Below are 56,619 nucleotides of genomic sequence, written 5' to 3'. Positions count from 1 at the left end.
ACCGGGGAATCGGCCAACGACTGGAACCTCATCATGGCGACCACGGTGCTGGCGATGCTGCCGCCGGTGGCGGTGGTGGTGTTCATGCAGCGCTGGTTCGTCAAGGGCCTGGTGGATAGCGAAAAGTAAGACGCGGACGAAGGAAAGAAGAACAATGGCAACCGTTGAAATCCGCGACGTCCGCAAATCCTACGGGCCGGTCGAAGCGATCAAGGGCATAGACATCGCGATCCGGGACGGCGAGTTCCTCGTCCTGCTGGGGCCGTCCGGCTGCGGCAAGTCCACCCTGCTGCGCATGGTCGCCGGGCTGGAGGGCATCACCGGCGGCGAGATCGCCATCGGCGGGCGGGTGGTCAACCATCTGGAGCCCAAGGACCGCGACATCGCGATGGTGTTCCAGAACTACGCGCTCTACCCGCACATGACGGTCTTCGACAACATGGCCTACGGCCTGAAGATCCGCGGCATTCCCAAGGCGGAAATCCGGGCCCGCGTCGACAAGGCGGCGGAGATCCTGGAACTGGGCCGCTTCCTCGACCGCCGGCCGAGCCAGCTGTCGGGCGGCCAGCGCCAGCGCGTCGCCATGGGCCGCGCCATCGTGCGCGAGCCCGCCGCCTTCCTGTTCGACGAGCCGCTGTCCAACCTGGACGCCAAGCTGCGCACCCAGATGCGGGTGGAGATCAAGCGGCTGCAGGACCGGCTGCGCATCACCAGCCTCTACGTCACCCACGATCAGGTGGAGGCGATGACGCTGGCCGACCGCATCCTGGTGATGAACCATGGCGTGGCCGAGCAGATCGGCACGCCGCTGGAGGTCTACCAGCGCCCGGCCAGCCTGTTCGTCGCCGGCTTCATCGGCTCGCCGCCGATGAACATTCTGGACGGCCGCATCGACGACCGTGGCGAGGCGGTGCTGCTGCCCGGCGGTCAGCGCCTGTCGCTGCCGCAGCCGCGCCCGACCGACGCCGGCCGGCCGATCAAGCTGGGCATTCGCCCGGAACATCTGGCCGCCGCGACGGACGGTTTCTCCATCGAGGTGGAGTTGGTCGAGGCGCTGGGGGCCGACACGGTGGTCTATGGCCGCCTGCCGGATGGCGAGGCGCTGCTGGTCCGCATGGCCGGCATTCCCACCGTGCGCGAGCGCGACCGTCTGACCGTCGCCCCGCAGACCGACGCCCTGCACCTGTTCGACGCGGTGACCGGGCGCCGGGTCGAGTAACCGGCGATCAGAAGTCCGAACAGCGCCCCTTGAACTCCCAATCGCCGTAGCGGGTCGGCTCCGGTCCCTTCGGGCCGCCGATCTCGCCGGGCTTCTGCTCGGGACCCTTTGTCTCCGTGGTGTCCGGAGTGGTCTGGTCGGTCGCCGGGTCGGCGGTGGTCTGCTGGGGTTTGGTCGGTTCGGTCATCATATCCATCGCGATACTGCGGGCATTCTGGCGGGCATCTTGAACGCCGGCCCGGGTCGGGTCCATATCTCGGGCATAGCTTGGAGCGGGGCGGGTTACCCCGCTTCGGCCCATCCTGAACCGATATGGCGACCATGACCAGCTATCTGAAGACCACCATTCTCCTTGCCGGCCTGACGGCGATCTTCATGGCGGTCGGCTTCCTGCTGGGCGGCAAGACCGGCCTGATCATCGCCTTCGTCGTCGCGCTGGGCATGAACCTGTTCAGCTACTGGAATTCCGGCGACATGGTGCTGTCGATGTACGGCGCCCGCGAGGTCGATGCCTATACGGCGCCCGAGTTCCACGGCATCGTCGCCCGGCTGGCGGAACGTGCCGGCCTGCCGATGCCGCGCGTCTACATCATCGAGAACGACCAGCCCAACGCCTTCGCCACCGGCCGCGATCCGGAGCATGCGGCGGTCGCTGCCACCACCGGCCTGCTGCAGCGCCTGACGCCGGAGGAAATCGCCGGCGTGATGGCGCATGAGTTGGCTCATGTGAAGAACCGCGACACCCTGATCATGACGATCACCGCCACCATCGCCGGTGCGGTCTCGATGCTCGGCAACTTCGGCCTGTTCTTCGGCGCCTCCAGCAGCGACGAGCGAGGCGGCAACCCGCTGGGCATGGTGGGGGCGATCCTGGCCGCCATCCTCGCCCCCATCGCCGCCACGCTGGTGCAGATGGCGATCAGCCGGACCCGTGAGTTCGAGGCCGACCGCATCGGCGCGGAAATCTGCGGCCGTCCCAACTGGCTGGCCGACGCGCTGACCAACATCCACAACAGCGCCAACCACATCCCCAATTATCAGGCGGAGGCGCACCCGGCGACCGCCCATCTGTTCATCGCCAACCCCCTGAGCGGAGCCAGCATGGCCAGCCTGTTCTCCACCCACCCCGACATGGGCGAGAGGGTGGCGCGGCTGCGCGCCATGGCGGCCCAGACCGGCAGCTTCGGCGGCGGCTTCGGCAGTGGCGGTTTTAGCGGTGGCTTCGGTGGCGGGCACACCCCGTCGCGCGACGGTCGCTCGCCCTGGGGCGCACCGCCGCAGGGTAGCGGCGAGGGCGGCTTCATGCCGCAGAACCGCCGCGGTCCCTGGGGCTGATCTCCGAAGCGGCCGCTGTTAAAGGATTGCGCGCCGGACGGGTGGACGACTACCCTTCCGGCCAGCGCTCAACCAAGACGGCCGCCAGGGGAAGCTTGCATGTCCGAAGTCGCGAAATACCGCCTCGTTACCCGGTCCGATTTCGATGGGCTGGTCTGCGCCGTCCTGCTGAAGGATCTGGGCATCCTCGACGAGATCAAGTTCGTCCATCCCAAGGATATGCAGGACGGCAAGATCGAGATCACCAACCGCGACATCACCACCAACCTGCCTTACGTCGAAGGCGCCCATCTGGTGTTCGACCATCACCTGTCGGAGACCATGCGCGTCGGCGGGAAGGCGAACCACATCATCGATCCCAAGGCGCCGTCCGCCGCCCGCGTCGTCTATGATTATTACGGCGGGAAGGAGCGCTTCCCCACCATCTCCGACGAGATGATGGCGGCGGTCGATCAGGCCGACTCGGCGCAGTACCAGCGCGAGGACATCCTCAACCCCACCGGCTGGACCCTGCTGAACTTCATCATGGACGCGCGCACCGGCCTCGGCCGCTTCCGCGAGTTCCGGGTGTCGAACTACCAGCTGATGATGGACCTGATCGACTACTGCCGCAGCCATTCCATCGAGCAGATCCTGGATCTGCCCGACGTGAAGGAGCGGGTGGAGCTCTACACCCAGCATGCCGAACTGTTCGTCGACCAGTTGAAGCGCTGCGCCACCGTGCGCGGCAACGTCATCGTGCTCGACCTCCGCCGTGAGGAGACGATCTATGCCGGCAACCGCTTCATGATCTACGCGCTGTACCCCGACACCAACGTGTCGATCCATGTGCTGTGGGGCCTGAAGCAGCAGAACACGGTGCTGGCCTGCGGCAAGTCGATCCTGAACCGCAGTTCCAAGACGGACATCGGCCCGCTGATGCTGCAATATGGCGGCGGCGGCCATCAGGCGGCCGGCACCTGCCAGGTCGACAACGACCGGGCGGAAGAGGTACTGGAGGCCATCGTCGCCCACATGCGGGCGGACGGCTGACACGTCACCGACCGGATCTTCAGCGATTGAGCGCCTTTCTTCCCTTCCCCGACGGCACCCTGTTCGACGCCGGCTGGCTGTCCGCCCTGTCCGACGACGTGCCGCGGGCCGAGGCGCTCGACCGCGCCCGCCCGGTGGTTGCCGAGGCCATCGCCCGCACCGATGCGGCGGGGGCGGCGGCGCTGGCTCGCATCGACGCGCTGGTGTCCGGGGCGGCGCTCGACGCCATTCCGGCCCTGCTGGCGGCCGAGACCGACGAGTTGCCGGAGGCCGCCGCGACGGCCGAACGCTCCATCCACGACCTGATGAGCCGCGTCGCCTACAAGCGGCGGGAGTTGATGCCGCTGTTCCCGGACCTGATCGAGCGGGTCGCCGCCGTCCATGCCGCGGCGGTGCAGGCCTGCGGCACGGCGCGCTGGCGGCTGATGGCGGCGCGCGCGCGGATGCAACCGGGCCGGCCCTCCAGCCCGATCCAGGGTGCCGGCACCCGCTATGTGAAGAGCGACCGTTTCGACGCCCGTGCCGCCGAAAGCCTGCCCGCCATCGACCGCACCCGCGCCGACCGCATCCTGAAGCGGCTGGGCGAGGCCCCGGTGCCGGACGAGCTGGAGCTTCGCCCGTTGGACGACGGCGATGATCTCTGGACCATCAAGGCCGGCGGGATCAGCCGCTTCATCCTGCGGGTCGAGCGCGACCGGCGGGGGCCGTTCTACATGGTGGAGGATGTCGGGCCGCAGGCGGCCGGGCAAATCCCCGCCTAAATCCCCGCCACGCCCCACAGCAGCAGCGCCACCAATCCGACCAGCAGCAGGGCGGCGACGGCGGTCAGGGCAAGCGCTCGCCCGATGTCGGCGGGGGTGACGCGGGCTCGGCCGTCGCCGATCCAGCTTTCGGTGATGACCACGCCGCCGTCACGGTGAGGGCCGCCCAGCGCGAGGCCCAGCGCGCCAGCCATCGCCGCGATGGGCCAGCCCATGTTCAGCGACGGGTGCTTGCGTGCGTCGCTTCGCAGTGTCCGGAAAGCGCCGCCGGCCTTGGCGGTGCCGATGAAGGGGGCGGCGAGCGCCAGCAGCAGACCGGCCAGACGGGCGGGCAGCGCGTTCAGCGCGTCGTCCAGCGTCGCCGCGGTCGATCCGAAACGGCCATGGCGCACGCCTGGGCTGCCGAGTGCGGCGTCGGCGCCGTCCATCGCGGTCCAGACGAACAGGCCCGGCACACCGAGCAAGGCATAGCCGAAGACCGGCGCCACCAGCTTGCGGTCGAAGGCGCGGGCCGCGGCCTCCACCGCCGCGCGGGCGATGCCGTGCTCGTCCAGGCCATAGACGTGGCGGCGGGTCAGCGACTGGATCGCCTCCTGGCCGGGCACCACGCCGCCGCTCTCCAGCGCGCGGCGGACCGCCCGCACGCGGGTCCAAGCCGCCCGCCCGCGCAGGCCGCAGAGCAGAGCCAGCAGTTCCAGCATCCAGCCGCGGCCGATGGAACCGACCCATTCGACCGCCAATCCCGCCGCCACGGCGATCAGCAGCAGCAACAGCACCACCAGCGTCCCGCGGAACAGCTGTGCCGAGGCGCCCCGCTCCGCCCGGTTCAGCCGGGCATCGGCGGCATTGCAGAAGCGCCGCGCCAGCCCCGCCGGGTCGGGCAGGATGCGGTCCAGCCAGTCGCCGAACAGCGCGTCGATCCCCAGCGCCAGCAGCAGAAGCAGCAGCGGGCCGGGACCGCCGAAGGCCGAACCGAACATGGCGTCTCCGCGACTAGAGGATGTGCATCAGCGGGCGCCCGCTTGCCGCAGCAGGGTGCCGACGCGGGCGTTGCGGCTTTCCTGCGCCCAGTTCAGGGCGGTGCGGCCGGTGAAGTCGGAGCGGTCGACCTTGGCCCCGGCCTTCAGCAGCCGGTCCACCACGTCGGCGCGGCCGGCGCGGGCGGCGACCATCAGCGGGGTCATGCCCTCGCGGTTCTCCATGTCGACCTTGGCGCCCTTCTTCAGCAGCAGGTCGATCAGCTCCGGATTGCCGTTCTCGGCAGCGGTCAGCAGCGGGGTGTTGCCGGCCTTGTCGGCGCGGTTGACGTTGGCGCCGCCGTCCAGCAGCAGGCCGGCCATCGCCGGATTGGACCGATCCACCGCGGCCAGCAGGGCGGTCTTGCCGTGGATATCGGCCTGGTTGGGGTTCTCGCCCCGCAACAGGGCGCCCTTCACTTTGGCGACATCGCCCTCGTTGACCGCCTGCATCAGCCCGGTGTCCTGGAACAGGCTGATCTGGGCGAGGACCGGAGCGGCGGAGCCGGCGGACAGGCCGGCGGCGAGGAGGGTGGCGAGCAGGAGCCGCTTCATGGCGGGTGTCCTTCCTTGACAGCAGGGGTGCCGGATACTAGCCAAAAGACGGGCGCCATTGCCAGATCGGCCTTGCCTGTTCCGTGCGGGCGCCGCATCGACATGAGGACCGTCATGCTCTGCAACCCGCTTGCCCGCCACATCGCGCTGTTCCTGCTGGTGAAGGCCGTGCTGATCGGGGTCGGCCTCTGGTGGTTCCTGGGCGCCATGCCGGAGCCGCGCGGCGTCGTGCCGCCGCCCGCCGCGGCGGCCCGCTCCTGATCGGAAGCCTCATCGGAAGACTCGGCAATAGCATGGGCGGAACCTTGGCCCCGCTTTGCGGTTGGATCCGGATTGTACGGACGTCCTGCGATGCGAAGGGGTGGAGGCATGATCGAGAGCCGCGACCAGAACCCGACCACAATCGATTCCAGCGCCTGGACCGGAGACAGCGGGGGATCCGCAGACGCTACGGTGCGCGAAGCGGTGGCGATCTTCGACAGCCGCGAATCCCTGCAGAACGCCATCGACGACCTGTCGCTGGCCGGTTTCCAACGCCATGAACTGAGCCTGCTGGCCAACGACGAGACGATCCGCGAGCGGCTGGGCAGTGTGCCCGGCGATGTCGGCAGCCTCGCCCACAATCCCGACGCGCCGCGGCAGGCCTACATCTCGCCGGAGGACATCGGCAGCGGCCAGGGTGCCGCCGTCGGCTTCCCCGCCTATGTCGGCGCCATCATCGCCACCGGCGCCATCCTGGCCACCGGCGGGACGGCGCTCGCCGCCGCCGCCGCTGCGGCTGCGGCCGGGGTCGGCAGCGGGGCCGCCGGCTCCTTCCTGTCGCAATGGATCACCGACAAGCGCAACGAGCCGATGCTGCAGCATCTCGACAAGGGCGGCATCCTGTTGTGGGTCAATGTCGGCGACGCCGCCCGCGAACGCATCGCGCTGGAGGTGCTGAACCGCCACGCCACCCAGCCGGCCGAAGTCCACGACGTGCGGCAGACCGGGTCGACGTAAGCATGGGAGTCCTCACCCCCGCCGGCCCCGGCGGACCAGGGACTCGGGGGTGAAGTCTTCCGGCTTGAGCGGCGCGTCGAACTGCGGCGGCGGCAGGCCGTTGTCGACGCCGCGGGCGACATAGCGGTCGGCGGTCAGGTCGAAGGCGAACTCCACCGTCGGGACCAGTGCCGGGACCTGCCAGTGCGGGATCGGATGCGCCTCGGCGTAGCGCAGAAGCTCGCCCTTGCCGTTGTAATGCTCCGACGCCAGGATCTGCCAGCTGTCTTCGTCCAGGTAGTAGGTGCGGTCGGGCAGGGCGTGCTGGAAGTTCGGCTTCAGCCTTGCGTCCACCACCCAGACTCGGTGCATCTCGTAACGCAGGAACTGCGGGTTGGGATGGCCCGGCCACAGGATGTCCCGCGCCGTCAGGCCGGGATTGGTCAGCCGGTGTGCGTTGTAGGGCATGTACATCTCGCGCCGCGTCACCAGCGTGAAGTCGAAGCGGTCGAGCGCGCCGCTGAACATGTCCAGCATGTCGGCGGTGCAGATGCCGCCCGTCACCGGGTCCGGCGTGTCATAGGCGAAGTCGGGCGCCGGCACCACCCGGCCGCGCTCGCCCTCCCGTGCCCAGGCGCGGGTCCGCGCGGCGATGGGGTCGAGCGTCGACTGGAGCACCAGGCTGCTGCCCGCCTGTTCCCGCGGTTCCAGAATCGTACGGCGGTAGAGCAGCGGCGGTGCCGCCGCGTCCCCGGCAGCGTAAGGAGAGAGGAAATCCTCGCGCAGCCGGGTCTGGGACCGCGATCCGTCGCCGGACTGGACCATGGTCAGGCTGGTGCGCGACACCCGATCGCCGCGCCAGCGCAGTTTGTGGTTCCACATTGCCTGCAGCCCGTTCGCCGGGATGGGGAAGGGCACGCCGACCGCGGCATCGCGCAGGATCAGACCGTTCGCCCCCAGCGCAGCCCGATCGGCATTCGCCATCGACGCGTCATAGATGCGCTGCGGGGCGGCGGCGCTGCGCCGGCAGGGGAACAGCGCCAGTTCGAAGCTATCCGGATATTTTTCCAGCAGCGCCTGTTGCCCGGCGGTCAACCGGACCTTGTAGCGCTCCACATCGGCGGCGCCGACGGTGAACCAGCGGACATCCTCGATGTAGGGATCGGGGGAGGGGCGGCCGGGCACATAGCCGCGCGGCGCCTGGGTCAGCCCGCCGGTCCAGGGCGGGATCGCCCGCGTGCGGTTGCCGGCGCGCACCGCCCCGAGGGGCGTCAGTTCCTCGCCCAGCCGGGGCACGCCGACGTCGGCCGATCCATTCGGAGGCGGCGCATCCTGTGCCCGCAACGGCGATGCCGCCGTCGCCACGGTGGCGCCCAGCAGAAAGCCCAGCGCCTCCCGCCGGCTGGGGTGGCGGATCGTCGGATCGTTCATCGTGCCGGACTTTCCGCTTCGGTCAACTCCTTGCCGATGGCCTCGCAGGTGGCCGCGAAACTGTGGCGCAGCCGGTCGGCCGCCTCCGCAAGCTGGGAAAGCGGCGCACCCTCGGCTGCGGCCTGCTCCAGCACACGGGCCGCTTCCGCGAGCGGCTTGGCACCGGCATTGCGCGAGGAGCCTTTCAAATTGTGGGCGCAGGCCCGCATCCAGTCGCGGTCGCCGTTGCCCAGCGCCGTATCCAGGTCGGCGACGATCCCGCGGCCGATGGTGACGAAATCGTCCAGCAGTTCCGCCAGCATCGCCGCATCGCCGCCGCACAGCGTCCGCAGGCTGCCGAGCTCGATCAGCGCGTCACCGTCGGCCGGCGGCGGTGCAGGCGGCGGCGGAGCGCTGTCCGCCGCATCGGGCGAAACCGGCGCCGGCGGCATCCAGCGGGCGAGGGCGACGGCCAGTTGCGACAGCTCCAGCGGCTTGCTCAGCACATCGTCCATGCCGGCGGCGCGATAGTTCTCGATGTCGGCGGGGGCGGCGTTGGCGGTGATCGCGACGATCGGCAGGCGGTTGCCAATACCCGATTTACCGACACCCGCTTCGGCGGCGCGGATGCGGCGGGTCAGCTCGAAGCCGTCGATCTCCGGCATCTGGACATCGGTCAACAGCAGGGCGTAGCGGCGCCCGCCTTGGCGCATCGCGTCCAGAGCGGCCAGCGCCTCCGCCCCGCCCGGTGCCATCTCCGCGGCATAACCCAGCGCCTGCAACTGCATCAGCAGAACCTTGCGGTTCACCGGATTGTCTTCCGCCACCAGGATCAGCCGCCCCTGGGCCATCGCCTCTTCCACGCTGGGGGCGGCGGGGGCGGACGGCTTCGTGGCGGCGGTACGGCCGGCGGCGGGCGTGGAGGAGGCGCCGCCGGGGGCGGCGTCATGGGGGCAGGCATGGGCGGCGGGCGGGGGAACCAGCCGCCCGGCGGCGACCGCCACGGCACGCAGCAGCACCAGCCGGCGTATCGGGCGGCTCAGCACCACGGTGCCGGGCTCCGCGCCCCGCGTGCCGGGACGGGAGGTGGCGGACGCTTCTCCCCCCGTCTCGTGGCAGAGCAGGACCACCGGCGGCCGGGGCTCGCCGCTGCGGCGGCCGAACTCGTCGGGTGCACAGGCCGCGGCGGGAACATGCAGCGCCTCGTCGATGGTGACGACGCCGACGGCGCATCCGGCCTCCCGCGCGACGCGGGCCTGGGTCGCCAGTTCGGGCGGGGAGGAGGCGGGCAGCACGCGGGCGCCGGCCTGTTCCAGATAGCGGGCGAGGAACCCGCGCTCGGTATCGTCGGGCACGCCCAGCAGCACCGTCAGACCGCCCAGCCCGATGGCGTCGCTGCCGTCCTCCGCCGGGGCGGGTGCCGCCGCGCGGGCCATCGGCAGGCGCAGCCAGAAGGTGGAACCGGCGCCGGGTTCGCTTTCCACCCCGATCTCGCCGCCCATCAGCGCGGCCAGCCGCCGGCTGATCGACAACCCCAGCCCGGTGCCGCCGAATCGCCGGGTGGTCGAACTTTCCGCCTGGGTGAAGGGCTGGAACAGGCGCTGGCAGGTGGATTCGGCGATGCCGATCCCGGTGTCGCAGACGGCGATGCGCAGCAGCGGCTCCGTGCCGCCATCGTCATTGTCATCGTCATTGTCATCCGCGGCTGCGGGCTCAAGTTCGGCGCGCATGACGACGCGGCCGGCCTCGGTGAACTTGATGGCGTTGCCGGCAAGGTTGAACAGGATCTGGCGCAGCCGCACCGGGTCGCCCAGCAGGGCCGGCGGAATTGCAGGGTCCACATAGGTCAGCAGCGCCAGCCCCTTCGCCCCGGCGGCGGGCGCCAACGTTTCCGCCACCCCTTCGACCAATGCCGGGACCGACAGCGGCACCCGCTCCAGATCCATCTTCCCGGCTTCGATCTTGGAGAAATCCAGGATGTCGTCGATGATCCGCAACAGCGCACTGGCCGATTCGCGCATGGTGGCGACGGTGTCGCGCTGGTGCTCGTCCAGTTCGGTCCGTTCCAGCAGGCCGAGCATGCCCAGCACCCCGTTCATCGGCGTGCGGATCTCGTGGCTCATGGTGGCGAGGAAGGCCGATTTGGCCTTGGTCGCCTCCTCCGCCTGCTCGCGGCTTTCGCGCAGTTCGCGCGTGCGTTCAGCCACGCGGGTCTCGATCGACTGGATCTGGTCGAAGGCGCGCAACGCCGCGATCACGGCGGTGAACAGGCTCTCCGCCGACAGGTCGGCCTTCGGCTTGTAATCGTTGATGTCGTAATCGACGATCACGTCGCGCTGCGGCGCCTGACCCGGCTGGCCGGTGCGCAGGATGATGCGGACGTCGCGGTTGCCCAGATCGTCCCTGATCCAGCGGACCAGCTTCAGGCCGGAATCATCCTCCTCCATCACCACGTCCAGCAGGATCACGGCGATGTCGCGGCGGTGTTCCAGAACCGAACGGGCGTCCGCCGCGGTGAAGCAGCTGACGAGTTCGAGCCGCCGCCGCTGGAAGGCGACGTCGGCCAGCAGCAGGCCGGTCATCGAATGGACGTCCGATTCGTCGTCTACCACCAGGATGGTCCAGGGCGGGGCGGCCGGGTCGTGCGCGGGCGCGCGCTGGACCGCCATGGCGCCGGAGCGATCCGCAAGGCCCTCCGCCTCCTCGTCGGCGAACAGAATCTCGTCGTCGTCAAAGGCGGCGCCGATGCTCATGCGGGGTCGGTCTCCAGCGGGACGGGCGTCGGAAGGTGGGGCGGCTGCGACTGGGGTTGCGGGGCCGCCTGCGGGTTGGCGGCGGTCCGCGGGATTCGCAGAGTGAAGGTAGTTCCATCGCCGGGAACGCTGTCAACCGAGATCCGCCCGCCCAGCGACTGGGTGACCAGGTTGAAGACGATGTGCAGCCCCAGCCCGCTGCCGCCCGACCCGCGCCGGGTCGTGAAGAAAGGCTCGAACACCTTGGGCAGGTTTTCCGCCGGGATGCCGACTCCGTCGTCGGCGAAGCGGATCTCCACCTCGTCGTCCGGCATCTCGTCCACGTCGATCACCATGTGCCCCTTGCAGTCGGACGGGAAGGCGTGGGTCAGCGCATTCATCACCAGGTTGGTCACCACCTGGCTCAGCGCGCCGGGGAAGCTGTCCATCTGGATGCCGGGCGAGCAGGCGATGGCGACGCGGTGGCGGCTCTTGCGCAGGGTGGGGCCGAGCGAGGTCACGACCTCCTCCAGATAGGCCAGCAGGTCGAAGCGGCGCCGCTCCTCGCTGGTCTGGTCGACGGCGACCCGCTTGAAGCTCTGGATCAGTTCGGCGGCGCGGGTCAGGTTCTGTTCGATCAGGCGGGAGGATTCGCCGGCTGTGGCGACATAGGCGGCGAGGTCGGACTTCTTCATCGTCCCGCGCTCGAACGCTTCGGCCAGGGTGCCGGTCCGTCCCGACAGATGGGTGGCGCAGCCGAAGGCGATCCCGATGGGCGTGTTGATCTCGTGCGCCACGCCGGCGACCAGCAGGGCGAGCGAGGCCATCTTCTCCGCCTGGACGAGATTGGCCTGGGTCTCCTTCAGGTCGGCATATGCCTTCTCCAGTTCCTGCATCGCGTTGAAGATTTCCTCGGCCGACCGCGCCTCCACCGTCACGTCGGTCAGGGTGCGGACGAAGCCGCCCTCCGGCAGCGGATTGGTGCGCACCTCCACGATGCGGCCGTCGGGGCGGCGGCGCTTGAAGGTGAAGGGCTGGTCGATGGTGCCGGCCGGCTCGTCGAGGCGGCCACCGGGGCCGCCGTCCAGCCCGCCGATCCCATAACTCAGATACAGGTCGGGATCGTCGCCCATCTCGCCGAACTCGCCCTGGCGGCGCTGAAGGGCGACCACGTCGGCGAAGCGCGGGCTGCCGGTCAGCATGTCCGGCGGGATGTTCAGCAGTTCCGCCGCGCGGCTGTTGGCCATCACCACACGGCCGCCGCCGTCGACCTTGATGATGCCCTGGTCGGTGTTGTCCAGCGTGACCTGCAGCACATTGCGCTCGTGCGCCAGATCCAGTTCCGCCCGCACCCGTTCGGTGACGTCGGACATGGTGCCGGTCAGCCGCCGGGCGCGGCCGTCGGGGTCGCGTTGCGCGGTGGCGCGATCCTCGATCCAGGCCCAGCGGCCATCGCGCCGACGCATGCGGTAGACCGCGGTGTAGGCCATGGCCCGGTCGCGCAGCCGCCGCCGCGACTCGGCCATCACCCGTTCCGCTTCGTCCGGATGCAGCAGCGAGGCCCAGGTCTCCGTCGTCATGGTCAGATCGTTCGGCCCGTAGCCGAGCAGGGCGGGGAACTCCTTCGACCACCAATACTGCCCGGTCCGCAGGTCGTAATCCCAAACGGAAGAGCGGGTGGCGGTGATGGCCAGCGCCAGCCGCTGCTCGCTCTTGCGCAGGGCGGCTTCCTCCTGCCCCAGCCGCGCGAGCATGGCGTTGTGGGCCTGGATCACCCGGCCGAGCTCGTCGGAGGCGCGCCAATCCACCGGCTGAAGCCCGCCGCCGCGTTCCGATTCCAGGATGGAGGCGATCAGCCGCCGCAGCGGCCGACCCACCGTCAGCCGAAGCGCCGCCAGCGCCGCCGCGATGGTGCCGGCCAGCATCAGCAGAAGGAGGACGGCGGTGTTCACCACCTCCTGCCGCAACTGTTCACGCGCGACCTTGTGGTCATAGTGCAGGGTGATGGTGCCGACCTGAAGGTTCTGCACCCGGATGGGGCGCCGTTCGATGTTGGCGTCGCCGCTCAAGGGACAGCTCGGCCCCGGCCAGGCGAACAGCCCGTCGGCCAGATCGTCCGTCACCTCGACGCAGACCAGCTCGCGGTTGGCGCCGATGGCCTGGATCACGTTGCGGATCGCCTGGACGTCGAAGGTCCACAGGTTGTTGGACAGCGCCGCCGCATTGATGTCGGCGATGGTCGCCACCTTGTCCCGCAGGGCCGCCTGCAGATCCTGGTAGCGGTCGTAGAAGAACAGGGCGGAAAACAGCGAGACGGTGACCACCAGGCTTGGGACCAGGATCAGCAGGAATTTTGCCGATACCGCCGGCACGCGCCGCCACGCCTCAGCGATCCTGGTCATGCACTGCCGTTCCGGACGTTCGTTGGTGCGGCACTCAGCGCGCGTGCACCCGTCAAGACGTTCTACCCCGTTGCGGACGACGCGTCCATGGGGGTGAACCCGGGGTGTTGCGTAGGGGAAAAGTGTCGCGCCAGGGTGATAGGTGAGGCCTGCATGGCATCCGGGCTTGAGGACAAGGCCGGGCTTGCACTACTGTGCATAAGCGGATGTCGGGTGTTTCACGCGCATTTGCATGAGGGCCGTCCGGGCTGCACGCGCATGGCCGGCCGGCGACGGACGGGTGAGGGAAGTATGGAATTCAAGACGATCAGAACCGATGCGGTTCCCGAGATCCGGCTGTCCGGACGGATGGAGTTCACCGACCACGACCGTCTGGTCGAAATCGTGACCGAGCTGCATGAAATGCCGGGCAGCCGGGTCGTGCTCGACCTGTCGGGGCTTGAGTTCATCGACTCCGCCGGTCTCGGCATGCTGCTGATCCTGCAGGAAGAGGCGGAGACCCGGAACACGAAGCTGATCGTCCGCGGGGCAGCCGGCGACGTGAGGCGATCGATCGAGCTTGCCCGTCTGTCCGAGATCATCACCTTCGAACATTGAACATCCGGCAGCCGGCCTTCTGCCGCCGGCAGCACCGGTCCCTTTCACTGGGGAGATTGCCGCCATGGATGCCGCCCTTCCCGACAGCCCGGCCGAACCGGCGCTCCGTGCATTCAGCGTGCTGCGCGACCGCGTCCCGGCGGACATGGCCGCCCGGATCTTCTCCCGCTTCGACGGCACCGGGGTCGGGACGGCCTGCCTGCCGGACGCTGCGGAGGGCGTCTGTCCGGCGGTGGAGGCCCAGCTGCTGGAGCGGGCGGACCGCGACCGGCTGCGCGCCGCCTTCGACCGCAGCCCCTTCCTGACGGTCGAGTTGGGGGAGGGGACCGACGAATGCGCGGCGCTGCTGGACGACTGGTCGGGCGCGCCGGCGGCGGAGCATCCGCGACTGCCCGGATTCTACCTGTCGCTGACCACCGGCAGCGCCTATGGCCTGCAATGTCCGGTCCTGGTCTGCGACGAACTGGTGCGGCGCGGGGCGCTGGACCCGCAGCGCCGGTCCAACGTGGAGCTTTGCCTGCACGAGGCGGTCGCCAACGCAATCGTCCACGGCAACCTCGGCCTGTCGAGCGCGGTCAAGGGCGAGCCCGGCGGCTATCGCCGCTTCGGCGAGATGATGCGCGACCGGCTGGGCGACCCTGCCGTGGTGCGGCGACGGCTGGACATCTTCTGCCGCTGGAACGAGCGCAGCATCGCCATCGCCGTGGTCGACCAGGGCGGCGGCTTCGACATCGAACTGGCACCTGCGACCACCGGCAACAAGGCGCGGTCGGGCCGGGGCTTCGTCTTCATGCGCACGCTGGCCTCCCGCGTGACGGTGACCGACGGCGGGCGCTGCACCGTCCTGCAGTTCGACCGCTGACGGAGCCTTCATGCCGGTTCCCGCCCTGTCGCTGTCGGACTGCCGTGTCCTGATCGTCGACGACAACGAGTTCAACCGCAAGTCGCTGGCCCTGGTGATCCGCCGCGCCGGCATCACCGACATCGCCTTCGCCGAGAACGGCCGGGAAGGGCTGGCGGCCGTCGACCGCTTCCGTCCCGACCTCGTCCTGCTCGACGTCGACATGCCGGTGATGAACGGCTGGGAGATGTGCGAGGCGTTGCGCCGCAACGCGACGCATGAGGAGCTGCCGGTCCTGTTCCAGACCGCGCTGGACAGCGACGAGGAGCAGGTGCGCTGTTTCGAGGCCGGCGGCAGCGATTTCATTTCCAAGCCGATCAAGCCCGGCGAATGCGTCGCCCGTGTCCGCCATCAGCTGGAAAAGCGCAAGCTGTTCAGCGATCTCGCCGCCTTCCGCGAGCGGGTCCAGCGCGAGCTTTCGCACGCCCGCGCCATGCAGACCTCGCTTCTGCCGGAAAGCCGCCGGCTGGCGGAGGTGGCCGACCGCTACGGCCTGACCCTGGACGCCCATTTCGAGACGTCGTCGGAGTTGGGCGGCGATTTTTGGGGGCTCTACCCGCTGGGCGACCGGCGGCTCGGGCTTCTGATGGTCGATTTCGCCGGGCACGGCATCACAGCGGCGATCAACACCTTCCGTCTGCACACGCTGATCGACCGCTTTCCCATGCATCATGTGGCGCCGTCGCAATGGCTGGCGCAACTGAACGCCGCGTTGAAGGACGTGCTGCCGACCGGACAGTTCGCCACCGCATTCTTCGGCATCCTCGACCTTGCCACCGACACGCTGACCTTCGCTGCGGCGGGGTCGCCCAACCCGGTGCTGGGCACGCCGGCCGGCACGAAGGGCGATGGGCCGGACATCCGGCTGCTCGATTCGGCCGGTCTGGTGCTGGGTGCCTCGCGGCGGGCACACTATGTCGACCACAGCTTTCGCCTGCCGCGCGGCGGCTTCCTGTTTCTCTACAGCGACGCGCTGATCGAATGCGGCGGCGACGAACTCGGCCCGCTGGGGCAGGACGCCGTGCCCGACTTCGTCCGCGACGCGCTGGCCAAGGACCGCGTGCACCCGCTCGGCCCGATGATGGACAGCTTCTACGCCCGCACCCGCCTGCCTCTGCGCGACGACCTGACCGCGGTGTGGGTGGCAAGGCGGGCGTGAAAGGGGCGGGGGTAGGGAGTCAGGGAGCGAACTGCTCCTTCAGGATGCGTTCCTCGAAATTCAGCTCCGGGTCGAACAGCAGGGTCAGGCCGACCTCGCGGCATTCCTGAACCTCCACCTGCAGAACCTCGCGCACCTCGGTGAAGTCGGCGACGGCGCTGACCGGGCGCTTGATCTCCTCCAGAACGTCGAAGGTGATCCGGGCGGCGTGGGGCAGCAGGGCGCCGCGCCAGCGCCGCGGGCGGAACGCGCTGATCGGCGTCAGGGCCAGGACCCCGGCGTTCAGCGGCACGATGGGGCCATGGGCCGACAGGTTGTAGGCGGTGCTGCCGGCCGGCGTCGCCACCAGGGCGCCGTCGCAGATCAGCTCCGGCAGCCGGACCACCCCGTCGATGGTGATGCGCAGCTTGGCCGCCTGCCGCGTCTCGCGCAGGAGCGACACCTCGTTGATGCCCAGCGCTTCCACCCGCTCGCCATTCACCCTGGTGGCGATCATGCGCAGCGGGTGCAGGCGGACATGCTGCGATGCCACGATGCGCTCCGCCAAATCCTCCTCGCGGTAGGCGTTCAGCAGGAAGCCGACCGACCCGCGGTTCATGCCATAGACCGGCGTCGGCCGTTCGCGATCACGGGTGAGCGCCCGGTGCAGCGTTTCCAGCAGGAAGCCATCGCCACCCAGCGCCACGATCACGTCGGCCTCGTCCGGCATGGCGTTGCCGTAGCGATGGACCAGCCGGGTGCGGGCGGCGCGCGCCTCGTCCGTGTCGGCGCAGGCGAAGGCGATGCGCAGCGCGTCGGGCGCGGGCAGCAAGGGGGCCTGCGCATCTGCGGACTGCTGAGCGGCGGACTGCATGGCGGCGGACTGCATGGCGGCGGGATCGGTCATGGTGCCGACCATAGCGCAGTCCGGCGTTCGCGCAAAAGTATCGCGCGGTGACGAGACGATGCAAAAGAGCGCATCCGCCGGGCGGACAACAAAAAAGGGGGCCGCGGACGGCCCCCCTTTTTCACGATATGGGACAGGGTGGTCGGGTTACTCGACCATCTCCGACACCATTTCCTCGTCGTCGTCGCCGGAGGTGCGCTTCGGCCGGTTGCCCTCGGCATAGTCGAAGGCCGGCTTGTCGTCCTTCACGGTGACCTTGACGAGACCGCCCTTGCTGAGCTTGCCGAACAGCAGCTCTTCCGCCAGCGGCTTCTTGATGTACTCCTGGATCACGCGGCCAAGCGGGCGGGCACCGTAGAGCGGGTCGTAACCCTTCTTGCCCAGCCACTCGCGCGCCTCTTCGTTCAGCTCGATGGACACGCCGCGGTCTTCCAGCTGCGCTTCCATCTGCATGATGAACTTGTCGACGACGCGGTTGATGACCTCCTGCGTCAGCGGCGCGAACGGGATGATCGCGTCGAGACGGTTGCGGAACTCCGGCGTGAACATCTTCTCGACCGCTTCGATGTCCTCGCCGACCCGGCGGTCACGCTCGAAGCCGATGGCGGGCTTGGCCATGTCGGCGGCGCCGGCGTTCGAGGTCATGATCAGGATGACGTTGCGGAAGTCGACGATCTTGCCGTTGTGGTCGGTCAGCTTGCCGTGGTCCATGATCTGCAACAGGATGTTGAACAGATCCGGGTGGGCCTTCTCGATCTCGTCCAGCAGCAGGACGCAGTGCGGGTGCTGGTCGATGGCGTCGGTCAGCATGCCGCCCTGGTCGAAGCCGACATAGCCCGGAGGGGCGCCGATCAGGCGCGACACCGTGTGCCGCTCCATGTACTCCGACATGTCGAAGCGGGTCAGCTCGATGCCGAGAGTCATGGCGAGCTGGCGGGCCACCTCGGTCTTGCCGACACCGGTCGGGCCGGTGAACAGGTAGTTGCCGATGGGCTTCTCCGGCTCGCGCAGGCCGGCACGAGCCAGCTTGATGGCGGAGACCAGCGCGTCGATCGCCTTGTTCTGGCCGAAGACCATGGTCTTCAGGTCGCGCTCCAGGTTCAGCAGCGTTTCCTTGTCGTCGCGGCTGACCGACTTCGGCGGGATGCGGGCGATCTTGGCGACCACCGCCTCCACGTCCTTCACGCCGATCTTCTTGCGGCGCTTGTTCTCCGGCAGAAGCATCTGCGCCGCACCGACCTCGTCGATGATGTCGATGGCTTTGTCGGGCAGCTTGCGGTCGCCGATGTACTTGGCCGACAGCTCCACCGCGACGCGGATGGCGTCGTTGGTGTAGGTGACCTTATGGTGCTTCTCGTAGTACGGCTTCAGGCCCTGCAGGATTTTGATCGCATCCTCGACCGACGGTTCATTGACGTCGATCTTCTGGAAGCGGCGGACCAGCGCCCGGTCCTTCTCGAAGTAGCTGCGGTATTCCTTGTAGGTGGTCGACCCGATGCAGCGCAGCGAACCGGAGGCCAGCGCAGGCTTCAGCAGGTTCGAGGCATCCATCGCACCGCCCGAGGTGGCACCGGCGCCGATCACCGTGTGGATCTCGTCGATGAAGAGGATGGCCCCCTCCGTCGCCTCCAGCTCCGACACGACGGCCTTCAGCCGCTCCTCGAAATCGCCGCGGTAGCGCGTGCCGGCCAGCAGCGAGCCCATGTCGAGCGCGAAGATGGTGGCGTTGCGCAGCACTTCCGGCACTTCCTGCTGGACGATGCGGCGGGCCAGGCCCTCGGCGATGGCGGTCTTGCCGACACCGGGGTCGCCGACATACAGCGGATTGTTCTTCGACCGCCGGCACAGGATCTGGATGGTCCGTTCGACCTCCTGCTCCCGGCCGATCAGCGGATCGATCTTCCCGCCGGACGCCTTCTTGTTCAGGTTGACACAATAAGCCTCTAGCGCTTCGCTGCCTTTTTTCACGACCTTCTCCGCCGCCGCCTCGTCGTCAGCGCCCGAGACCCGCTTGGTTTCCGAGCGGCCCGGAGCCTTCGCGATTCCGTGAGAGATGTAGTTGACCGCGTCGAACCGGGTCATCTCCTGCTCCTGCAGGAAATAGACCGCGTGGCTCTCGCGTTCAGAGAACAAGGCAACGAGGACATTTGCTCCCGTCACCTCCTCACGTCCCGACGACTGGACGTGGATGGCCGCACGCTGCAGAACCCGTTGGAAACCAGCCGTCGGCTTGGCGTCATCGGGCCTGTTCGTGATAAGGTTCGCAAGTTCGTTGTCGAGGTAATCCGACAGTTCCGCGCGCAGTCGGTCGAGGTCGATCCCGCAAGCGCGCAAGACGGCGGTAGCATCGGAGTCTTCGGTCAACGCGAGAAGCAGATGTTCGAGCGTCGCGTATTCATGCCTGCGCTCGTTCGCGTGGGCCAGGGCTCGGTGCAGCGTCTGTTCCAGGTTACGCGACAGCATGTGTGGGTCTAATCCTTTTCTAACGTGCATTGCAGCGGGTGCTGGTTCTGGCGCGCAAAGTCCATCACCTGCGTGACTTTCGTCTCCGCCACCTCGTAGGTGAACACGCCGCACAACCCCACACCCCGCCGGTGCACATGCAGCATGATCTGTGTCGCTTCCTCCCGCGATTTGCTGAAGAAGCGTTCGAGAACGAGAACGACGAACTCCATTGGAGTGTAATCGTCGTTCAGCATCAACACCTTGTACATCGACGGCTTTTTGGTCTTCGGCTTGGCCTTGACGACCACGCCGCTGTTTGTGCCGTCGTTGCCCTGCTTGTCAGAGTCGGCCATGGTCCCAGTCGAATTTCATCGCGATGCACTGTCTATGTGAATGATATGGGCATTTCGGTCGCGGTGGGAAGGGGCCGTTTTCAGTCACCCTCCATTTGGCAGACCCTCCTTTGGTCCGCCGACCCTCCCGCTACCCCGTAATAGGAGACATCGCTTTCAGTCGGGCCGCAATCGGCGGAAAACCCTAGCCCCTTTCCGCGGCACTGCGGAGATTCGATTGAATGCGAACACAAAGCGGCCCGGCACCCCTGTCAGGGATGCCGGGCCGCCGCGATGCGGGCCATCACCTGGTAACGGTCGGCAGGCCGGTCAGGGCCTGGCCGGTTCCGTCGATCAGGCGGCCTTCTTCGACAGAACCTCGACCGTGGCGTTGACTCGGGCGCTCAGCGGGGCCAGCGCCTCGTTGGCGATCTTGACGGTCAGCTCCTGCAACTTGGTGCTTTCCGACACCAGCGCGTCGATGCTGGCCTTGGCGTAGGCGTTCTGCAGCTCGACCAGTTCCTGGATCGTCTTCACCGCCAGCATGGCCTTGGCGTTCGACACGCTCTTCTCCAGCGAGGACTGGGTGAAGGCGGCGACCTGCTTGCCGGCCTCTTCGGCGCCCTTGGCGACGACGGTGCCGGACTTCACGAAGGCGTCGACATTCTGCTTGGTCAGGACGGTCAGCTCATCATAGCCCTTCAGCACCTGGGCGGAGGCCTTTTCGACCTGCTCCTGCTGGGCCTTCACGAGGCCTTCCAGGTTCTGCTTGGCGGTGGCGATGGCGTCTTCGACGGACTTGGTGACGGCGGTGATCTGGTCGGACATGGCTATGCTCCTCGCGCTCTCTCAGGGGTCAACCGCGCGGCCCCGACGATGCGGCGACCGGGTGCGGAGTGGGTTGAAACCCTCGGACCCCGGCAGGGCGGGCGCCCGAGATATGCTGCACTGCAACATAAGCGGAATGTAAGGAAAGCCGGGGCCTGAGTCAATGGCGAATTGTGCACTGCACAAAAATCCCGGCGTGCAGGCCATGCCTCATTCGAACGCAAACGGCCCGGCAACCGCGTGGAGGTTGCCGGGCCGTTTGCGACGCCGGGGCCCATTGCTGAACCCCGGCCGTCAGGATCGATCGGATCGGGCCGGTCAGGCGGCGATCGGCTTGGAGAAGGTCTCCACCGTCGCGGTGACGCGGGCGTTCAGCGGGGCCAGCGCCTCGTTGGTGACCTTGGTGGTCAGCTCCTGCAGGCGGCTGGTCTCGGCCAGCATCGCGTCGAAGCTCGACTTCAGGAAATCGTTCTGCAGCTCGACGACTTCCTGCAGGGTCTTGGCGGCCAGCAGGGCCTTGCCGGTGGTGATCGACTTGTCCAGCGCCGACTGGCCGTAGGCGACGACTTCGCGGCCCAGATCCTCGGCGCCCTTGGCGGCGATGGTGCTGCTGGCGATCAGCGCCTCGACATTGGCCTTGCCGGTGGCCTGCAGGTCCTCGTAGCTCTTCAGCAGCTGGGCGGCGGTCTTCTCGAACTGCTCCTTGGCGGCGGTCGCGGTCTGCTCGAACTGCTTGACCGTCTGCTCCTGGCCGGCCTTCACCAGACCTTCATACTGCTCCTTCGCCTGGGCGGCGACGTTCTCGAGCGACTTCGGCGTGAACTGGTTCATGACGCGCGTTCCTTCCTGGCTGATGCCGACGTTTTGAAGATGGGCCCGGCCGCCGCGGAGCGGGGCGCGATGCCTGCCGGCAGCGGTTTGCGTTGCGTTTATACGTTGTGCATCCGGTCCGGCCGGTCCCTGAAACCGCAATCCGGCCTCAGGAATGCTGCACTGCAATATGAGGATTTTATGAGCTAAGCAGGGGGCGCTGTCAACAGTCCGTTCGGCAAGTATCGGCCTAGACTTTTGCGCCGCACCATACCTCGATCGCGTGAATTTCCGACGAACACGGCATAGCGGACGTTGCCGGCGGGTGCTGTGGTCGCGGAACCGGCGGCAACTCCTTAATGAAGCAACTCCTTAACGAAGGATTTACCGGCGGTGGGACAAGTGTAGCGTGGCCGTGGGCGTGAATCGCCTCGGCCAATGGTCAGGTGCGGCGCTTGGACGCGGCGCTCCCGGCCGTCCGCTCTCCAGGCCGCATCTTCGGGACCCCTTCGATCATGACCTATTGCCTCGGCATCAAGACACGCGACGGCCTGATCGGTCTGTCGGACGGCCGCATCACCAGCGGGTCGCAGCTTTCGTCGGCCCGCAAGGTGACGATGATGGGCAGCGGCGGCGACCGCTTCTTCATCATGAATTCCGGCCTGCGCAGCGTGCGCGACAAGACGCTGGCCTATCTCCGCCGCGACATGCAGAAGCGCCGGGGCGAGGCCTACTCGACCATGCTGGACGCCGTGTCGGCCTTCACCGCCTGCCTGCGGCAAGTCGCCGCGGAGGATAAGGAATCGCTGGAGGCGTCGAAGCTGCACTTCAACCTGCACGCCATCATCGGCGGCCAGCTGGCCGAGGACCGGGAACCCTACATGTTCCTGGTCTATCCGGAAGGCAACTGGATCGAGGTGGACGAGCGCACGCCCTACCTGTCGATCGGCGCCACCGCCTACGGCAAGCCGATCCTGGACCGGGCCCTGACCTATGGCACCGACATGCAGACGGCGCTGAAGCTGGCCTACCTGTCCTTCGACAGCACCCGCTTCTCCAGCAACGACGTCGGCTTTCCCATCGACATGGTGTCCTACCATGCGGAATCGCGCAGCTGGCGCCAGTCGAACTACGACTACGACGACCTCAGCGAACAGCGCCAGTGGTGGAACCGCAACCTGACGGAACTGGCCCGCCGCATGCCGGACGGCCCCTGGGTCGAGACGCTGGTGCCCGACAGCCTGCGCCCGCGCCGGATCGCCGAAGAACCGGCCGAAGAGCCGGCCTGAGCGGTTCAGTCCTCCGGAAGGGCGCTGAGCATCAGCGCCCCGAAGGGTGCGGTCGGGCCGACCAATCCATAGTGGCCCTGCCCGTTGCGGCCGACCTGTATTTCAAAGAAGACGCCGCCGTCCGCCAACTGGCTCGAGGAGGGCAGGGTGCGCGGCGCGTCCTCCGGCTCCGGCAGGCCTGGATAGGCGACGCCCGTCGGGTCGATGCTGCGCAGAAGCTCCGGGAACCGTGCATCGGTGAAGCGGCTTGACGGGTAGGGAAAGGCGGTAAAGAACCACTGCCCGGAACGGCAACCGTTGATCAGCCAGTAGAAACCGTTCGACGGAAGCCGCAGCCCGTAAGGCGGCGGGTCGAACGCCCCGTCCTCGCGCAGGCGGCCGATGAAGCTGTCGTACTGCGCGGCGCTCAGTTGCAGCGACGCCTTGCGGCCGCGGGCGGCGGAGAAGGGATCGGCCGGCGTGATGCGGGCGAGGTCGGTCGCCTCGATCACATGCGCCTCCACCGCGGCACCGCCGCGCTCCGGGTCGCCGACGACGTCGTATGTCCGCACATGACGGTTGTAGTCGGCGTTGAAGACCAGGCGGAAGCGGTCGGTCCCGTCCTTGCCGCAGCGCGTCCTCAGATCGTCGCCGTTGAGATAGCTGAACCAGGTCAGCTTGCGCGCCACCGGATTGTCGGTCGGCCCGGTGGAGCTGCAGCCGGCGAGCGCCAGCACGGATGCCGCAATCGATGCCGCCAGACGGGCCGCGGTTGCACGGCGGGAGATGCCGCGGCGAAGGCCCCCGGGGGAAAAGGCGTCGGCCGGAACGGTTGTTCCCGGTGCGCTTGTGTCCGGGACGCTTCTTTGATGACCACGGCTCATTGTCGCTTGCCTCGCGTCAGCGGCCCCTGGTAGGTGGAGGGCGCAGGTCGCGGCGGCAAGCCCGATCGCCGGGCCCCGGCCGATCGGAGGGCGCCGGTAATCCGTCTGCCCCCCGTGCCGTAACCCCTCCGCTTGCGTGCCGTCCTCCGCGGTCTTCCCCGTCATCCTCCGTCAGCCAGGACCTGCCATTTTGGTCACAGACACTGCCAAAAGCCAAAGCAAGAAATTAACGAATTCCTGCTAGACACTGATTTCGCACGAATTTACCATTGAACCAAGCACCAAAATTTAGCGGTTGGCGGGGCCATCATGAGTGTAACGCGCAACACCGTTCGTAACGGATTGTTTCCGTTCGCCTTTCGCGGAACGGATACGGTCGGCGGGCGGAGTTCGGCGGGTGTGGGACGCCATTTTCTCGCGGCGGCCGCGCTGCTGGGCATGGTGGCCGTAGGGTCCGGCCTCTCGGCGGCCGAAGCACTGGCGGCGAAGGCCGCGGCCATCGTGGTCGATGCCCGTACCGGGCAGGTGCTGATCGACCAGGACGCCGACGCCATCGTCCATCCGGCGTCGCTGACCAAGATGATGACGCTGTACCTCGCCTTCGACGCGCTGGAGGACGGTCGCCTGTCCCTCGACCAGCAGTTGCCGGTTTCCTCCTTCGCGGAGAGCATGTCGCCGACCAAGCTCGGCCTGCGCGCCGGTCAGACGCTGAAGGTCGAAACCGCGATCCTCGGCCTCGTCACCAAGTCGGCCAACGACGCCGCCGTCGTCCTGGCGGAGGCGCTGGGTGGCACCGAGTCCCGCTTTGCCGAGATGATGACGCGCAAGGCGCGCGAACTGGGCATGCGCCGCACCGTCTACCGCAACGCGTCGGGCCTGCCGAACATGGAGCAGGTGACGACCGCCCGCGACTATGCCGCGCTGTCCCGTGCCCTGATGCGCGACCACGCCAAATACTATCCCTATTTCAGCCGCCGCAATTTCGTCTATGGCGGCCGCACGCTGGCCAACCACAACCACCTGATGTCCCGCTATGAGGGCATGGACGGCATCAAGACCGGCTACACCGTCGCGTCGGGCTTCAACCTTGCCGCATCGGCGGTGCGGGATGGGCGCCGTCTGGTCGGCGTGGTGATGGGCGGCAAGTCCGCGGGATCGCGCGACAACAAGATGGCGGCGCTGCTCGACCAAGCCTTCGGCCGGCCCGGCCATGGCCGCGACGATGGTCCGGTGATGGCCAGCCTCGACACCACCCGCTCCGACGCTGTCGACGGCGAGGGGGATGACGACGACGAGCCGGTGGTGAAGGCCAAGCCGGTGCGCGCCGCCGTGCAGATGGCCGCGGTTCCCGCCGCTCCGGCGCGGGAGAGCAAGGCCGCCCGCGAAACCGGTTCGCATTGGGGTGTCCAGGTCGGCGCCTTCTCCAGCCGCGCGGCCGGCAACAAGGCGGTCAGCCAGGCGGTCAAGCAGGCTCCCTTCATCCTGCGCGCGGCCAAGGCCAGCGTGGTGGAGGCGAAGGCCGGCAAGGACACCGTCTATCGTGCCCGCCTGACCGGTCTTGATGAAAGGGATGCGCGCAAGGCCTGCGCGGTCCTGACGAAGCACGGGCACCATTGTGTCGCGGTATCGCCCGGCGAGCGCGGCTGACCGGCGCCCATCGCGGAACGGGGCGGGGGGATCACCCCCGCGTCGCCGCGGCGCAACGATCCAGGAACGCCAGCGCCGGCGCCATTGCGCCGGTCAGATCGGCCATCCGCGGCGGCAGGTCGGCACTGTTGCCGTCCTCCAACGCCGCCTCCAGTGCGCGGGCGGCGCGGCGCAGGGCCAGGCAGCCATACTGGCCCGACACGCCGGCGATTTTGTGCGCCATCGCCCCGGCAGTCATCCGATCCCCGTTCCGCAAGGCTTCGCCGAGCGCCTGATCGTGCTGGCGCAGCACGGCCGCCGTCTTGCCGATCAACTCGGCGGTGCGGTCGGGCGGCAGCATGTCCCGCATCGTCGCAATGGCGCTTTCGTCGAAATCAGGCTCGACCACCGGCGGGACCGCTTGCGGCGAGCCGGCCAGTGCGGCGGCCAGGGCGTCCAGTTTCAGGGGTTTCGCCAGGATATCGTCGGCACCGCAGCCGGCGCAGCGGTCGCGGCCATCTGGGGTGATGCTGGCCGTCAGCATCAGGATCCGCGGGGTGCCGCCGCCCGGCCGGCTACGGATGGCGCGGACGGCCTCGTCGCCGGGCAGGCCGGGCAGCCCCAAATCCATCAGGATCAGGTCGAAGGCGATCTGCGCGGCGGCCGCGACGGCGGCCGGGCCATCCTCCACCGCCACGACCCGATGGCCGGCACGTTCCAGCAGGGCGCGGGCGGCAAGGCGGGTGACCGTCTCGTCTTCCGCCAGCAGGATATGCAAGGGGGGCATGCCGGTCCGCTCTTCCCGGTTGATGAGAGGACCGCAGTTTAGCCGGTTCCCCGGCTGCGCGCACCCACACCATGAGACAGTGTCGGATGGGGGCGAAGTCACACGGTGGGAGAGGCCTGGGTGAACAGCGGATCCTCGATCCGGTGCAGGCGCCCGGCGCCGGTCATCGCCGCGCGCAGCAGCAGGGTCTTGCGGCGGGCCGCGGCCAGCTTGCTGACCGGCGCCTCGCGCAGGATCTCGGCGCCATAAGCGTCGGCGACCATCAGCCCGCAATCCTCCGGAATCAGCTCGGTCGGGAAACCGTCATCGACGGCGAAATAGAAGGCATCGCACCATTCGCGATACTCCTGCCATTTCTGGTCGGACCGGAAATCGGGAACGCCGCTCTTCACCTCGACGATCAGGATGCAGCCGGACTCGTCGATGGCCAGCACGTCGGCCCGCCGTCCGCTTGCCAGCCGGAACTCGGTCAGGGTGGCATAGCCGCGCATCGCCAGCGCCCGCCGCACGCCGCGGAAGATCGGCACAGCTCTGCCGGCGGACAGGGCAGTTTCACCATCGGAAGCCGGAACGGCAAGGTCGTCGCTCATTGGCGCTGCGCCACCACTGGAAAATAGAACGGTTCGGGAACGATGGGGACACAATGCCGCGTCGGCTTCGCGGCGCCAAGGGGCAAAAAGAGTATGGCGGGCTGCGCCCGGTCCGAACCCGCCTCAGCCCGGAATGATGACCGGGGGCAGGGGAGCCGGCCTGCAACGGTCGCGCGGCAGGCTGCGGTCGGCGGGGAACACCAGAACGGCGGCGGTGCCGACTCCCGGCTCGCTGGTCAGCTCCAGCCGGCCGCCATGCATTTCAGCCAGCCGTTTTACGATCGGCAGCCCCAGCCCGGTCCCGCGGGAATTGCGGGCGATGGTGGAATCCTGCAGCTCGAAGGGGTGGAGGATGCGGGGAAGCTCGGCGGTCGGGATGCCGACGCCGGTGTCGGCCACCATCAGCCCGATCCCGCCGTCCGGCATCAGCTGCGCCGTCAGCACCACCTCGCCGCCCGGCCGGGTGTGGGTGACCGCGTTCGACAGCAGATTGGTCAGCATCTGGGTCAGCGCCTGGGCGTCACCCTGCAGAAGCGGCAGGTCGGCCGGCACGTCGCGGCGCAGGCGGACCTCGCCCTCGGCCGCGACCTCCTGCAGGGCTGCGGCGACCTTGAGCGACAGGGCGTCCAGATCCACCCCCTCTTCGGCCATGGGCATGGTGCCGTCCAGGCGCGACAATTCCAGGATATCGTCGATCAGGGCCAGCAGATGGCTCCCGGCATCGCGGATATCGCCGGCATAGCTGCGGTAGCGCGGGTTGCCCAGCGGCCCGAACGGCTCCGACAGCAGCATCTCGGAAAAGCCCAGGACGGCGTTCAGGGGCGTCCGCAACTCGTGGCTCATCTGCGCCAGGAAGGCGCTCTTGGCGCGGTTGGCGCCTTCCGCCTCGCTGCGGGCGGCGCGCGCCTCCGCCTCGCGGACGCGCATCCGTTCCTCGTTCAGCTTCAGCGTGGTGACGTCGGTGTAGTGGACCAGCACGCCGCCGGGCACCGCATGTTCACGGCTGAGCAGCCAGCGCCCGTCGGGCAGCGGCACGACCACCGGCGGCTCCAGCCGGCGATGCCGCTCCAGCCGCACCCTCAGCCATGTCGCGCGCTCCTCCTCCGTGGTCAGGCGGGGGTCGGACAGGGCGAAGCTGCGGGCCAACTCCTCGAAGGGCACGCCGGGCACCAGCCGGTCGGCCAGCGCGGGCAGGTCGCTCTTCAACCGGCTGTTGGCGTGGACGAGGCGGTCGTCATGGTCGAACAGAGCGAAGCTCTCGGCGCTGTGCTCCAGCGCCGCGGTCAGGCTTTCGGCCAGCGCCTCGGCTACGGAGGGCGCCTCCGGGCCCAGGTCGGTCAGGATCGCGCTGAGGCCGCCGGGCGCCGGGGCCGCCACCACCCGCCAACGCACGGGAATGCCGCCGCGCCGCGCCGCGACCGTCCGCTCCACCGGTTCATGCAGGGCGTCTGCCAGCACCGCGAACAGTCCCGGGCAGGCGGCGTCGGTCGCACCGCCGCGCAGCCGGCGGCCGGCCAGAGGGGCGGCGCCCAGCAGCCGTTCCGCCGCCGCGTTGGCCGACCGCCATTCCAGGTCCGTCAGCGCCCCGGTGCAGTCGCGGTGGGCCTTGAGAAGGGCGACCGCGACCGGTAGCCGCATCATTGCCGAGAGGAAAAGATCATCGGGCAGGACTTTCCCGGCGGTTGCCCGGCCGCTTTCCCCATCGTCACAAGTCTGCGCGTCGCATTCCATCCGTCCATCATTGCGGCCCATTCCTAAAAAACGCTGAAGGCCAAGCCTGGAATGGCGACGATTATTTGTCGAAATGTAACAGAAAGCCTCCTTTGCAGATGGTTTCTATTGGATTTACCGAAAAAGCAACAAAAGGTTTGATTGCGCGATTCCTCACGATCTTCGCGTAAGCTCTGCCCAATGGCGGGCTTTGCAGCGGGCGATGGCTTCCATACTCTGGTAGCTCCACAGCGTGATCGTTGCCGGGGCGTTATGGTTTGGATGCAGGTGTGGCCATGAACGGCAGCCAAGACGATGCCGACTGCTCGGCGCCTCCGATTCTGGTGTTCGGCGTGGACGGACGGCTGGCCGACTGGTCTCCGGCGGCCGAAGCGTTGCCGGGTCTGGCCGGCCGCCTTTCGGCCGGGATGCCGTCCGCCGACCTGGAGGAGCGGACCGGGCCGGAGCGCATGGTTGTCCCGCTGGCCGGTGGCGGGGCGGTGTGGCGGCTCGCCAACCTCACATCCTCCACCACCCAACCCGTCTCGGCTTCCGCATCCGCGGACATTCCCGCCCCGGTCCCGGCCGTACCGCCGATGCGCGACCCGGCGGGGCGCCTGTTCGCTGCGGCGAGCCATGACCTGCGCCAGCCTCTGGCGGCACTGTCCCTGCTGATCGGCACGCTGGACGGCCGGTTGAAGGAGTGCCGCACGGGCGCGGCGGAGCGGTCGGGGGGCGACCTGCTGCACTCGATGGCCCAGGCGGTGGAGTCCATGCGCAGCATGGTCGATGGTCATTTCGATCTGGTCCGCCTGGAAAGCGGTCTGGTCGAGCCGGACATTCGCACCCACGCCGTCAATGGGGTCCTGATGCGGCTGGCGCTGGACGTGGCGCCGCGCTTCGCCGACCGCGGGGTGCGCTTCAGCGTGATGCCCTGTTCGGCGGTGGTGCGGACCGACTCCGCCCTGCTGGAGCGCCTGCTGCACGGGCTGGTCGCCAACGCCCTGCGCGTTACGATGCATGGCCGGGTTCTGGTCGGCTGCCGCACCCGCGGCGACCGCCTGCGGATCGAGGTGTGGGACAGTGGCCGCGGTCTGTCCCCGCAGCGGTTGGAGGCGCTGAAGGCGGAACTGGCGCGTCCGGCCGGGGAGGGCTCCGGCACTCTGGGGCTGGACCTGACGCTGGTCCGCGGCTTGGCACGCAAACTCGGCTTCGGGCTGGAGGTGTGTTCGGCGGAGGGGCGGGGCACAGTATTCGCGGTGATCGTTCCGCGCTCCGTCGAGGCGGCAGAAGGCGCCGGCAAAGAGGAGCCGCTTGCCTCAGCTGCGCCGGAGGGCGGTGGGGCCGACATCAGCCGGACCCGCATCCTGGTGATCGAGGACGATCCGATGGTGCTGGCGGCACTGGAGGCGCTGCTGAGCCAATGGGGGTGCAGCGTGGTGGGTACGGAATCCTACGATGCCGCCGTCGCACGCATCGGCCCGACGCCCGACCGATTCGACCTCATCATTTCCGACCTGCGGCTGAAGGGAGCGGCGAATGGCATCGTCGCCATCCGTCAGATCGCCAAGCTGTTCGACCGTCCGGTGCCCGGCATGATCCTGACCGGCGATACCGATCCGAAGCGACTGCGCGAGGCGCGCCTGTCCGGCTATCCGCTGCTCCACAAGCCGGTAGCGCCGCTCGCCTTGCGTGCGGTGGTCATCCGCCTGCTTGGGCACGACCCGCTCTGATAATATTGACTCTAAATCGGTAGTGGATTCGGCAAAACGGAAGAAGGGTAATGGAAGGGGCGCGCCAATCGTTGCTGTTGCGCAATGACTTTTCTGAAACATAGGTCGCAAGAATGCGGCAAAATGCGACAGAGATCTTTTGGCGAACCTTTCTCAAGACGTTTTCCGATCCCCCGATGGTGAGAGATACCTCCCTCTTTCGTTTGAGGCGTATCTTTCACATACCCATTTATGTCTTTCCCTCGCTATGATCGGGTATGGGCGGGACGGAGGGCTATCGGATGAACCGGCGGTATCGGGGAGACGGACGGGCGGGCACGGCGGTTCCAGTCATTGTCGTTGCCGGCCTGTTCCTATCCCTCAGCGCTTTCCTTCTGATCCGTGCCGCGACCAGCGATGCCGAACATGCCCTGGCCGATCGTCAGGCCATCCAACTCCATGATGAACTCAAGAGCAGCTTCGACCATCAGAGCGTCCTTCTGCGCGCGCTGAGCGGTCCCATGGCCGGACCGGAGCCGGTGACGGAGGCGAGCTTTTCCTCGGCGGCCGAACCCCTGCTTCCGCTCTATCCCAATCTTCGCGGCGTCGTCTGGTCACGGCGGATGGCCGAACGCGACCTGCCGCTGCTGGAGCGGGCGATGCGGTCGGCCGGCCATACCTCCTTCGCCGTCCGCTATGCCGCCGAAGACGCGGACCTGGAACCCGGCGCCGACCGGTTCGTGAATGTGCTTGCCGAGCCCAAATCGGCGGTCGGCCTGATCGGCCTGGATATGGCCAGCCTGCCCGGTCAGCGCGATGTGCTTGTCCGATCCTGTGCTGCCAATCGCGTGGTTGTGGCCGAGGGCGAGCCGCTGCGGGCAGAGTTCGGTCCGGATTCCGCGCTGATCTACCTGCCGGTCTACTCGCGCGACGTCGATACCGGGGAGGGCCGGTTCGCCGCCCGTACGGTCTGTGATGTCCTGACCGGCTTCCTGTGGACCAGCTTCAATGTCGGCCAGTTGCTGCGTGATGCGGTTCTGCGGGTGGGGCTGACCGTTGGCGACGCCTATCTGCTGGACCCGAAGGCGGGAGCGCCGCGGCTGCTTGCCGCCGAAGGGGCGCTCAGCCGTCCCGGCGAGCTTCCGCATCCTCCGATCCGGCCGCTGACGGTGGAGCAGCTGACCGGGGAGGCGGCGTCGCGGGCCATCGTCCGCGATATCGCCTATGGCGGGCGGGTGTGGCGGCTGTACGTGGTGCCGGGGGCCGTGCGGCTGTTCAGTGCCGACGACCGGCTGGCCTGGACCATGCTGATCGGCGGGTTCCTTCTGACCGCCGGCGCCGTGGCCTATGTGCTGCGCGAGGCGCGGACGAAGCGCCTGCTGCGCACCGAGGCGCGTGCCCGCGCCGCCATGGCTCGCGCTTTGCGTGAGAGCGAGGAGCGGTTCCGGATGGCCCTGCGGCATTCCAAGGTGACGCTGTTCACCCAGGACCTCGACCTGCGGCATCTGTGGGTTTATTGCCCGCAGCCGGACTTCCGTCCGGAACGCATGATCGGCCGTACCGACGCCGAACTGTTCCCGCAGGACGCCGACCGGCTGATTCCCATCAAGCGGTCGGTGATGGAGCGCGGGATCGGCGCCCGCTGCGAAGTGGAAATGACCTATAACGGCATCCGCCGCGCGCTGGACCTGTCGATGGAGCCGATGCGCGACGACACCGGGGCGGTCTGCGGCATCATCTGTGCCGCGGTCGACATGACGGAGTCGGTCGAAATCCGCGAGGCCATTGCCCGCGCCCATGCCGAGGCGGAGCGCGCCAACCAGGCCAAGAGCCGTTTCCTGGCCGCCGCCAGCCACGACCTGCGCCAGCCCTTCCAGGCGATGAGCCTGTTCCATCACATCCTGTTGAGCAAGCTGGACGATCCCCAGCAGGTGGAGGTGGCGAACAAGCTGGGCGAGGCGCTGAGCGCCGGCAACACGCTGCTGTCTACCCTGCTCGACACCTCTGCGCTGGAGGTCGGCAACGTGAAGCCGCGGATCGTCGATTTCGACGTGCAGGACATCCTTGGACGCCTGTCCATCGAGATCGGCGATCAGGCTGCCGACCGCGGGCTGGAGCTGCGGATGGTGCCCTGCTCGGTCCGCGTGCGCAGCGACCCGATCCTGCTGGAGCGGATGGTGCGCAACCTGTTGGTCAATGCCCTGCGCTACACCACCGAAGGGCGGATCCTGCTGGGCTGCCGCCGCCGCTGCGATAGCGAGGGCGGCGACCGCCTGTCCATCGAGGTATGGGACACCGGTCCCGGCATCGCCGAAGCCGAGATGACGGCGATCTTCGAAGATTTCTACCGCTGCGGCACCGACCAGCGCGACAGCGGGCGCGGCCTGGGTCTGGGGCTGTCGATCGTCCGCCGCATGGCCCAGATGTTGGACCATCCCGTCACCGTGCGGTCGCGGGTGGGGCACGGCACCGTCTTCACCGTCAGCGTCCCACGCCTCGTGCAGCATTGCTCCTGCGCGGCTGCCGCGGAGTGAACGGACGGCCAAGCCCCTGCAGTCCGGTCCCTGCCGCCACATAGGCCATGCCGCGGCGCGCAATGGTGGCGGTTTTTCCCACCGGTCCGCTTTTCTCGTCCGTGGACGCGCAAGTTTCGGTTATGCTGCGGTCGCTCACCGCTCCGAAACGAACCCAGTAACCCAACTGCAACAATAGCTTGGTAACTTTATTGATGTAGGTCATTGGGTCCCCTGGCCACGGGGGCTATTTCTTTCGCACTAGCACACTCCTTGGAAAATCCTTGGAAGGTGGAGGTTCCGCTTCGGCGGGACCCAACAAGACAGGTTCCGGCCCGATGCCATCGGCTTGCCTCTGCGGGCGCCGCGGCACGGGAACCGGGATCGGGAGGATACGGCCTGCCGCGGCGACGGGTGCCCCATTCCAGGGGCATCCGTCCCGGTCTCCGGCAAACGGGTTGGCCGGCGGACGGGCTTCCGTCCGTCCGGCGGTCCGTTGGTCGGGCGCCGCGATCCTTTTGAGGAGCTTTGAGATGGACACCGTCACCGCCGCCCTCTCCGCCGCTCCGGCGGGCCGCAGCGGCATCGTTCCGACCGGCAAGAACGGCAGCCCCATGATCGAAAACGTCACGTTCGAGGAAATCCGCATCGGCCAGCAGGCCAGCCTGTCGCGCCGGCTGACCATGTCCGACATCGAGCTGTTCGCCACGGTGTCCGGTGACCTCAACCCGTCCCATGTGGACGAGAACTACACCGCCGACCACAAGGTGGTCGGGCACGGCATGTGGTCCGGTTCGCTGATCTCCGCGGTTCTCGGCACGCTGCTGCCCGGCCCCGGCACCGTCTATGTCGGCCAGGATTTGCGCTTCGAGCGCCCGGTCCTGCTGGGCGACATCGTCACCGTGACGGTCACCGCCCGGTCCAAGGATCCGCAACGCAAGACGGTCGTCTTCGACTGCCTCGCCGCCAACCAGGACGGCAAGACGGTCGCGACCGGCGTCGCCGAGGTGATCGCCCCCACCGTGAAGTTCTGCCGCGCCGCGGCGGAACTGCCGCAGGTGCAGGTGATCCGCCATGACGGCCACGAGCTGATGCTGAAGAAGTGCGAGTCGCTGCCGCCGGTGCCGACCGCCGTCGTCCATCCCTGCGACGAAAGCTCGCTGCGCGGCGCCGTCGAGGCGGCCGAGGCCAACCTGATCGACCCGGTGCTGGTCGGTCCGGAAGCCAAGATCCGCTCCGTCGCCGACGCTTGCGGTCTCGACATCTCCCGCTACCGGATCGTCGACGTCGCCCACAGCCATGCCTCCGCCGAGACCGGCGTGCGGCTGGCCCGCACCGGCGAGTGCGAGGCGGTGATGAAGGGCAGCCTGCACACCGATGAGCTGATGGGCGAGGTGGTCCGGAAGGAGACCGGCCTGCGCACCGGCCGGCGCCTGAGCCACGTCTTCGTGATGAATGTCCCCACATATCCGCGTCCGCTGCTGATCACCGATGCGGCGATCAACATCTACCCGACGCTGGAGGACAAGGTCAGCATCGTCCAGAACGCCATCGACCTCGCCAAGGTTCTGGGCACCGAGGTTCCGCGCGTCGCCATCCTGTCAGCGGTCGAGACCATCAACACCAAGATCGCCTCGACGCTGGAAGCCGCCGCCCTGTGCAAGATGGCCGACCGCGGCCAGATCACCGGCGGCATCCTGGACGGCCCGCTGGCCTTCGACAACGCCATCAGCCGCGAGGCCGCCATCACCAAGGGCATCAAGTCCGAGGTGGCCGGTCAAGCCGACATCCTGCTGGTGCCCGACCTGGAAGCCGGCAACATGCTGGCCAAGCAGCTGTCCTTCCTGGCCCATGCCGACGCCGCCGGCATCGTTCTGGGCGCCCGCGTGCCGATCATCCTGACCAGCCGCGCCGACAATGTCCGCACCCGTCTGGCGTCCTGTGCCGTGGCCGTCCTGTCGGCCGCCGCCCGCCGCCGCGGTGCCGCCGCCGCGGCCGAGTGAGGAGGGCAGGGCACATGTCCAACGCGATCCTCGTCATCAATGCCGGCTCCTCCAGCCTGAAATTCTCGGTGTTCCGGGATCATGGCGGCGGGGATCCGGTGGTCACCATCAACGGCCAGATCTCGGGCATCGGCACCCAGCCGGTGTTCGAGGCCAAGGACGCCCAGCGCCGGCCGCTCGCCGACAAGAGCTGGGGAGCGGGGGAGGCCAGCGACCGCACGGCGCTGCTGTCCTACCTGCTCGACTGGATCGAGGAACGGCTGGAAGGGGCGACGCTGATCGCCGCCGGCCACCGGGTGGTGCATGGCGGCGTCCGCCATGCCGCCCCGGTGCTGCTGACGCCCGCCCTGCTGGACGAGCTGGACGGTCTGGTGCCGCTCGCCCCGCTGCACCAGCCGCACAACCTCGCCGCCATCCGCGCGCTGGCCGAGGCGCATCCGGAGCTGCCGCAGGTCGCCTGCTTCGACACCGCCTTCCACCGCAACCAGCCCTGGCAGGCGCAGACCTTCGCCATCCCGCGGGAACTGACGGAGGAGGGCGTCCGCCGCTACGGCTTCCACGGCCTGTCCTACGAGTACATCGCCCGCCGCCTGCCGGAGATCGCGCCGGAACTGGGCGACTCGCGGGTGGTGGTCGCCCATCTCGGCAGCGGCGCCAGCATGTGCGCCATCCATGGCGGGCGCAGCGTCGACAGCACCATGGGCTTCACCGCCCTGGATGGCCTGCCGATGGGCACCCGCTGCGGCACCATCGACCCCGGCGTGCTGATCTACCTGATGCGCAAGGGCATGGACGCCGGCGCCATCGAGAAGTTGCTGTACAACAAGTCCGGCCTGCTCGGCGTGTCGGGCATCTCCAACGATATGCGCGCCCTGCTGGAGAGCAGCGACCCGCATGCGCAGGAGGCGGTGGAGCTGTTCTGCTTCCGCATCGCCAAGGAAACCGGCGCGCTTGCCGCCTCGATGGGCGGGGTGGACGCGGTGGTATTCACCGCCGGTATCGGCGAACGCTCCGCCCCGGTGCGGGCGCGGGTTGGCGACAAGCTGGCCTGGATGGGGGTGGAGATCGACGCGGCGGCCAACGAGGCCAATGCGGCGAAGATCTCCACCCCCGGCAGCCGCCTGCCGGTCTACGTCATCCCGACCGACGAGGAACGGATGATCGCCCTGCACACCCGCAAGGTTCTGACGGGGCGGTGAGTGTTTCGTGGGGGTGTCGGCTGACGATGCCCCCACCCCATCCCTCCCCCGCAGGGCGGGGGAGGGGGCAGGATGCTTGTCGACGTTCGGCGGCAGTCCCTCCCCCGCCCAGCGGGGGAGGTTAGGTGGGGGTCTAACTCACCCACCCCCACATCCCCCTGGAGCCCACCCCCCATTCGGTGCTAGCTCACCCCCCGACATCAGCATCGTCCGGGGAACCCGTGGTCCGCCCCTATCTGCCGCTGAACGCCCTGCGTGCCTTCGAGGCGTCGGCGCGGCATCTCAGTTTCACCCGCGCCGCCATCGAGCTGTGCGTGACCCAGGCCGCCGTTAGCCATCAGGTCAAGCTGCTGGAGGACCGGCTGGGCGCCAGCCTGTTCCACCGCCTGCCGCGCGGCCTTGCCCTGACCGACGAGGGCCGGGCGCTGCTGCCGACTCTGGAAGAGGCGTTCGACCGCATCGGCGGGCTGCTCGACCAGTTCGAGGGTGGACGGTTCCGCGAGGTGCTGACGGTCGGCGCCGTCGGCACCTTCGCCGTCGGCTGGCTGCTGCCGCGGCTGACGCGCTTCCGTGAAGCGCATCCCTTCGTCGACCTGCGCCTGTCCACCAACAACAACCGCGTCGACATCGCGGCGGAGGGGCTGGACTACGCCATCCGCTTCGGCGATGGCGCTTGGCACGGCACCGACGCGGTCCGCCTGTTCGACGCGCCGCTGTCGGTGCTCTGCGCGCCGGAGATCGCCCGCCGCCTGCGCGACCCCGCCGATGTCGGCCGCGAAACCCTGTTGCGCTCCTACCGGGCCGACGAATGGCCGGGCTGGTTCGCCGCCGCGGGGGTGGAGCCGTCGGCCATGCCCCCGGTCAAGGGACCGGTCTTCGACTCTTCCTCCCTGATGGTGGAGGCGGCGATCCAGGGGGCTGGGGTGGCGCTGGCCCCGGTATCGATGTTCCGCCGGCCGCTGGCGCTCGGCCTGATCGAGCAGCCCTTCGCCGTCACCGTGTGCAAGGGCGCCTACTGGCTGACCGCGCTGAAATCACGGCCAGAGACGCCGACCATGCGCGCCTTTCGCGACTGGCTGTTCGCCATGGTCGCGGAAGACACCCCCGACGGAGTGGTCAGGACAGCGTGACGCGGCGCGGCGCCTGCTGCCGCTCTTCCCGGCGCTGCCAGAAGCGCAGGCGCATCCGCGGCGCCACGAACCAGGCGATGGGGGCCGCCAGCACGATGCTGAGGATCACCACGGTCGGCATCAGCGTCATCGCCTGCTCGGAAAAGCTGGGGACCGCCAGAACCAGGACGGTGCCGATGCCGAAGACCACACCCTGGATCATGCCGTAGATCAGGATGGCGAGGCGCAAACGCGTGGACATGGGGCTGCTCCGTTGAAGAAGGTTGGTGCAAAGACCGTTTCCCACTTCAACCAAGACGCAACCGCATTGTTCCGAACGCCATCGGGGGGAGGTTGTCCCGCCCGATTGCGTTCGCATACATACTATTACTTGGCGTGAGCCGGGCCGTTGCTTACCGGTGCGCCCGCCACCATGCCATCAGCCCGGTGGTGGAGCTGTCATGCGCCCCCTCGGCCGGGCCGCTCTCCATCTCCGGCAGGATGGTGTTGGCCAACTGCTTGCCCAGCTCGACGCCCCACTGGTCGAAGCTGTTGATGTCCCAGACGATGCCCTGGACGAAGACCTTGTGCTCGTACAGCGCGATCAGGGCGCCCAGCGTCGCCGGGGTCAGGCTCTGGATCATGATGGTGTTGGACGGGCGGTTGCCGGGGAAGACGCGGTGGGGGACCAGCGCCGCCACCTCCGCCGCCGGCTTGCCGGCCTTGGTCATCTCCGCCCGCACCTCGTCGGCGGTCTTGCCGCGCATCAGCGCTTCGGCTTGGGCGAAGACGTTGGACAGCAGGATGCGGTGATGGGCGCCGGCCTCGGCCCCGATCGGGTTGTGGGTGGTCGCCGCTGCGATGAAGTCGCAGGGGATCAGCGAGGTGCCCTGGTGGATCAACTGATAGAAGGCGTGCTGGCCGTTGGTGCCGGGTTCGCCGAACAGCACCGGGCCGGTCTGGTAGTCCACCGGTTCGCCGCCGCGGGTCACCGACTTGCCGTTGCTCTCCATGTCCAGCTGCTGGAGATAGGCGGGGAAGCGGTGCAGATACTGGTCGTAGGGCAGCACCGCGTAAGACGAGGCATCCCAGAAATTGCGGTACCAGACGCCCAGCAGGCCCATCAGCACCGGCATGTTGCGCTCAAGCGGCGCGGTGCGGAAATGCTCGTCCATCGCGTGGGCGCCGGCCAGCAGTTCGGCGAAGCGCTCCGGCCCGATGGCGATCATGATCGGCAGGCCGATGGCCGACCACAGCGAATAGCGGCCGCCGACCCAGTCCCAGAAGCCGAACATGTTGGCCGGGTCGATGCCGAACTTGCGCACCTCCGCCTCGTTGGTGGAGACGGCGACGAAATGCTTGGCGACATGCGCCTCGTCCTTCGCGGTCTCCAGGAACCAGCGGCGGGCGGAATGGGCGTTGGTCAGCGTCTCCTGCGTCGTGAAGGTCTTGGACGCGATGACGAACAGCGTCGTCTCCGGGTCCAGCCACTTCAGCTGTTCGGCCAGATGGGTGCCGTCGACGTTGGAGACGAAATGCAACGCGACATGGGCATGGGCGAAGGGCTTCAGCGCCTCCGTCGCCATCACCGGGCCGAGGTCCGAGCCGCCGATGCCGATGTTCACCACGTCGGTGATCGGCTGGCCGGTGTAGCCGCGCCATTCGCCGTCACGCACCGAATTGGCGAAGGCGTCCATCCGCTCCAGCACGGCGCGGACGGCCGGCATCACGTCGCGGCCATCCACCGTCACCGGGCGGTCGGAGCGATTGCGCAGCGCGGTGTGCAGCACGGCGCGCTTTTCGGTCAGGTTGATCGGCTCGCCGCCGAACATGCGGGCGCGGGCACCCTCGACATCCTGCTGGCGGGCGAGGTCGAGCAGCAGGCCGACCGTATCCCGAGTGATGCGGTTCTTCGAATAATCGAGGAACAGCCCCGCGGCCTCCATCGAGAAGGCTTTGAACCGGCCGGGATCGGCGGCGAACAGGTCACGCATGTGCGTGTCGGCCATGTCCTGGCGGTGCCGGGCGAGAGCGGCCCAGGCGGGGGAACGGGTCAGCGCGGTCATGATGCTTTGGACTCCTTGACGTCAGCGGTCCTTTGACGCGGCCCATCTGCGGGGCGTGCGGAGCCTAGCACCGACAACCGGCAACGGCCACGGGCCAAAACGCGGCAGTCGGCGCGGCTTAACGGCCTATGCGGGGCGGCCAGGGGTGCAACCGGGTGGGGGAGTGGGCTGTTGTGGATCAGAGGCTTCGCAACAGGAGGACACCATGTCGGACAAGCCCGTTACCCCGCCATTGGAAGAGCGCGAGGAGCAACGCGACCGCGACGACGCCGCGCGGCCGGATCAGGTCGGGATCATTCCGGGCAAGGTGCCCGGCAGTCCAGTCGATCCCAGCGATCCGCGCTTTCCGGGGAGCCAGCCGGATTTGGCGTAGAGTCTTGGGGGAGTTAGACCCCCACCCTAACCCTCCCCCGCTGGGCGGGGGAGGGGATAAGGGCTTGTACGGGAATGCGCTTTTGGAAGAAGTGGCGGCAATCCCTCCCCCGCCCAGCTCTCGCACAAAGCTTTGCTTTGTGCTGACGCGGCAGGCGGACCGTAGGTCCGCTGAGAGCGGGGGAGGTTAGGTGGGGGTCTAACGCCGACATATCGGCGACGCCTCAACTCCCCCCCTCAACCGTCCGCGTCGGCGTCACGCCTTCGGGCTTGCCGACCAGCACGGTCAGCAACTTGGCCGGGTCGAGCAGACGCTGGGCGACGCGCTTGATGTCGGCCTGGGTCACCCCGTTGATGTAGCGGTCGCGCTGGTTCAGGTAGTCGATGCCCAGATTGTCCCGCTTCACCTGCAGCAGGACGCGGGCGATGGCCTGGGTCGAGCCCAGTTGCAGCGGGAAGGAGCCGGTCAGATAGGTCTTGGCGTCGGCCATTTCCTGATCGGTCAGCCCGTCCTTCGCCATGCGCGCCCATTCCTGGCGGATGATGTCCAGCGCCTGTCCGGCCTTGGCGTTGACGGTGGAGCCGCCGGCCATCACCACGGCGGCATGATCCATCGGGATCAGGTAGCTGTAGACGCCGTAGCTCAGCCCGCGCTTCTCGCGCACCTCCTCCATCAGGCGGGAGCCGAAACCGCCGCCGCCCAGCACATAGTTCATCACCGTGGCGGCGTACCAGTCGGGATCGTCGCGCTTCACCCCCGGCTGGCCCATCAGCATGACGGTCTGCGCCGTCGGGCGCGGCAGCAGGATGGTCTGGCCCAGCCCGGCCATCGTCACGTCGGCGATCGCCGGCGCCTCGGTCTTGGCCGGCAGCGTGCCGAACACCCGGTCCAGCGCCTTGCCCAGATCCTCCGGGGAGATGTCGCCGGCGGCGGCCACCACCAGCCGGTCGCGGCCGAACTGGCCCTTCACGAAGGCGCGCAGGTCGTCCGGCGTGACGGTGGGCAGCGTCTCCAGCGTGCCGCGCACCTCGCCACCATAGGGATGGCCGGAGAAGGCGGTGGCGTAGAACTGACGGCGCGCGACATAGTTGGGGTCGGCGAGGTCCCGCTTCAGGCTGGCCATGATCGAGGCCCGCATGCGGTCCAGCGCCTCGGGCGCGAAATGCGGCTCGGTCAGGGCAAGCCGGGTCAGGTCCAGCGCCTCGTCGCGGTGTTCGGTCAAGGTGCGCAGCGAGCCGCTGAACCCGTCGCGCCCGGCATCGAAGCCCAACGCGATGGCCTTGTCCTGCAGCCGCGCCTGGAAGGCCTGCGAGTCGTAGGGACCGGCCCCCTCGTCGAGCATGGTGGAGGCGAGGTTCGTCAACCCTTCCTTGCCTTTGGGGTCGGTGCCGCCGGCGCCTTCGAAGGCCCATTCCAGCGCCAGCACCGGGACCTTGTGGTCTTCGACCAGCCACGCCTCGATCCCGCCGGGGCTGACCACGCGCTTGATGTCCATGGCGTGGGCAGGGGAGAGGAGGGCGATGACGGTGAGCAGGAACGCGGCGACGCCCGTCCGCATGGAGTAGTGACGCACGCTCATCCTCAACTGTCCTTTCCGGTTGGGGGCAGCAGCAGGCCGGTGACGTGGTTGGTCTGGCTCAGCACGGCGCGGGCGGCGGCGTTGACCTGATCGGCGGTGACGGCATCGATGCGCACCGGCCAGCTTTCCACGTCGTCCAGGCTCTGGCCGGTCGCCAGCGCGGCACCCAGCGTCTGGGCCGGGCCGGTCAGGCTGTCGCGGGCATAGGCCGCCGCGGCCAGCATGCGCTTGCGGGCGGTTGCGACCTCCTCCTCCGTCACGCCGGACTTCAGCAGCTTGTCGACTTCCGCCCACAGCGCCGATTCGAGCTTGTCCATCGGCACGCCGGTGGCTGGGCTGGCGCCGACGCCGAGCGTGGCCATGTCCCAGGCGGTCGGGCCATAGCCGAGCCAGGCGGAGGTCGCGACCTTCTGGTCGACCACAAGGCTGCGGTAGAGGCGGGACGTGGTGCCGCCGCTCATGATCTCGGCCAGCACCTGCAGCGCATAGGCATGACCGTTCGGATCCAGCCGGTAGGACGGCGCGATCCAGGTGCGGCGCACCGACGGCTGCCGCACCTCCTCGTCACGCAGAACGACCTGCCTTGCGGCACTCATCGGCGGTTCGCTCACCCGCGTGCGCTCCGGCACCGGGCGGGCGGGAATGGCGCCGTAATAGCGCTCGGCCAGCGGCTTCAACTCCGCCGCGGTGACGTCGCCGGACACCACCAGGATGGCGTTGTTGGGCGTGTACCAGGTCTTGTAGAAGCTCTCCGCCATCTCCCGCGTCAGTGTCGACATCTCCTGCGGCCAGCCGATCACCGGGGTGCCATAGGGGTGGTGGACGAACATGGTGGCGTTGATCTGCTCGCCGATGCGGTCGGCCGGCTCGTTCTCGACGCGCTGGCGCCGCTCCTCGATGATGACGTCGCGTTCGGGATAGACCACCGCGTCGGTCAGCTTCAGGTTGGCCATGCGGTCGGCCTCCATCCGCATCACCATCTCCAGCCGGTCGCGGGCGACGTTCTGGTAATAGGCGGTGTAGTCGTAGCTGGTGAAGGCGTTGTCGCGCCCGCCGTTCTTGGCGACGATGCGGCTGAACTCGCCGGGCGGGATCGCCTCCGTCCCCTTGAACATCAGGTGTTCGAGGAAATGGGCGATGCCGGACTGGCCGCGCTCCTCGTCGGCCGCCCCCACCTTGTACCAGACCATGTGGGTCACGACCGGAACGCGGTGGTTGGGGACGACCACCACCTGCATGCCGTTCGACAGGGTGAAGCTCTCGGGGAAGAACACCCCCTTTTCCGCCGCAAGGGCGGGCGGCGCGGCAATCGGCGCCGGCATCAGGGGGGCGGCGACGGTCATCGTCAGCGCCAGGAATCCGGCCGCGGCGAGGCGGCGGGCTGGAAGGTAGGCGAGCATGAGGGCTCCCGGATCAGGAGGTCCGAATCGAAAGGGGCGTCCTTCGCTGGGAAGGACGCCCCCCGAAACTGGTGTGATGTCGCGCCCGGGACAAGGCCGGAGCAGGGCTCAAACCATCCGCGCGTGAACACCTCTGCTTAGAACAGGCCTTCCAGCGGCGCCTTGCGCTTGCGTTCGATCACCGGCGTGGCGGTGCCGTCCACCGACTTGCCCTGGGCCTGGGCCTCGCGCAGGCGCTGCTGCTCCTTGGCGGGGTCGACGAGCGAGTAGGGCTGCTCCTGCTTCTGCCAGAACAGCAGCGAGTCGATCCAGCTCTTGTCGGCGATGATCAGCTGGGTGGTTTCCTGATCGACCTTGGTGCGGATGTTGGGGTCGATGCCGTCGCGCGCCGCGGCCTGTGCGACCAGCGACTTCTCGCCCGCGGTGGAGCCGGCCGCCGCCCTGGCGTTGCCGCGCGAGGAACCACCGAACACGGCGCCGGCCGCCATCTGGGTCGGCGTGCTGTCCTGCGGACGGGCAGCGCCGGGGCGCGGCCGCGGCAGGTCCTGCAGGCTGGGCGGCAGGGTCAGCGGAGCGCGGGAAACGACGGCGAACTCGTCGGGGCTCTGGCGGTCGAGACCGATGGAGCGGCGAACATCCGAGCAGCCGGCGAGCGTCAACGCCGCAAGCGCCAGCCCAAGCAGAGGAAGCCGGGTCCGGGAGAGGGAGAGGGCGGAGGAGATGCTGGTCACGTTCGGAGGATCCCGTCGTCTGTCACGTCGTAGCGACCCGGCCCGGAGGTCGAGGCCGCATGGTCAGCGCTCGCCGGCGGTTATAACGCCACCGGCGACGGAACTCTTACGACTTTTCGCGGTCCGCGAACAGTCCGTCGATCAGCAGCAGGACCACGCCGACGCTGATTCCGCTGTCGGCGACGTTGAAGGCCCAGAAATGCCAGCCGCCGACATGGAAATCCAGGAAGTCGACCACCGCGCCATGCAGCAGCCGGTCGGCGACGTTGCCCACCGCGCCGCCGATGATGAAGCCCAGCGCCAGCGCCGCCAGCCGGCTTTCCGCCTGCCGCATCCAGATGACGAGGCAGACGGCGATCACCGCGGCGATGGCGCTCAGGATATAGGGCATCATCGCCCCGCCGCTGGCGAAGGTGCCGAAGCTGACGCCGTAGTTCCACACCAGCACGAGGTTGAAGAAGGACGTCACCTCGATGACATGCGGGATCGGCTGCATGACCCGTTCGAGGATCCACCATTTGCTGCCCTGGTCGAGCACGACCACCACCGCGGCGACGATCAGCCCGAACAGCCAGTAGGAACGGGATTGGTTGGCGACGAAGCTGTTCATGTGAACTCCGGAAGCTGCCGCCCCCTGCCCCCACCCCGACCCTCCCCCGCTGGGCGGGGGAGGGGGATTGGTCGTCGGGCGGCGGAGTTCCCTCCCCCGCCCAGCGGGGGAGGGTTAGGGTGGGGGTATCGGGTTCCGGCCGGCCTCATGCCACCGCGTCGGAGCAGCGGACGCAAAGGGTCGGATGGTCGTGAACCGTGCCGACTTCCTCCAGGACCTTCCAGCAGCGCTCGCACTTCTCGCCTTCGGCGAGCGCCGGGGCGACGGCGATGCCGGGGACGTCGGGCAGGGTGAAGGCCCCGTCCGGCGCCGCCGCGTCCGTCACCTCGATGGCCGAGGTGATGCAGACGTCCTGGAAGTCCACGTCGGCCAGCAGGGCCTTGGTGGCGGCATCGACATGGACGGTCGGATCGGCCTGCAGCGACGAGCCGATGGTCTTGTTGGCACGCTCAAGCTCCAGCGCGCCGGTGACGACGCGGCGGACGTTGCGCACCGCCTCCCACTTGGCGGCGAGCGCGTCGTTGCGCCACTCGGCCGGCACCTCCGGGAAGCCGCGCAGATGCACGCTCTCGTCGGTCCAGCCCTGGCCGCTGGTCAGGCCTTCCGGCCGGGCCAGCCACGCCTCTTCCGCGGTGAAGCAGAGGATGGGCGCGAGCCAGGCGGTCAGATTGGAGAACAGATGCTCCATCACCGTCCGCACCGACCGGCGGCGCACCGAATCGACCGGATCGCAATAGAGGCTGTCCTTGCGGACGTCGAAGTAGAAGGCCGACAGCTCCACCGCACAGAAGTTGTGCAGGGCCACGAACAGGGCGTGGAAGTCGTAGGCCTCGACCTTTTCGCGCACCAGCGCGTCCAGCTCCGACAGGCGGTGCAGGACCCAGCGCTCCAGCTCCGGCATCTCGGCGGCGTCGATCCGCTCGGCCGGGGTGTAGTCGGCCAGCGCGCCCAGCAGGTAGCGCAGCGTGTTGCGCAGGCGGCGGTAGAGGTCGGCCTGGGTCTTGATGATCTCCTTGCCGATGCGGAGATCCTCCGAATAGTCGGAGTTGATGATCCACAGGCGCAGGATGTCGGCGCCATACTGGTCGCAGACTTCCTGCGGGGCCACCACGTTGCCCAGCGACTTGGACATCTTGCGGCCCTGCTCGTCCAGGACGAAGCCGTGGGTCAGCACCGCGTTGTAGGGCGCCCGGCCGCGCGTGCCGCAGCTTTCCAGCAGCGAGGAATGGAACCAGCCGCGATGCTGGTCCGAGCCTTCCAGATAGAGGTCGGCCGGCCAGGCCAGTTCCTCCAGCCGCTGTTCCAGCACGAAGGCGTGCGAGGAGCCCGACTCGAACCAGACGTCGACGATGTCCCGGACCTGCTCGAACTCGTCAGCGGAATAGGAGTTGCCGAGGAAATCCTGCGGATCGCGGGCGAACCAGGCGTCGGCACCCTCCTGCTGGAAAATGTCGGCGATGCGGGCGAACACCGCCTCGTCGCGCAGGATCTCGCCGGTCGCCTTGCGGACGAACAGCGCGATCGGCACGCCCCAGGCGCGCTGGCGGCTGATGCACCAGTCCGGGCGGCTCTCGATCATCGAGCGGATGCGGTTCTCGCCCTGCGTCGGGACCCAGCGGGTGTCGGAGATCGCCTGCAGCGCCACCTTGCGCAGGTCGTTCGTCTCCATCGAGATGAACCACTGCGGCGTGGTGCGGAAGATCAGCGGCGCCTTGGAGCGCCAGCTGTGCGGGTAGCTGTGCTTGATGCGGTTGCTGGCCAGCAGCGACCCGGCTTCATCGAACGCTTCCAGCACCGCCTTGTTGGCCGGGCCGGACTTGCCCTGGTCGGTGTAGACGGCGAGGCCGGCGAACAGCGGCACATGGGCATAGTAGCGCCCGTCCTCGCCCACCGTCTGCGGCACCTCGATGCCGTTGGCCTGACCCAGGCGGAAGTCGTCCTCGCCATGGCCGGGGGCGATGTGGACGAAGCCCGAACCGGCGTCGGTCGTCACGAAGTCGCCGGCCAGCAGCGGCACCTTGAAGTCGTAGCCCTTGCCGTTCAGCGGGTGGCGGCAATAGGTGCCGGCAAGTCGGGAGCCGGGGAAGCGGTGCAGCTGCTTCCACTCGGTGACGCCGGCCTCCTTCAGCACGCCCTCGGCCACTCCGGTCGCGAGCACCAGACGCTCGCCGACCACGGCCTTGCTGCCCTCGGCGACGGCGGTCACCTTGAAGGTGGCGTACTCGATCTCGTCGCCATAGGCGATGGCGCGGTTGGCCGGCAGGGTCCAGGGGGTGGTCGTCCAGATGACGATGCTGGCCTCGTCCACCTCCGGCGCCGACGACCCCCAGACGGGGAAGCGGGCGAAGACGGTGGTGGAGGTGTGGTCGTGGTATTCCACCTCGGCATCGGCCAGCGCGGTCTTCTCCACCACCGACCACATCACCGGCTTGGAGCCCTTGTACAGGCCGCCGTTCAGGGCGAACTTGTGGATTTCGCGGACGATCTGCGCCTCGGCCGGGAAGGTCATGGTGGCGTAGGGGTGCTTCCAGTCGCCTTCCACGCCCAGACGGCGGAACTCGGCGGCCTGGATGCCGACCCATTCCTCAGCGAACTGGCGGCATTCGGCGCGGAACTGGATGAGCGGCACGTCATCCTTGTTCTTGCCGGCCTTGCGGTACTTCTCCTCGATCTTCCACTCGATGGGCAGGCCGTGGCAGTCCCAGCCCGGGACATAATCGGCGTCGAAGCCCTGCATCTGGCGGAAGCGGACGATCACATCCTTCAGGATCTTGTTGACGGCATGGCCGATGTGGATGTTGCCGTTGGCGTAGGGCGGGCCGTCGTGCAGCACGAACTTCTTGCGGCCCTTGGCGCCGGCGCGCAGCTTGCCGAACAGATCCATCTCGGCCCAGCGCTTCAGCAGCTCGGGCTCCTTGGTCGGCAGGCCGCCGCGCATGGGGAAGTCGGTGCGCGGCAGGAAGACGGTCGATTTGTAATCGCGGGTCATAGGGGATCCCTGGGGGAAAGCATCACCGTCGGGCGGCGGCCGGCAGGACTGGCCGTGGCGCCACCCGGAACACAGCAGGTCTCTATCCCGGCCCTCCTCAGAGAGCCGGGCCGGTAATTCGCGCGCGATGCGCCGGAGCGCACATCATCGGGATCCGCAGTGAGACGTCCATGGCGCGGGATATTAGCGGCGTGTGCGGTGCGGTCAAGGACGGCTCACGCCGGTGCAGGGCACGGCAGGGTCCGAAAAATCCTCTGGTCATGGGACTGCTGCAAATCTAGGGTGTTGCCGCCGGCGTGTCCGGCACAGGGAAGTTCGCGGCAGGCAGCACGCGCAAGGGCATCGGCGGGCATGATCGATCCACGGACAAGTGACTTCCTGGCCGAATATCTCGCTTCCGCCAACAAGGATCCGGCGGTTCTGGACCGCTTTCTCCTGCATGGGCCGGAGCGCGGCGGCCGCGGCGCCCGGCCGCGGCTGAAGATCGCCTTCTTCGATTTCTGGCCGGAGTTCGATCCGTCCGCGAACTTCTTCGTGGACATCCTGTCGAGCCGCTTCGACGTGTCGGTCGTCGACAACGACTGCGACCTCGCCATCGTGTCGGTGTTCGGCACCCGCCATCGCGAGGCGCGGACCGCCCGCGGGCTGTTCTTCACCGGCGAGAATGTTCGGCCCCCGCTCGACGGTGTCGACATATCGGTGTCGTTCGACCGCATCGACGACCCCCGGCATTACCGCCTGCCGCTCTATGTCATGCATGCCTGGGACCACAGGCGCGAAGGGGCGACCCCGCATTTCTGCCACCCGGTCCTGCCGCCGGTGCCGCCGACGCGGGAAGAGGCGGCCAAGCGGAAGTTCTGCGCCTTCCTCTACAAGAATCCCAACTGCGCCCGCCGCAACGACTTCTTCCGGATGCTCTGCGCGCGGCGCCATGTGGACTCGGTGGGCTGGCTGCTGAACAACACCGGCAGCGTCGTGAAGATGGGCTGGCTGCCGAAGATCCGGGTCTTCTCGCGCTACCGCTTCGCCTTCGCCTTCGAGAATGCCTCGTACCCCGGCTATCTGACCGAGAAGATCCTCGACGCCTTCCAGGCCGGCACGGTCCCGCTCTATTGGGGCGATCCCGGCGTGTTGCGGGATGTCGCCGCCGGCAGCTTCATCGACATGTCGCGCTATTCCTCCGACGAGGAAGCGATCGACGCCATCCTGGCCGTCGACGACGATTACGACACCTATCGCCGCTACCGCAGCACGGCGCCCTTCCTCGGCACAGAGGATTTCTACTTCGATGCCTTCCGGCTGGCGGAATGGATCGAAAGCCGCCTATGAGCGGCGCCGGTAAAAAAGCAGAAGTGAAAGAGCCGCCCAGTAGCGGTGGGGGAGAGGGCGATGAAGCGGGTTCTGCTGAATTATGCCGACGGGGCCTTCACGACGGCACAGAAATACAACGGCAGGACCGGGATGGAGGTCGGCGGTTTCGACGAGGTGGCGATGATGGGGCGCCATCACATCGATGCCGCCTTCGCCGCCCGCAACCGGCATATCCTGGAGCAGCCGCGCGGGGCCGGCTATTGGCTGTGGAAGCCCTATTTCATCGACCTGATGCTGCGCAAGCATCTGCAGGACGGGGATATCCTGTTCTACAGCGACAGCGGGGCCCATTTCGTCCACTGCGTCGACCCGGTGATCGAACTCTGCCGCCGCCGGCGCGACCTGCCGGTCCTGCTGTTCACGCTGGAGGATCATCACAGCAACCGCGTCTGGACCAAGCGCGACTGCTTCCATTTCATGGGGCAGGACCTGCCGGCTTTCACCGACGCGCCGCAGATCCTCGCCAGCTTCATCGTTTGTGAACGCGGGCCGGAAAGCATGGACTTCGTTTCCCAATGGCTGCGCTATGCCCAGGATGCCAGGCTGATCACCGACGCCCCCAACGAATGCGGCCTGCCGAACTATCCGGAGTTCCGCGACCATCGCCACGACCAGAGCATCCTCAGCCTGCTCGGCCGCCGTCACGGGGTGACCGCCATTCCCGACATTTCGCAATGGGGGGACGGCCGCCGTCCGGCCGAGATTCCGCGCATCCTGGAACACACGCGCTGGCGCGACTGAGGTCGGCTATGGCAGACAAATGCCGGACCCGTCCCCTTAAACCGTCAGTACCGATCGGCAGCGCATGACCAGCTTCACCCGTGCCGTGGCGGCGGAAAACAGCGGCAATCTGGAGGAGGCGAGGGCCCGTTACCTAGAAGCCCTGCAGGCCGATCCGCAGGACCCGGCCGCCCTGCACCGGCTGGGCGTGGTGGAAATGCGGCTGGGCCGCCCGCGCGAGGCGGTGATCCTGTTCCAGAAGTCGCTGGCGATCGCCAAGGATCTGGAGGTCTATCTCGATTTCGGCGCGGCCATGGCCGCCATGGCGCGCTGGGATGCGGCGGCGACGGTCTATGCGGCGGCGCTGCGGGTCGCTCCCGCTTCGGCCGATGCGCATTACGGGCTTGCGCTGGCCCTGCACCGGCAAGGCCGCCCGCAGGATGCCGAGCCCCATTACCGCAAGGTGCTGGCGACCCATGCCCACCTGGGGGAGGTCCACAACAACCTCGGCGTCGCCTTGCAGGATCTGGGTCGTTTCGCGGAGGCCTCCGCCGCCCACCGGGAGGCGGCGCGGCTCGCCCCCGCCGATCCTGCGTCCTGGTCCAAGCTGGGCGTGGCGCTTCACCGTATGGGCCGGGACGCGGAGGCGGAAGCGGCCTTCCGCAAGGCGCTCGGCTTCGCCCCCCAGGATGCGGACAATTGGCACAACCTGACCGGACTGCTCGACGCCGCCGGCCGCCCCGCCGAAGCGCTCGCCGCCGGCCGTCTTGCGGTGGCGCTCGATCCTGCCGGCGCGCGGAACTGGCTGGCCCTGGGCAACGCCGCCCATGCGGTGGAACTGCGGGAGGAGGCAGGGCGCGCGGCGTCGGCCGCGGTTCGGCTGGAGCCGTCCGACCCGGCGGCGCGCAACAATCTCGCCAATGCCCTGCGGGAACTCGGTCGCCCGCAGGACGCCGTGGCCCAATACCGCGCGGCTTTGGACCTGCAGCCCGACTTTCCGGTGGCGGAGATCAATCTGGCCCTGCTCCTGTCAAGCCTGCGCGATGCGGAAGGCGCGCTGGCGGTCCTTAGGGGCCTGCTCGCCCGCCAACCGGATAATGGCGAGGCATGGCGGCGGCTGGGCGGCGTGCTGGCGGAGGCCGTCCGTCCGGATGCCGCGGTCGCCGTCCTGCGCAATGCCGTCGCCATCGATCCCGGCGGGCCCGACGGCCATGTCGATCTGGCGATGGCCGCCGCGATGGCCGGCTGGAGCGCGGTGTCGGTGGACGCCTGCCGGCGGGTGCTGCGGCTGGTTCCGGACCATGCCGCGGCCTTGGGCCAGCTCGTCCGTCAGCAGAGGCTTCTGTGCGACTGGCGAGACCTGGACCAGCTGGAGGCGCGGCTCCTCCGGCGCGTGCGCGAGGGGGCGGAGGGGGTGTCGCCCTTCGACGTCCTGTCCTGCGCCTCGACCCTGGCCGACCAGCAATCCGCCGCGGCACGCTGGGCGGCGGCGAAGGCCCGCGGCATCATTCCGTTGGTCCGGCCGGCGGCCCGGCCGGCAGCGGCGGCGCGCGACGGGCGCCTGCGGATCGGCTACCTGTCGGCGGATTTCCGCGAGCATGCGATGGGCCACCTGATGGTCGATGCCCTGGAGACGCATGATCGCTCCCGCTTCGCCGTCACCGCCTATTCGACCGGCATCGACGACGGCAGCGCGCTGCGCCGGCGGTTCGAGCGGGGGATCGAGCGCTTCGTCGATCTGCGCCGCCACACCGACGCCGATGCGGCGCGGGCCATCGCGGCGGACGGCATCGACATCCTGGTCGATCTGACCGGCTTCACCACCTTCTCGCGCACTGCGATGCTGGCGGCACGTCCCGCCCCGGTGCAGGTCAATTGGCTGGGCTATCCGGGCACGCTGGGGGCGGAGTATGTCGACTACATCGTCGTCGATCCCACGGTGATCGCTCCGGGCGAGGAGGGTTTCTTCACCGAGCGGGTGGTGCGGCTGCCGGATTGCTACCAGCCCAACGACCGCCGGCGCGTCATCGCCGAGGCCACTCCGACCCGCGCGGAGTGCGGGCTGCCGGCCGATGGTTTCGTCTTCTGCTGCTTCAACAGCGCCTACAAGCTGACGCCCGCCCTGTTCGACGGCTGGGCGCGCATCCTGGCGGCGGTGCCCGGCAGCGTGCTGTGGCTCTATGCCGGTAACCCCCAGGTGGTGGCGAACCTGCGCCGCGAGGGCGAAGCCCGCGGTGTGGAACCCCATCGGCTCGTCTTCGCCAAGCCCTTGCCTCATGCCGAGCATCTGGCGAGGCACCGGCTGGCGGACCTGTTCCTCGACACCCTTCCCTACAACGCCCACACCACGGCCAGCGATGCCCTGTGGGCGGGGTTGCCGGTGCTGACACGGCGTGGGACGACATTCGCCGGGCGCGTGGCGGCCAGCCTGCTGCGGGCCGCCGGACTGCCCGAACTGATCGTCGACGGGCAGGAGGCCTATGAGGATGCGGCGGTGGCGCTCGCCCGCTCGCCCGAACGGCTCCGCGACCTGCGGCAGCGGTTGGCGCGCAACCGGCCGGTCTGTGCGCTGTTCGACACGCCGCGCTTCACCCGGCATCTGGAGGCGGCTTACCGGGCGATGTGGGAAATTCACCGGACCGGTGGAACGCCGCGGCCGATAACGATCTCGGCCGACGACACCGGCGGCGCAGCATCCGCCATACAGGGAGAAGGGGAAGTCCCATGACGACCGGCGACAGCGCGGGAAAGCGGCTCCATATCGTCGTCCCCTACCGGGATCGCGAAAGCCATCTCCGGCAGTTCGTGCCGTGGGTGAGCGCCTACTTCGACCGGCTGGTCCCGCGGATCAATTATCGCGTGACCATCGTGGAGCAGGAGGCCGGGCTTCCCTTCAACCGGGGCGCCCTGAAGAATGCCGGGTTCCTGCTGGGCGAGGAGCGGACCGACTACACCTGCCTGCACGACGTCGATTACCTGCCGGTCGATGCCGATTATTCCTGGGCCGACTGCCCCACCCCCATCCTGTGGTACGGGGCGGAACAGCGGCCGGTGGCGCCGGGACGGTCGGACCGTACGGTGACGACCAACCTGGAAAGCACGATGGGCGGCGCGCTGCTGATGCCGAACACGGTCATGCGGCAGGTGGACGGCTATTCCAACGCCTTCTGGGGATGGGGCTACGAGGATTTCGATTTTTCACTGCGGATCCGGGCGCGCCGCATTCCTACCGGCAGGCGCAAGGGGCGCTTCCAGCCGCTTGACCACGACAATGACGGCTTCACGCCGGAAGCGGCGCCGTCCCCCATATCTCTGGTCAACCGCCGCGTCTTTCAGGAGCTCTGGTCCACCGGCAAGATCCCGGCCGGCGACGGGCTGTCCACGCTGTCCTTCGACGTGCTGGACCGCCGCCCCTGCGACGGCGCCGTCGCGGAGGCGCAAGCGCGCTGGGAAATCGTCCGCGTCCGGTTCAACCATGTCCCCAAGCCCGATCAGGCAGCGGCGGCGGCCGCGCACCGGGCCTCGTAGAAGCAGTGGGGGAGCGGCAGGCGCCGCCCCCCGCCTGTGTCACATGCTCGACTTGCCGCCGTGGGCGGACGACCAGCCGACCGGGTCGTTCAGGAACTTCTCGACCTCCGACAGGGTGTTCTCGTCGAAATAGCGGTTGTCGCGGGCGACCTTCAGCACGTCCCACCAGGTGCACAGCGCGTGCAGCCGCACGCCGATGGCATCCATGTTGACCTTCGACTGCGGGAAGATGCCGTAGTGGAAGATCACGAAGGTATCGGTCACCTGGGCGCCGCCGTTGCGCAGCGCGGTGACGAAGTTCTCCTTGCTCTTGCCGTCGGTCGCCAGATCCTCGACCAGCAGGACGCGCTGCCCCTCGGTCAGCAGGCCTTCGATCTGGGCATTGCGGCCGAAGCCCTTGGGCTTCTTGCGCACATACTGCATCGGCAGTTCCAGACGGTCGGCGATCCAGGCGGCGAAGGGAATGCCGGCGGTCTCGCCGCCGGCCACCGCGTCGAGGGCCTCATAGCCGATCTCGCGCTCGATCGTGGCGACCGCGAAGTCCATCAGCGCCTTGCGGGCGCGCGGGAAGGACACGATGCGGCGGCAATCGGTGTAGACCGGGCTGGCCCAGCCCGAGGTGAAGATGAAGGGCGTCTCGGCGTTGAAATGCAGCGCCTTGATCTCCAGCAGGATCTTGGCCGCGGTGGCGGCGATGGTGGCCTGATCGGGCAGGGTCGACATGACGGAAGGCTCCGGAAAACGGGATGGCTCGCGCGGTGCCCCCTGTGTAGCGGCGTGATCGCGGAATCGCAACGGCGGGGGGAGTTGCGGACCTGCCGGACGAGAGATTCGAACCAGGGATTTAGGCGGGGGATTCAGGCGGGGGATTTAGGCCGGGGATTCAGACCGGGATGTCGCCGAACACCCGGCCTGCCGGTTCCGCCGGAGCACCGGGGGCGGCGCTGCCCTTCAGCCAGCGTGCGAACTGGCGGTCGGCGGTGTTGATGTGCAGCATCAGCCATTGCGGCAGGAACTCCGCCAGGCTGTGGCGGACCTCCTCGTCCGCCACCTCGCCGGAAGCGAAGGCATGGACGCGGTCCCAGGCGAGCTGGTGCTGGGCGAGGTGGTCGTCGAGGAAGGGATAGCCCGCCTCCTCCATCACCTGCTGTTCGTCGGCGAAATGCGACTCGGTGTAGGCGACGGCGGCGGCCAGGGTCCTGCGCATCTCCTCGGCCGGATGGCCTTCGGTGACGGCACGCTCGAAGGCCTGGACCAGGGCGATCCACTCGCGATGCTGCTCGTCGATCGATGCGATGCCCAGGACCAGGTCGTCGCTCCACACGAGGCGGCCGTAATCGACGGTGTCGGCACTCTCGCTGTCGCTCATGTCGGCACTCTCGCTGTCGCTCATGGAGCTGTCGATCATGGCGGGACCCGTGCTGGTCGGAGGTGCATCCGGCGGATGGCGCGCGCAGGACGTGCGGCGGCCGGAATCTCCTAGATTTCCCGGCCGCCGGCCGCAAGCATCGGCGATGCTACCAATTGCCGCGTCCCCGTTTCATGACTGCGGTTCGTCCGACTGAACTCAGACGGCGCCGCGGACGCTGCCCAGGAAGCGGTCGACCTGACTGCGCAGCAACTCCGCCTGCTTCGACAGCTCGCCGGAGGAGGAGAGCAGGCGCGAGGCCCCGCTTCCGGTCTCAGACGCCGCCTGCAGGACGCCGCCGATGGACGAGGACACCTCGTTGGTGCCGGCCGCCGCCTGCTGGACGTTGCGGGCGATCTCCATGGTGGCGGCGTTCTGGCCATCGACCGCCTGGGCGATGGTGCCGACGATGTCGTTCACCTCGCCGATCGTCGCGGCGATGCTCTGGATTGCCTGCACCGCGTCGGCGGTCGCCGTCTGGATTTCCTGGATCTGCTGCGAGATGTCGCCGGTCGCCTTCGCGGTCTGGTTGGCGAGGCTCTTCACCTCGCTCGCCACCACGGCGAAGCCCTTGCCAGCTTCGCCGGCGCGGGCGGCCTCGATGGTCGCGTTCAGCGCCAGAAGGTTGGTCTGTCCGGCGATGGAACTGATCAGGTTCACCACGTCGCCAATCTGGTTCGCCTTGGCGGACAGGCCGTCGACGATGCGGTTGGTGCCGTCCGCCTGATCGGCCGCGTGCCTGGCCTTGCGGCTGCTCTCGCCGATCTGCCGTCCGATCTCGGCGATGGAGGCCGCCAGTTCCTCCGCAGCGGCGGCGACGGTCTGGACATTGACCGACGCCTGTTCGGACGCGGCGGCGACGGTGGTCGCCTGGGTCTCGGTATGGTCGGCGGTGGTCGCCAGCGACTGCGCCAGCGTCCGCACCTCGGTCGAGGAGGTGGAAACGCTGTCGACCACGCCCTTCACCTGGCTCTCGAACCGATCGGCCAGCGCCGCCATCTCGGCCCGCTTGCGCTCCTCGGCGGCGTGCTCGGTCTCGGCCTGGCGGCGGCGGAAGGCGTCGGCCTCCACCGCGTTGGCCTTGAACACCTCGACGGCACCGGTGATCTGCCCGATCTCGTCCCGGGACTCGGAGGTCGGCACCGCCACGGTCAGGTCGCCTCTCGCCAGCGTCAGCATTGCGTCGGTCAACCGGCGCAGCGGACGCAAGGCCGCCACCGTCCACAGCCCGAAGCCGGCGGCCAGCAGCAGGGCGGCGCCGCACAGCGACAGCATCAGCGTCTGGAAGCCGCTGGCGACCTCGCGCGTGCGGGCGGCGATCTGCTGGTTCTTGTGTTCCTGCAGGTCGATGAAGGCGTTGATGCGCTTCAGCCATTCGGTGAAGGCCGGGCGGGCGTCCTGCATCAGCGCCTTTTGCGCGCCGGCCATGTCGTTGGCTTTGCGGGCGGCGACGACCGCCTTGAGCGCCGGCAGGGTCTTCGCCTCGATCTCCTTGATGCCGGCAAGCAGGGACCGCTCTTCCGGCTCGATGTCGGCCATGCTCGCGAACATGGCGTCGAGAGGCTTGGCGGATTGCTCGTAGAAGGCGGCCAGCCGGTCGATGTCGGCGAGCGCCGCGGACAGGGTCGTCGGCTCCGTGGCCAGCACCACGTCGCGCAACGCGATGGAGCGGTCATGCACGCTGCCGCGGAAGTTGATGGCGTAGCGCTGCTTGACGCTGTTCACCTCGTTGATCCGGGTGAGGTCGGCGTCGATCTTCCGCACCTCGCGGACGCCGATGACGGTCAGGCTCATCAGGAGAATAAGCACCACGCCGAAGCCGAGGAACAGCCGCGTGCGGATGGTGGCGTGCCGGGAAAGGAACATGGCGGCGCATCCCGTCGAATATGGCCCGATGGGCAAGGGGCTTAACCTACCTCGGAAGAGGTTAAACTTTCGGTAGGCACGAGATGTGGCGCGGAGCGCGCTTGGCAAGCCCGCGGCCAACATATTGCCGGCAGGGGGCGGGTTGCGGATCGGTGCGGGGGCCGCAATATGCGGCGGGCCAGCAACCGTTCGGGAGTTTCCGTCTTGGATCCGTCGATGCCGCCCTCATCCTCGTCCGCCCGGCCGCTGCGACGGCTCCGTTCCCCATCCGCCGGTCTGGTTCTGGCGCTGCTGCCCGCCTTAATGGCGCCGCTCGCTCCCGCTTCCGCCCCCGCTCAGGACAAGACGCAGGACAAGACGGAAGCGGCGGATCCCGCCAAGCCGGGCGCAAGGGCGGAGGACCGAAAGCCCGAGGATCGCAAGCCGGACGATCTCCAAGGCTTCGATCCGCAGCGCAGCGTGACCCGTCACAGCCTGCCGCTCCCGGGAGGGGCGCTGGCCTATGGCGCGACGGCGGAGTTCCTGCCGCTGCGCGATGGTGCTCGGGAGGAACTGGCTGCCCGCATCTTCACAGTGTCCTACACCGCCGATCCGAAAAGCCCGGCCGATGGGCCGCGGCCGGTCACCTTCGTGTTCAACGGCGGGCCGGGTGCCGCGTCGGCCTACATGCATCTTGGTGCGGCGGGACCCAAGGTGGTCGCCTTCGGGCCCGACGGCACCCTGCCGCCGCCGCCCGCCGCGCTCGTCGACAATCCCGACAGCTGGCTGGCCTTCACCGATCTGGTCTTCGTCGATCCGGTCGGGACGGGCTTCAGCCGGGCCGTGAAGCCCGACGAGACGGAGAAGCGCTTCTGGTCGGTGGATGGCGATGCACGGGCGATGGCCGAGATCGTCCGGCTGTGGCTGACCCGCCAGGGACGCTGGTCGTCCCCCACCTTCCTGGCCGGGGAGAGCTATGGCGGTTTCCGCATCGCCAAAATGGCCGACGAGCTGATCGATCAGGTCGGGCTTGCGGTGAACGGGCTGATCCTGGTCTCGCCCGTCGTCGATTTCGCCGCCATCGACGAGGACGGCATCCTCGGCCCGGCCTGGAAGCTGCCGTCGATGGCCGCCGCCGCCGCCGCGCTGGGGCGCAGGCCGGGTACGCCGGAGCAGGCGGCCGATGTGGCGGAGCGTTTC

48 protein-coding genes (2 of these 48 running past the window's edge) are annotated in these 56,619 nt (G+C 68.4%); 23 read left to right on the top strand and 25 right to left on the bottom strand.

Going from position 1 to position 56,619, the window contains the following annotated elements:
* Together ugpE and J2Y49_RS10555 are read left to right on the top strand one after the other, a co-directional pair.
* Window positions 1-129, top strand: the 3' end of a protein-coding gene (gene ugpE, locus J2Y49_RS10560) for a sn-glycerol-3-phosphate ABC transporter permease UgpE (protein WP_310114769.1). It extends 720 nt beyond the left edge of the window; the window shows 129 of its 849 coding nt (coding positions 721-849); the start codon falls outside the window, past its left edge; it ends in the stop codon at window positions 127-129.
* A 25-nt stretch (window positions 130-154) separates the two neighbouring features.
* Window positions 155-1,219 (top strand): sn-glycerol-3-phosphate import ATP-binding protein UgpC, encoded by a 1,065-nt coding sequence (locus J2Y49_RS10555; protein ID WP_310114767.1) that lies wholly within the window; start codon window positions 155-157, stop codon window positions 1,217-1,219.
* 7 nt (window positions 1,220-1,226) lie between these two features.
* Here the strand turns inward: J2Y49_RS10555 and J2Y49_RS10550 are convergent, their stop codons facing one another.
* Window positions 1,227-1,415, bottom strand: coding sequence for a DUF1674 domain-containing protein (locus J2Y49_RS10550; RefSeq protein WP_310114765.1), 189 nt, complete (start codon window positions 1,413-1,415; stop codon window positions 1,227-1,229).
* A 116-nt stretch (window positions 1,416-1,531) separates the two neighbouring features.
* Between J2Y49_RS10550 and htpX the strand changes: the two genes are divergently transcribed.
* From htpX to J2Y49_RS10535, 3 genes are all read left to right on the top strand, one after another.
* Window positions 1,532-2,554, top strand: a complete 1,023-nt coding sequence (htpX, locus tag J2Y49_RS10545) for a zinc metalloprotease HtpX (RefSeq protein ID WP_310114764.1) — start codon at window positions 1,532-1,534, stop codon at window positions 2,552-2,554.
* Window positions 2,555-2,653: 99 nt separating this feature from the next.
* Window positions 2,654-3,586, top strand: coding sequence for an exopolyphosphatase (locus J2Y49_RS10540; RefSeq protein ID WP_310114763.1), 933 nt, complete (start codon window positions 2,654-2,656; stop codon window positions 3,584-3,586).
* A gap of 26 nt (window positions 3,587-3,612) precedes the next feature.
* On the top strand, window positions 3,613-4,347 hold the full coding sequence (locus J2Y49_RS10535) for a hypothetical protein (protein ID WP_310114762.1): 735 nt from the start codon (window positions 3,613-3,615) through the stop codon (window positions 4,345-4,347).
* On the opposite strand, the gene J2Y49_RS10530 is transcribed toward J2Y49_RS10535, so the two are convergent.
* Both J2Y49_RS10530 and J2Y49_RS10525 read right to left on the bottom strand, forming a co-directional pair.
* Window positions 4,344-5,327: a cobalamin biosynthesis protein gene (locus tag J2Y49_RS10530; RefSeq protein ID WP_310114761.1), complete on the bottom strand. Its 984-nt coding sequence runs from the start codon at window positions 5,325-5,327 to the stop codon at window positions 4,344-4,346. The two genes, J2Y49_RS10535 and J2Y49_RS10530, sit on opposite strands and share 4 nt — an antisense overlap.
* A 27-nt stretch (window positions 5,328-5,354) precedes the next feature.
* A complete protein-coding gene (locus J2Y49_RS10525) occupies window positions 5,355-5,918 on the bottom strand; it encodes an ankyrin repeat domain-containing protein (protein WP_310114757.1) in 564 nt (187 codons plus the stop codon).
* Window positions 5,919-6,020: 102 nt separating this feature from the next.
* On the opposite strand from J2Y49_RS10525, the gene J2Y49_RS10520 reads away from it, so the two are divergent.
* Window positions 6,021-6,179: a hypothetical protein gene (locus J2Y49_RS10520; protein ID WP_310114755.1), complete on the top strand. Its 159-nt coding sequence runs from the start codon at window positions 6,021-6,023 to the stop codon at window positions 6,177-6,179.
* 108 nt (window positions 6,180-6,287) lie between these two features.
* Entirely contained in the window at window positions 6,288-6,917 is a 630-nt protein-coding gene (locus tag J2Y49_RS10515; protein WP_310114753.1) for a hypothetical protein, read from the top strand.
* 12 nt (window positions 6,918-6,929) lie between these two features.
* On the opposite strand, the gene J2Y49_RS10510 is transcribed toward J2Y49_RS10515, so the two are convergent.
* Genes J2Y49_RS10510 through J2Y49_RS10500 form a run of 3 tightly spaced genes read right to left on the bottom strand, consistent with a single transcriptional unit; the run spans window position 6,930 to window position 13,440 of the window.
* Window positions 6,930-8,327, bottom strand: coding sequence for a DUF1329 domain-containing protein (locus J2Y49_RS10510; protein ID WP_310114752.1), 1,398 nt, complete (start codon window positions 8,325-8,327; stop codon window positions 6,930-6,932).
* Window positions 8,324-11,059, bottom strand: a complete 2,736-nt coding sequence (locus tag J2Y49_RS10505) for a response regulator (RefSeq protein ID WP_310114750.1) — start codon at window positions 11,057-11,059, stop codon at window positions 8,324-8,326. Before J2Y49_RS10505 ends, J2Y49_RS10510 begins: the two co-directional genes overlap by 4 nt.
* On the bottom strand, window positions 11,056-13,440 hold the full coding sequence (locus J2Y49_RS10500) for an ATP-binding protein (RefSeq protein ID WP_310114748.1): 2,385 nt from the start codon (window positions 13,438-13,440) through the stop codon (window positions 11,056-11,058). The genes J2Y49_RS10505 and J2Y49_RS10500 overlap by 4 nt, the downstream gene beginning before the upstream one ends.
* Window positions 13,441-13,731: 291 nt before the next feature.
* Here J2Y49_RS10500 and J2Y49_RS10495 point away from each other — a divergent pair, with 291 nt between their 5' ends.
* From J2Y49_RS10495 to J2Y49_RS10485, 3 genes are all read left to right on the top strand, one after another.
* Window positions 13,732-14,037: an STAS domain-containing protein gene (locus J2Y49_RS10495; protein ID WP_310114746.1), complete on the top strand. Its 306-nt coding sequence runs from the start codon at window positions 13,732-13,734 to the stop codon at window positions 14,035-14,037.
* A gap of 64 nt (window positions 14,038-14,101) precedes the next feature.
* On the top strand, window positions 14,102-14,899 hold the full coding sequence (locus tag J2Y49_RS10490) for an ATP-binding protein (RefSeq protein WP_310114744.1): 798 nt from the start codon (window positions 14,102-14,104) through the stop codon (window positions 14,897-14,899).
* 10 nt (window positions 14,900-14,909) lie between these two features.
* The gene (locus J2Y49_RS10485) at window positions 14,910-16,097 is read left to right on the top strand and encodes a fused response regulator/phosphatase (RefSeq protein WP_310114742.1); all 1,188 of its coding nucleotides are present in this window, start codon (window positions 14,910-14,912) and stop codon (window positions 16,095-16,097) included.
* Between the two features lie 19 nt (window positions 16,098-16,116).
* On the opposite strand, the gene J2Y49_RS10480 is transcribed toward J2Y49_RS10485, so the two are convergent.
* From J2Y49_RS10480 to J2Y49_RS10460, 5 genes are all read right to left on the bottom strand, one after another.
* Window positions 16,117-16,950, bottom strand: a complete 834-nt coding sequence (locus J2Y49_RS10480) for an NAD kinase (protein ID WP_409017829.1) — start codon at window positions 16,948-16,950, stop codon at window positions 16,117-16,119.
* Window positions 16,951-17,130: 180 nt separating this feature from the next.
* Complete coding sequence (gene clpA, locus J2Y49_RS10475) at window positions 17,131-19,446, bottom strand: ATP-dependent Clp protease ATP-binding subunit ClpA (RefSeq protein WP_109075459.1); 2,316 nt, start codon at window positions 19,444-19,446, stop codon at window positions 17,131-17,133.
* A gap of 8 nt (window positions 19,447-19,454) precedes the next feature.
* The gene (gene clpS, locus J2Y49_RS10470; RefSeq protein WP_014246998.1) at window positions 19,455-19,781 is read right to left on the bottom strand and encodes an ATP-dependent Clp protease adapter ClpS; all 327 of its coding nucleotides are present in this window, start codon (window positions 19,779-19,781) and stop codon (window positions 19,455-19,457) included.
* Window positions 19,782-20,114: 333 nt separating this feature from the next.
* Window positions 20,115-20,588, bottom strand: a complete 474-nt coding sequence (locus tag J2Y49_RS10465; RefSeq protein ID WP_310114734.1) for a phasin family protein — start codon at window positions 20,586-20,588, stop codon at window positions 20,115-20,117.
* A gap of 318 nt (window positions 20,589-20,906) precedes the next feature.
* Window positions 20,907-21,419 (bottom strand): TIGR01841 family phasin, encoded by a 513-nt coding sequence (locus tag J2Y49_RS10460; protein WP_310114731.1) that lies wholly within the window; start codon window positions 21,417-21,419, stop codon window positions 20,907-20,909.
* Between the two features lie 494 nt (window positions 21,420-21,913).
* Between J2Y49_RS10460 and J2Y49_RS10455 the strand changes: the two genes are divergently transcribed.
* Window positions 21,914-22,687, top strand: coding sequence for a peptidase (locus tag J2Y49_RS10455; RefSeq protein ID WP_310114729.1), 774 nt, complete (start codon window positions 21,914-21,916; stop codon window positions 22,685-22,687).
* Between the two features lie 5 nt (window positions 22,688-22,692).
* On the opposite strand, the gene J2Y49_RS10450 is transcribed toward J2Y49_RS10455, so the two are convergent.
* Window positions 22,693-23,403 carry a hypothetical protein gene (locus tag J2Y49_RS10450; protein ID WP_310114728.1) on the bottom strand — a complete coding sequence of 237 codons (711 nt, stop codon included), beginning with the start codon at window positions 23,401-23,403 and terminating at the stop codon, window positions 22,693-22,695.
* A 546-nt stretch (window positions 23,404-23,949) separates the two neighbouring features.
* Here J2Y49_RS10450 and J2Y49_RS10445 point away from each other — a divergent pair.
* A complete protein-coding gene (locus tag J2Y49_RS10445) occupies window positions 23,950-25,197 on the top strand; it encodes a D-alanyl-D-alanine carboxypeptidase family protein (protein WP_310114727.1) in 1,248 nt (415 codons plus the stop codon).
* Between the two features lie 31 nt (window positions 25,198-25,228).
* Here the strand turns inward: J2Y49_RS10445 and J2Y49_RS10440 are convergent, their stop codons facing one another.
* The 3 genes from J2Y49_RS10440 to J2Y49_RS10430 all read right to left on the bottom strand — a co-directional run bounded on the left by J2Y49_RS10440 (window position 25,229) and on the right by J2Y49_RS10430 (window position 28,191).
* Complete coding sequence (locus J2Y49_RS10440) at window positions 25,229-25,963, bottom strand: response regulator (protein ID WP_310114725.1); 735 nt, start codon at window positions 25,961-25,963, stop codon at window positions 25,229-25,231.
* A 98-nt stretch (window positions 25,964-26,061) separates the two neighbouring features.
* Window positions 26,062-26,553, bottom strand: coding sequence for an MmcB family DNA repair protein (locus J2Y49_RS10435; RefSeq protein WP_310114724.1), 492 nt, complete (start codon window positions 26,551-26,553; stop codon window positions 26,062-26,064).
* Between the two features lie 123 nt (window positions 26,554-26,676).
* On the bottom strand, window positions 26,677-28,191 hold the full coding sequence (locus J2Y49_RS10430; RefSeq protein WP_310114723.1) for an ATP-binding protein: 1,515 nt from the start codon (window positions 28,189-28,191) through the stop codon (window positions 26,677-26,679).
* Between the two features lie 368 nt (window positions 28,192-28,559).
* Here J2Y49_RS10430 and J2Y49_RS10425 point away from each other — a divergent pair, with 368 nt between their 5' ends.
* From J2Y49_RS10425 to J2Y49_RS10405, 5 genes are all read left to right on the top strand, one after another.
* A complete protein-coding gene (locus tag J2Y49_RS10425) occupies window positions 28,560-29,996 on the top strand; it encodes a hybrid sensor histidine kinase/response regulator (RefSeq protein WP_310114720.1) in 1,437 nt (478 codons plus the stop codon).
* 281 nt (window positions 29,997-30,277) lie between these two features.
* Window positions 30,278-32,509: an ATP-binding protein gene (locus J2Y49_RS10420; RefSeq protein WP_310114717.1), complete on the top strand. Its 2,232-nt coding sequence runs from the start codon at window positions 30,278-30,280 to the stop codon at window positions 32,507-32,509.
* A 593-nt stretch (window positions 32,510-33,102) separates the two neighbouring features.
* Window positions 33,103-34,491, top strand: a complete 1,389-nt coding sequence (locus tag J2Y49_RS10415) for a bifunctional enoyl-CoA hydratase/phosphate acetyltransferase (protein ID WP_310114983.1) — start codon at window positions 33,103-33,105, stop codon at window positions 34,489-34,491.
* Window positions 34,492-34,505: 14 nt separating this feature from the next.
* A complete protein-coding gene (locus J2Y49_RS10410; protein WP_310114715.1) occupies window positions 34,506-35,690 on the top strand; it encodes an acetate/propionate family kinase in 1,185 nt (394 codons plus the stop codon).
* A gap of 221 nt (window positions 35,691-35,911) precedes the next feature.
* Window positions 35,912-36,820 (top strand): LysR family transcriptional regulator, encoded by a 909-nt coding sequence (locus J2Y49_RS10405; RefSeq protein ID WP_310114713.1) that lies wholly within the window; start codon window positions 35,912-35,914, stop codon window positions 36,818-36,820.
* Here the strand turns inward: J2Y49_RS10405 and J2Y49_RS10400 are convergent.
* Window positions 36,807-37,061, bottom strand: coding sequence for a hypothetical protein (locus J2Y49_RS10400; protein WP_085088340.1), 255 nt, complete (start codon window positions 37,059-37,061; stop codon window positions 36,807-36,809). The genes J2Y49_RS10405 and J2Y49_RS10400 overlap by 14 nt on opposite strands.
* Before the next feature lie 151 nt (window positions 37,062-37,212).
* Entirely contained in the window at window positions 37,213-38,865 is a 1,653-nt protein-coding gene (gene pgi, locus J2Y49_RS10395) for a glucose-6-phosphate isomerase (protein ID WP_310114709.1), read from the bottom strand.
* 205 nt (window positions 38,866-39,070) lie between these two features.
* Here pgi and J2Y49_RS10390 point away from each other — a divergent pair, with 205 nt between their 5' ends.
* Window positions 39,071-39,238 (top strand): hypothetical protein, encoded by a 168-nt coding sequence (locus tag J2Y49_RS10390; RefSeq protein ID WP_310114708.1) that lies wholly within the window; start codon window positions 39,071-39,073, stop codon window positions 39,236-39,238.
* Between the two features lie 223 nt (window positions 39,239-39,461).
* On the opposite strand, the gene J2Y49_RS10385 is transcribed toward J2Y49_RS10390, so the two are convergent.
* The 5 genes from J2Y49_RS10385 to ileS form a co-directional block, all read right to left on the bottom strand.
* Window positions 39,462-40,817 (bottom strand): pitrilysin family protein, encoded by a 1,356-nt coding sequence (locus J2Y49_RS10385; RefSeq protein ID WP_310114705.1) that lies wholly within the window; start codon window positions 40,815-40,817, stop codon window positions 39,462-39,464.
* Between the two features lie 2 nt (window positions 40,818-40,819).
* Window positions 40,820-42,217 carry a pitrilysin family protein gene (locus J2Y49_RS10380; protein WP_310114704.1) on the bottom strand — a complete coding sequence of 466 codons (1,398 nt, stop codon included), beginning with the start codon at window positions 42,215-42,217 and terminating at the stop codon, window positions 40,820-40,822.
* A 137-nt stretch (window positions 42,218-42,354) separates the two neighbouring features.
* Window positions 42,355-42,948, bottom strand: coding sequence for a DUF3035 domain-containing protein (locus J2Y49_RS10375; RefSeq protein WP_310114703.1), 594 nt, complete (start codon window positions 42,946-42,948; stop codon window positions 42,355-42,357).
* A 106-nt stretch (window positions 42,949-43,054) separates the two neighbouring features.
* Complete coding sequence (lspA, locus tag J2Y49_RS10370) at window positions 43,055-43,558, bottom strand: signal peptidase II (RefSeq protein WP_310114701.1); 504 nt, start codon at window positions 43,556-43,558, stop codon at window positions 43,055-43,057.
* Window positions 43,559-43,703: 145 nt separating this feature from the next.
* Entirely contained in the window at window positions 43,704-46,547 is a 2,844-nt protein-coding gene (gene ileS / locus J2Y49_RS10365) for an isoleucine--tRNA ligase (RefSeq protein ID WP_310114699.1), read from the bottom strand.
* 351 nt (window positions 46,548-46,898) lie between these two features.
* Here ileS and J2Y49_RS10360 point away from each other — a divergent pair, with 351 nt between their 5' ends.
* The 4 genes from J2Y49_RS10360 (at window position 46,899) to J2Y49_RS10345 (ending at window position 52,166) form a co-directional block, all read left to right on the top strand.
* Window positions 46,899-47,876: a glycosyltransferase family 10 domain-containing protein gene (locus tag J2Y49_RS10360; protein ID WP_310114697.1), complete on the top strand. Its 978-nt coding sequence runs from the start codon at window positions 46,899-46,901 to the stop codon at window positions 47,874-47,876.
* A 60-nt stretch (window positions 47,877-47,936) separates the two neighbouring features.
* Complete coding sequence (locus J2Y49_RS10355) at window positions 47,937-48,659, top strand: hypothetical protein (protein WP_310114695.1); 723 nt, start codon at window positions 47,937-47,939, stop codon at window positions 48,657-48,659.
* Window positions 48,660-48,723: 64 nt separating this feature from the next.
* A complete protein-coding gene (locus tag J2Y49_RS10350; protein WP_310114693.1) occupies window positions 48,724-51,366 on the top strand; it encodes a tetratricopeptide repeat protein in 2,643 nt (880 codons plus the stop codon).
* Window positions 51,363-52,166, top strand: a complete 804-nt coding sequence (locus J2Y49_RS10345) for a galactosyltransferase-related protein (protein ID WP_310114691.1) — start codon at window positions 51,363-51,365, stop codon at window positions 52,164-52,166. Before J2Y49_RS10350 ends, J2Y49_RS10345 begins: the two co-directional genes overlap by 4 nt.
* Before the next feature lie 39 nt (window positions 52,167-52,205).
* Here the strand turns inward: J2Y49_RS10345 and J2Y49_RS10340 are convergent, their stop codons facing one another.
* The 3 genes from J2Y49_RS10340 to J2Y49_RS10330 form a co-directional block, all read right to left on the bottom strand.
* Complete coding sequence (locus tag J2Y49_RS10340) at window positions 52,206-52,889, bottom strand: orotate phosphoribosyltransferase (RefSeq protein WP_310114689.1); 684 nt, start codon at window positions 52,887-52,889, stop codon at window positions 52,206-52,208.
* Window positions 52,890-53,049: 160 nt separating this feature from the next.
* Window positions 53,050-53,574, bottom strand: a complete 525-nt coding sequence (locus J2Y49_RS10335) for a bacteriohemerythrin (RefSeq protein WP_310114687.1) — start codon at window positions 53,572-53,574, stop codon at window positions 53,050-53,052.
* A 159-nt stretch (window positions 53,575-53,733) separates the two neighbouring features.
* The gene (locus J2Y49_RS10330; RefSeq protein WP_310114686.1) at window positions 53,734-55,440 is read right to left on the bottom strand and encodes a methyl-accepting chemotaxis protein; all 1,707 of its coding nucleotides are present in this window, start codon (window positions 55,438-55,440) and stop codon (window positions 53,734-53,736) included.
* 216 nt (window positions 55,441-55,656) lie between these two features.
* On the opposite strand from J2Y49_RS10330, the gene J2Y49_RS10325 reads away from it, so the two are divergent.
* Window positions 55,657-56,619: the 5' portion of a S10 family serine carboxypeptidase-like protein gene (locus tag J2Y49_RS10325; protein ID WP_310114682.1), read on the top strand. It continues 663 nt past the right edge of the window; 963 of the gene's 1,626 nt are visible here — the first part of the coding sequence; its start codon is at window positions 55,657-55,659; the stop codon falls past the right edge of the window.

The organism is Azospirillum sp. BE72 (assembly GCF_031455875.1).
In the GTDB taxonomy this organism is placed as follows: domain Bacteria; phylum Pseudomonadota; class Alphaproteobacteria; order Azospirillales; family Azospirillaceae; genus Azospirillum.
The sequence above is the reverse complement of the archived record's forward strand: the minus strand, read 5'-3'. Positions and strand labels throughout refer to the sequence as shown.

Coding starts and splice junctions, on each gene's coding strand:
- J2Y49_RS10550 (WP_310114765.1), bottom strand. CDS start 1,415: ATGGATATGATGACCGAACCGACCAAACCCCAGCAGACCACCGCCGAC.
- J2Y49_RS10335 (WP_310114687.1), bottom strand. CDS start 53,574: ATGATCGACAGCTCCATGAGCGACAGCGAGAGTGCCGACATGAGCGAC.
- J2Y49_RS10495 (WP_310114746.1), top strand. CDS start 13,732: ATGGAATTCAAGACGATCAGAACCGATGCGGTTCCCGAGATCCGGCTG.
- clpA (WP_109075459.1), bottom strand. CDS start 19,446: ATGCTGTCGCGTAACCTGGAACAGACGCTGCACCGAGCCCTGGCCCAC.
- J2Y49_RS10525 (WP_310114757.1), bottom strand. CDS start 5,918: ATGAAGCGGCTCCTGCTCGCCACCCTCCTCGCCGCCGGCCTGTCCGCC.
- J2Y49_RS10385 (WP_310114705.1), bottom strand. CDS start 40,817: ATGAGCGTGCGTCACTACTCCATGCGGACGGGCGTCGCCGCGTTCCTG.
- htpX (WP_310114764.1), top strand. CDS start 1,532: ATGGCGACCATGACCAGCTATCTGAAGACCACCATTCTCCTTGCCGGC.
- lspA (WP_310114701.1), bottom strand. CDS start 43,558: ATGAACAGCTTCGTCGCCAACCAATCCCGTTCCTACTGGCTGTTCGGG.
- J2Y49_RS10520 (WP_310114755.1), top strand. CDS start 6,021: ATGAGGACCGTCATGCTCTGCAACCCGCTTGCCCGCCACATCGCGCTG.
- ileS (WP_310114699.1), bottom strand. CDS start 46,547: ATGACCCGCGATTACAAATCGACCGTCTTCCTGCCGCGCACCGACTTC.
- J2Y49_RS10360 (WP_310114697.1), top strand. CDS start 46,899: ATGATCGATCCACGGACAAGTGACTTCCTGGCCGAATATCTCGCTTCC.
- J2Y49_RS10345 (WP_310114691.1), top strand. CDS start 51,363: ATGACGACCGGCGACAGCGCGGGAAAGCGGCTCCATATCGTCGTCCCC.
- J2Y49_RS10355 (WP_310114695.1), top strand. CDS start 47,937: ATGAAGCGGGTTCTGCTGAATTATGCCGACGGGGCCTTCACGACGGCA.
- J2Y49_RS10540 (WP_310114763.1), top strand. CDS start 2,654: ATGTCCGAAGTCGCGAAATACCGCCTCGTTACCCGGTCCGATTTCGAT.
- J2Y49_RS10415 (WP_310114983.1), top strand. CDS start 33,103: ATGATCGAAAACGTCACGTTCGAGGAAATCCGCATCGGCCAGCAGGCC.
- J2Y49_RS10555 (WP_310114767.1), top strand. CDS start 155: ATGGCAACCGTTGAAATCCGCGACGTCCGCAAATCCTACGGGCCGGTC.
- J2Y49_RS10390 (WP_310114708.1), top strand. CDS start 39,071: ATGTCGGACAAGCCCGTTACCCCGCCATTGGAAGAGCGCGAGGAGCAA.
- J2Y49_RS10410 (WP_310114715.1), top strand. CDS start 34,506: ATGTCCAACGCGATCCTCGTCATCAATGCCGGCTCCTCCAGCCTGAAA.
- J2Y49_RS10420 (WP_310114717.1), top strand. CDS start 30,278: ATGAACCGGCGGTATCGGGGAGACGGACGGGCGGGCACGGCGGTTCCA.
- J2Y49_RS10455 (WP_310114729.1), top strand. CDS start 21,914: ATGACCTATTGCCTCGGCATCAAGACACGCGACGGCCTGATCGGTCTG.
- J2Y49_RS10380 (WP_310114704.1), bottom strand. CDS start 42,217: ATGCTCGCCTACCTTCCAGCCCGCCGCCTCGCCGCGGCCGGATTCCTG.
- J2Y49_RS10440 (WP_310114725.1), bottom strand. CDS start 25,963: ATGCCCCCCTTGCATATCCTGCTGGCGGAAGACGAGACGGTCACCCGC.
- J2Y49_RS10510 (WP_310114752.1), bottom strand. CDS start 8,327: ATGAACGATCCGACGATCCGCCACCCCAGCCGGCGGGAGGCGCTGGGC.
- J2Y49_RS10435 (WP_310114724.1), bottom strand. CDS start 26,553: ATGAGCGACGACCTTGCCGTTCCGGCTTCCGATGGTGAAACTGCCCTG.
- J2Y49_RS10460 (WP_310114731.1), bottom strand. CDS start 21,419: ATGAACCAGTTCACGCCGAAGTCGCTCGAGAACGTCGCCGCCCAGGCG.
- J2Y49_RS10480 (WP_409017829.1), bottom strand. CDS start 16,950: ATGCAGTCCGCCGCTCAGCAGTCCGCAGATGCGCAGGCCCCCTTGCTG.
- J2Y49_RS10530 (WP_310114761.1), bottom strand. CDS start 5,327: ATGTTCGGTTCGGCCTTCGGCGGTCCCGGCCCGCTGCTGCTTCTGCTG.
- J2Y49_RS10505 (WP_310114750.1), bottom strand. CDS start 11,059: ATGAGCATCGGCGCCGCCTTTGACGACGACGAGATTCTGTTCGCCGAC.
- J2Y49_RS10350 (WP_310114693.1), top strand. CDS start 48,724: ATGACCAGCTTCACCCGTGCCGTGGCGGCGGAAAACAGCGGCAATCTG.
- J2Y49_RS10500 (WP_310114748.1), bottom strand. CDS start 13,440: ATGACCAGGATCGCTGAGGCGTGGCGGCGCGTGCCGGCGGTATCGGCA.
- J2Y49_RS10490 (WP_310114744.1), top strand. CDS start 14,102: ATGGATGCCGCCCTTCCCGACAGCCCGGCCGAACCGGCGCTCCGTGCA.
- J2Y49_RS10485 (WP_310114742.1), top strand. CDS start 14,910: ATGCCGGTTCCCGCCCTGTCGCTGTCGGACTGCCGTGTCCTGATCGTC.
- clpS (WP_014246998.1), bottom strand. CDS start 19,781: ATGGCCGACTCTGACAAGCAGGGCAACGACGGCACAAACAGCGGCGTG.
- J2Y49_RS10340 (WP_310114689.1), bottom strand. CDS start 52,889: ATGTCGACCCTGCCCGATCAGGCCACCATCGCCGCCACCGCGGCCAAG.
- pgi (WP_310114709.1), bottom strand. CDS start 38,865: ATGACCGCGCTGACCCGTTCCCCCGCCTGGGCCGCTCTCGCCCGGCAC.
- J2Y49_RS10400 (WP_085088340.1), bottom strand. CDS start 37,061: ATGTCCACGCGTTTGCGCCTCGCCATCCTGATCTACGGCATGATCCAG.
- J2Y49_RS10465 (WP_310114734.1), bottom strand. CDS start 20,588: ATGTCCGACCAGATCACCGCCGTCACCAAGTCCGTCGAAGACGCCATC.
- J2Y49_RS10430 (WP_310114723.1), bottom strand. CDS start 28,191: ATGCGGCTACCGGTCGCGGTCGCCCTTCTCAAGGCCCACCGCGACTGC.
- J2Y49_RS10330 (WP_310114686.1), bottom strand. CDS start 55,440: ATGTTCCTTTCCCGGCACGCCACCATCCGCACGCGGCTGTTCCTCGGC.
- J2Y49_RS10515 (WP_310114753.1), top strand. CDS start 6,288: ATGATCGAGAGCCGCGACCAGAACCCGACCACAATCGATTCCAGCGCC.
- J2Y49_RS10425 (WP_310114720.1), top strand. CDS start 28,560: ATGAACGGCAGCCAAGACGATGCCGACTGCTCGGCGCCTCCGATTCTG.